50 protein-coding genes and 1 tRNA gene (1 of these 51 cut by a window edge) are annotated in these 57,671 nt (G+C 56.5%); 18 read left to right on the forward strand and 33 right to left on the reverse strand.

The genetic code is table 11. The annotated features are described in order from the left end of the window. Positions 1–462, reverse strand: the 5' portion of a protein-coding gene (gene rsmI / locus AC3DKS_RS10095; protein WP_474731687.1) for a 16S rRNA (cytidine(1402)-2'-O)-methyltransferase. 213 nt of this gene lie to the left of the window's left edge; only the first 462 of its 675 coding nucleotides appear in the window; the start codon lies at positions 460–462; the stop codon falls past the left edge of the window. 67 nt (positions 463–529) lie between these two features. Beyond that, positions 530–1,216: a hypothetical protein gene (locus AC3DKS_RS10100; RefSeq protein ID WP_474731686.1), complete on the reverse strand. Its 687-nt coding sequence runs from the start codon at positions 1,214–1,216 to the stop codon at positions 530–532. A 109-nt stretch (positions 1,217–1,325) separates the two neighbouring features. On the opposite strand from AC3DKS_RS10100, the gene AC3DKS_RS10105 reads away from it, so the two are divergent. From AC3DKS_RS10105 to AC3DKS_RS10130, 6 genes are all read left to right on the forward strand, one after another. Further along, on the forward strand, positions 1,326–1,979 hold the full coding sequence (locus AC3DKS_RS10105) for a thymidine kinase (protein ID WP_015753466.1): 654 nt from the start codon (positions 1,326–1,328) through the stop codon (positions 1,977–1,979). Then, positions 1,963–3,075, forward strand: a complete 1,113-nt coding sequence (gene alr / locus AC3DKS_RS10110; RefSeq protein ID WP_272606976.1) for an alanine racemase — start codon at positions 1,963–1,965, stop codon at positions 3,073–3,075. Before AC3DKS_RS10105 ends, alr begins: the two co-directional genes overlap by 17 nt. Positions 3,076–3,214: 139 nt before the next feature. Beyond that, a complete protein-coding gene (mscL, locus tag AC3DKS_RS10115; RefSeq protein WP_015753464.1) occupies positions 3,215–3,625 on the forward strand; it encodes a large-conductance mechanosensitive channel protein MscL in 411 nt (136 codons plus the stop codon). A 272-nt stretch (positions 3,626–3,897) separates the two neighbouring features. Next, on the forward strand, positions 3,898–4,887 hold the full coding sequence (locus tag AC3DKS_RS10120) for an aspartate-semialdehyde dehydrogenase (RefSeq protein ID WP_420592810.1): 990 nt from the start codon (positions 3,898–3,900) through the stop codon (positions 4,885–4,887). A gap of 187 nt (positions 4,888–5,074) precedes the next feature. Continuing rightward, positions 5,075–7,228, forward strand: a complete 2,154-nt coding sequence (locus AC3DKS_RS10125) for a prolyl oligopeptidase family serine peptidase (protein WP_474731685.1) — start codon at positions 5,075–5,077, stop codon at positions 7,226–7,228. Between the two features lie 54 nt (positions 7,229–7,282). Further along, on the forward strand, positions 7,283–8,260 hold the full coding sequence (locus AC3DKS_RS10130; protein ID WP_474731683.1) for an ABC transporter ATP-binding protein: 978 nt from the start codon (positions 7,283–7,285) through the stop codon (positions 8,258–8,260). A gap of 4 nt (positions 8,261–8,264) precedes the next feature. Here AC3DKS_RS10130 and AC3DKS_RS10135 read toward each other — a convergent pair whose 3' ends face one another. From AC3DKS_RS10135 to pdxA, 7 genes are all read right to left on the reverse strand, one after another. Further along, positions 8,265–9,383, reverse strand: coding sequence for an NAD(P)/FAD-dependent oxidoreductase (locus AC3DKS_RS10135; RefSeq protein ID WP_474731682.1), 1,119 nt, complete (start codon positions 9,381–9,383; stop codon positions 8,265–8,267). 41 nt (positions 9,384–9,424) lie between these two features. Then, on the reverse strand, positions 9,425–10,783 hold the full coding sequence (accC, locus tag AC3DKS_RS10140; RefSeq protein WP_015753459.1) for an acetyl-CoA carboxylase biotin carboxylase subunit: 1,359 nt from the start codon (positions 10,781–10,783) through the stop codon (positions 9,425–9,427). A gap of 39 nt (positions 10,784–10,822) precedes the next feature. Further along, the gene (gene accB / locus AC3DKS_RS10145) at positions 10,823–11,317 is read right to left on the reverse strand and encodes an acetyl-CoA carboxylase biotin carboxyl carrier protein (protein WP_015753458.1); all 495 of its coding nucleotides are present in this window, start codon (positions 11,315–11,317) and stop codon (positions 10,823–10,825) included. A gap of 28 nt (positions 11,318–11,345) precedes the next feature. Further along, a complete protein-coding gene (locus tag AC3DKS_RS10150; RefSeq protein WP_272606974.1) occupies positions 11,346–12,341 on the reverse strand; it encodes a beta-ketoacyl-ACP synthase III in 996 nt (331 codons plus the stop codon). Positions 12,342–12,505: 164 nt separating this feature from the next. Beyond that, positions 12,506–12,703: a 50S ribosomal protein L32 gene (rpmF, locus tag AC3DKS_RS10155; RefSeq protein WP_015753456.1), complete on the reverse strand. Its 198-nt coding sequence runs from the start codon at positions 12,701–12,703 to the stop codon at positions 12,506–12,508. A 4-nt stretch (positions 12,704–12,707) separates the two neighbouring features. After that, positions 12,708–13,241, reverse strand: a complete 534-nt coding sequence (locus AC3DKS_RS10160; protein ID WP_474731681.1) for a YceD family protein — start codon at positions 13,239–13,241, stop codon at positions 12,708–12,710. Between the two features lie 68 nt (positions 13,242–13,309). Further along, entirely contained in the window at positions 13,310–14,386 is a 1,077-nt protein-coding gene (gene pdxA, locus AC3DKS_RS10165; RefSeq protein WP_474731719.1) for a 4-hydroxythreonine-4-phosphate dehydrogenase PdxA, read from the reverse strand. A gap of 58 nt (positions 14,387–14,444) precedes the next feature. Here pdxA and AC3DKS_RS10170 point away from each other — a divergent pair, with 58 nt between their 5' ends. Continuing rightward, complete coding sequence (locus AC3DKS_RS10170; RefSeq protein ID WP_474731680.1) at positions 14,445–15,044, forward strand: riboflavin synthase; 600 nt, start codon at positions 14,445–14,447, stop codon at positions 15,042–15,044. A gap of 68 nt (positions 15,045–15,112) precedes the next feature. Here AC3DKS_RS10170 and AC3DKS_RS10175 read toward each other — a convergent pair whose 3' ends face one another. Together AC3DKS_RS10175 and AC3DKS_RS10180 are read right to left on the reverse strand one after the other, a co-directional pair. After that, positions 15,113–16,201 carry an acyltransferase family protein gene (locus AC3DKS_RS10175; RefSeq protein WP_474731678.1) on the reverse strand — a complete coding sequence of 363 codons (1,089 nt, stop codon included), beginning with the start codon at positions 16,199–16,201 and terminating at the stop codon, positions 15,113–15,115. Positions 16,202–16,288: 87 nt separating this feature from the next. Then, the gene (locus tag AC3DKS_RS10180) at positions 16,289–18,121 is read right to left on the reverse strand and encodes a sodium:solute symporter family protein (RefSeq protein ID WP_015753451.1); all 1,833 of its coding nucleotides are present in this window, start codon (positions 18,119–18,121) and stop codon (positions 16,289–16,291) included. A 67-nt stretch (positions 18,122–18,188) separates the two neighbouring features. On the opposite strand from AC3DKS_RS10180, the gene AC3DKS_RS10185 reads away from it, so the two are divergent. Then, a complete protein-coding gene (locus tag AC3DKS_RS10185) occupies positions 18,189–18,947 on the forward strand; it encodes a sulfite exporter TauE/SafE family protein (protein WP_015753450.1) in 759 nt (252 codons plus the stop codon). An 83-nt stretch (positions 18,948–19,030) separates the two neighbouring features. Here the strand turns inward: AC3DKS_RS10185 and AC3DKS_RS10190 are convergent, their stop codons facing one another. The 11 genes from AC3DKS_RS10190 to AC3DKS_RS10240 form a co-directional block, all read right to left on the reverse strand. Continuing rightward, entirely contained in the window at positions 19,031–19,891 is an 861-nt protein-coding gene (locus AC3DKS_RS10190) for an endonuclease/exonuclease/phosphatase family protein (protein ID WP_474731677.1), read from the reverse strand. After that, positions 19,888–20,670, reverse strand: coding sequence for a carboxylesterase family protein (locus tag AC3DKS_RS10195; RefSeq protein ID WP_474731675.1), 783 nt, complete (start codon positions 20,668–20,670; stop codon positions 19,888–19,890). Before AC3DKS_RS10195 ends, AC3DKS_RS10190 begins: the two co-directional genes overlap by 4 nt. Continuing rightward, entirely contained in the window at positions 20,660–22,042 is a 1,383-nt protein-coding gene (locus AC3DKS_RS10200) for a glucoamylase family protein (protein ID WP_474731673.1), read from the reverse strand. Before AC3DKS_RS10200 ends, AC3DKS_RS10195 begins: the two co-directional genes overlap by 11 nt. After that, positions 22,042–23,412 (reverse strand): glucoamylase family protein, encoded by a 1,371-nt coding sequence (locus AC3DKS_RS10205; protein WP_041326972.1) that lies wholly within the window; start codon positions 23,410–23,412, stop codon positions 22,042–22,044. The genes AC3DKS_RS10200 and AC3DKS_RS10205 overlap by 1 nt, the downstream gene beginning before the upstream one ends. Before the next feature lie 94 nt (positions 23,413–23,506). Continuing rightward, positions 23,507–25,894, reverse strand: a complete 2,388-nt coding sequence (locus AC3DKS_RS10210) for a LamG-like jellyroll fold domain-containing protein (protein WP_272606971.1) — start codon at positions 25,892–25,894, stop codon at positions 23,507–23,509. Between the two features lie 18 nt (positions 25,895–25,912). Next, positions 25,913–27,448 (reverse strand): RagB/SusD family nutrient uptake outer membrane protein, encoded by a 1,536-nt coding sequence (locus AC3DKS_RS10215; protein ID WP_041326971.1) that lies wholly within the window; start codon positions 27,446–27,448, stop codon positions 25,913–25,915. A gap of 11 nt (positions 27,449–27,459) precedes the next feature. Then, positions 27,460–30,474, reverse strand: coding sequence for a SusC/RagA family TonB-linked outer membrane protein (locus AC3DKS_RS10220; RefSeq protein WP_015753443.1), 3,015 nt, complete (start codon positions 30,472–30,474; stop codon positions 27,460–27,462). Between the two features lie 224 nt (positions 30,475–30,698). Next, the gene (locus tag AC3DKS_RS10225) at positions 30,699–33,425 is read right to left on the reverse strand and encodes a helix-turn-helix and ligand-binding sensor domain-containing protein (protein ID WP_238528101.1); all 2,727 of its coding nucleotides are present in this window, start codon (positions 33,423–33,425) and stop codon (positions 30,699–30,701) included. Between the two features lie 89 nt (positions 33,426–33,514). Then, positions 33,515–33,928 carry a YeeE/YedE family protein gene (locus AC3DKS_RS10230; protein WP_015753441.1) on the reverse strand — a complete coding sequence of 138 codons (414 nt, stop codon included), beginning with the start codon at positions 33,926–33,928 and terminating at the stop codon, positions 33,515–33,517. Between the two features lie 2 nt (positions 33,929–33,930). Next, positions 33,931–34,488, reverse strand: a complete 558-nt coding sequence (locus tag AC3DKS_RS10235; RefSeq protein ID WP_015753440.1) for a YeeE/YedE family protein — start codon at positions 34,486–34,488, stop codon at positions 33,931–33,933. A 79-nt stretch (positions 34,489–34,567) separates the two neighbouring features. Beyond that, positions 34,568–35,815 (reverse strand): NAD(P)/FAD-dependent oxidoreductase, encoded by a 1,248-nt coding sequence (locus tag AC3DKS_RS10240; RefSeq protein ID WP_015753439.1) that lies wholly within the window; start codon positions 35,813–35,815, stop codon positions 34,568–34,570. A gap of 251 nt (positions 35,816–36,066) precedes the next feature. Between AC3DKS_RS10240 and AC3DKS_RS10245 the strand changes: the two genes are divergently transcribed. Genes AC3DKS_RS10245 through AC3DKS_RS10255 form a run of 3 tightly spaced genes read left to right on the forward strand, consistent with a single transcriptional unit; the run spans position 36,067 to position 38,694 of the window. After that, on the forward strand, positions 36,067–37,287 hold the full coding sequence (locus AC3DKS_RS10245; protein WP_041326970.1) for a sulfite oxidase: 1,221 nt from the start codon (positions 36,067–36,069) through the stop codon (positions 37,285–37,287). Next, entirely contained in the window at positions 37,287–37,751 is a 465-nt protein-coding gene (locus AC3DKS_RS10250) for a hypothetical protein (protein ID WP_049764833.1), read from the forward strand. The genes AC3DKS_RS10245 and AC3DKS_RS10250 overlap by 1 nt, the downstream gene beginning before the upstream one ends. A gap of 7 nt (positions 37,752–37,758) precedes the next feature. Then, a complete protein-coding gene (locus AC3DKS_RS10255; protein WP_015753436.1) occupies positions 37,759–38,694 on the forward strand; it encodes a sterol desaturase family protein in 936 nt (311 codons plus the stop codon). 37 nt (positions 38,695–38,731) lie between these two features. Here AC3DKS_RS10255 and AC3DKS_RS10260 read toward each other — a convergent pair whose 3' ends face one another. From AC3DKS_RS10260 to AC3DKS_RS10280, 5 genes are all read right to left on the reverse strand, one after another. Then, on the reverse strand, positions 38,732–39,319 hold the full coding sequence (locus tag AC3DKS_RS10260) for a rhodanese-like domain-containing protein (protein ID WP_272606970.1): 588 nt from the start codon (positions 39,317–39,319) through the stop codon (positions 38,732–38,734). Between the two features lie 4 nt (positions 39,320–39,323). Beyond that, positions 39,324–40,742: an MBL fold metallo-hydrolase gene (locus AC3DKS_RS10265; protein ID WP_272606969.1), complete on the reverse strand. Its 1,419-nt coding sequence runs from the start codon at positions 40,740–40,742 to the stop codon at positions 39,324–39,326. A gap of 65 nt (positions 40,743–40,807) precedes the next feature. Next, positions 40,808–42,538, reverse strand: coding sequence for a SulP family inorganic anion transporter (locus AC3DKS_RS10270; RefSeq protein WP_272607134.1), 1,731 nt, complete (start codon positions 42,536–42,538; stop codon positions 40,808–40,810). Beyond that, positions 42,535–43,167 carry a Crp/Fnr family transcriptional regulator gene (locus AC3DKS_RS10275; RefSeq protein WP_272606968.1) on the reverse strand — a complete coding sequence of 211 codons (633 nt, stop codon included), beginning with the start codon at positions 43,165–43,167 and terminating at the stop codon, positions 42,535–42,537. Before AC3DKS_RS10275 ends, AC3DKS_RS10270 begins: the two co-directional genes overlap by 4 nt. A 5-nt stretch (positions 43,168–43,172) precedes the next feature. Then, positions 43,173–43,562 (reverse strand): DUF983 domain-containing protein, encoded by a 390-nt coding sequence (locus tag AC3DKS_RS10280; protein ID WP_272606967.1) that lies wholly within the window; start codon positions 43,560–43,562, stop codon positions 43,173–43,175. A gap of 145 nt (positions 43,563–43,707) precedes the next feature. Here AC3DKS_RS10280 and AC3DKS_RS10285 point away from each other — a divergent pair, with 145 nt between their 5' ends. The 3 genes from AC3DKS_RS10285 (at position 43,708) to AC3DKS_RS10295 (ending at position 47,175) form a co-directional block, all read left to right on the forward strand. Continuing rightward, entirely contained in the window at positions 43,708–45,351 is a 1,644-nt protein-coding gene (locus tag AC3DKS_RS10285) for a hypothetical protein (RefSeq protein WP_272606966.1), read from the forward strand. Between the two features lie 102 nt (positions 45,352–45,453). After that, entirely contained in the window at positions 45,454–45,630 is a 177-nt protein-coding gene (locus tag AC3DKS_RS10290; RefSeq protein ID WP_015753429.1) for a hypothetical protein, read from the forward strand. An 84-nt stretch (positions 45,631–45,714) separates the two neighbouring features. Next, entirely contained in the window at positions 45,715–47,175 is a 1,461-nt protein-coding gene (locus tag AC3DKS_RS10295) for an MltF family protein (RefSeq protein WP_272606965.1), read from the forward strand. Between the two features lie 89 nt (positions 47,176–47,264). On the opposite strand, the gene AC3DKS_RS10300 is transcribed toward AC3DKS_RS10295, so the two are convergent. Beyond that, positions 47,265–48,059 (reverse strand): zinc metalloprotease, encoded by a 795-nt coding sequence (locus AC3DKS_RS10300; protein WP_272606964.1) that lies wholly within the window; start codon positions 48,057–48,059, stop codon positions 47,265–47,267. A 159-nt stretch (positions 48,060–48,218) separates the two neighbouring features. Between AC3DKS_RS10300 and AC3DKS_RS10305 the strand changes: the two genes are divergently transcribed. The 4 genes from AC3DKS_RS10305 (at position 48,219) to AC3DKS_RS10320 (ending at position 53,194) form a co-directional block, all read left to right on the forward strand. Next, entirely contained in the window at positions 48,219–50,036 is a 1,818-nt protein-coding gene (locus AC3DKS_RS10305) for a PAS domain-containing protein (protein ID WP_272606963.1), read from the forward strand. Beyond that, positions 50,033–50,431 carry a response regulator gene (locus AC3DKS_RS10310; protein WP_015753425.1) on the forward strand — a complete coding sequence of 133 codons (399 nt, stop codon included), beginning with the start codon at positions 50,033–50,035 and terminating at the stop codon, positions 50,429–50,431. The genes AC3DKS_RS10305 and AC3DKS_RS10310 overlap by 4 nt, the downstream gene beginning before the upstream one ends. A gap of 27 nt (positions 50,432–50,458) precedes the next feature. Then, positions 50,459–50,875 carry a response regulator gene (locus tag AC3DKS_RS10315; RefSeq protein ID WP_272606962.1) on the forward strand — a complete coding sequence of 139 codons (417 nt, stop codon included), beginning with the start codon at positions 50,459–50,461 and terminating at the stop codon, positions 50,873–50,875. Positions 50,876–51,052: 177 nt separating this feature from the next. Continuing rightward, positions 51,053–53,194 (forward strand): S9 family peptidase, encoded by a 2,142-nt coding sequence (locus tag AC3DKS_RS10320; protein WP_015753423.1) that lies wholly within the window; start codon positions 51,053–51,055, stop codon positions 53,192–53,194. Between the two features lie 99 nt (positions 53,195–53,293). On the opposite strand, the gene AC3DKS_RS10325 is transcribed toward AC3DKS_RS10320, so the two are convergent. The 5 genes from AC3DKS_RS10325 to AC3DKS_RS10345 all read right to left on the reverse strand — a co-directional run bounded on the left by AC3DKS_RS10325 (position 53,294) and on the right by AC3DKS_RS10345 (position 57,623). Further along, positions 53,294–54,226: a nuclear transport factor 2 family protein gene (locus tag AC3DKS_RS10325; RefSeq protein WP_015753422.1), complete on the reverse strand. Its 933-nt coding sequence runs from the start codon at positions 54,224–54,226 to the stop codon at positions 53,294–53,296. Positions 54,227–54,461: 235 nt separating this feature from the next. Beyond that, a complete protein-coding gene (locus AC3DKS_RS10330; RefSeq protein ID WP_015753421.1) occupies positions 54,462–55,247 on the reverse strand; it encodes a DUF6090 family protein in 786 nt (261 codons plus the stop codon). Positions 55,248–55,347: 100 nt separating this feature from the next. Then, the gene (locus AC3DKS_RS10335; RefSeq protein WP_272606961.1) at positions 55,348–56,016 is read right to left on the reverse strand and encodes a hypothetical protein; all 669 of its coding nucleotides are present in this window, start codon (positions 56,014–56,016) and stop codon (positions 55,348–55,350) included. Between the two features lie 688 nt (positions 56,017–56,704). After that, positions 56,705–56,995: a DUF2188 domain-containing protein gene (locus AC3DKS_RS10340; protein ID WP_015753418.1), complete on the reverse strand. Its 291-nt coding sequence runs from the start codon at positions 56,993–56,995 to the stop codon at positions 56,705–56,707. 554 nt (positions 56,996–57,549) lie between these two features. Beyond that, positions 57,550–57,623: transfer RNA gene (locus tag AC3DKS_RS10345), tRNA-Ile, on the reverse strand. Positions 57,624–57,671 lie beyond the last annotated feature (48 nt).

Consider the following 57,671-nt stretch of genomic DNA (forward strand, 5'->3'; position numbering starts at 1 on the left):
GGCCTCGCCGGCCAGTTCGGCGAGCCGGGTCTGCCGGCCCTTCTTATGGGGGAGGAATCCTTCAAAAACAAACCGGTCCGTGGGGAAGCCGCTGCACACCAGGGCGGGGACAAAGGCGGTGGCTCCCGGCAGGCAATCCACGGCATGCCCCGCCTGGATACAGGCGCGGACCAACAGAAAGCCCGGGTCGGAAATGCCGGGTGTCCCTGCATCGGATATCAACGCCAGCGTCCTGCCCGCTGCTACCTCGGCGACCAATGCGTCCACTACCCGGTGTTCGTTGTGCATATGATACGAACGCTGGGGGGTCTCCACTTCATAATGTTTCAGGAGTTTTCCGCTGGTGCGGGTATCCTCGGACAGGATCAGGTCGGCCTCCCGGAGCACTTCCAGGGCCCTCAGGGTGATATCCCCGAGGTTGCCGATGGGAGTGGGTACGATGAACAGTTTGCCAGGCTGCATGGGCGGTATAAAAAGAGGCCGGGCGGCTGTAAGCACGTCCGGCCATTATCACTTGTTTTTCTGACTATTAGTTAAAGCGCCGTTCGATGAGTTCCATAAACCGGGCTTCGTATTCGTCCTTCCCTTCCCACTGGTTGAACCCGGGTTTTACTTCATCGCGGATATAGGCCACGGAATGCTCCACGGAATCCAGGTCGTTCAGTTTGGACAGGATGCGGTTGAAGGCGTCCATGTCGTCGTTGAACAGGTGCTTGACAAAAGCCAGTCGGTCGTTGAGCCCCACGGAGATCTTCCGCGCCGTCAGCGTGTCGTTCAGGGATTTGGAATGGCCAGGTTTCGGCGGTTTCGGCAGGTCGGGGGCCGTGTCCTGTTTGTCGTTTTTGACAAAGTCGTTCTTGGCGATGAGCCGCTCAAGGACCTCCTCGAGTTCCTCACCCCCGGGCATTTCCGATACCATGTGCTTAATTGTGTCGATTCCCGGGACGATGATATCCTCTTCGTGCGGGTTGGATTCCGGCACGGACTTATTCTCGTTGAGTACCGCCGAGGCGATCGATTCAAACTTGGAGGCGACTTCGCTCTTGCTGACGTCGATCTGCACGTCGTTGAGTTTTTCCTCGATAAATTTCAGTACCGCCAGTTTTTCGTAGAGATCCCTGGCCCTTTCATAAAGCTCCGGCAACTCCTTCAAACCGCGGCTCGTAATGATGTCCTTGGAGAGTTTCAGCAACTCCTCTTTCAGTTTTCGTTTCATAGCTAATTATACGGGGACCTTTCCGTGAAGGTGGTTCTTTTTTAATACTTTTATAGCGCCGCTACTACCTGTAACGGAAACAGCCGCTACTTTCGTCTAAAATTACAAAATGTTTCTCGAAAACACTGTTAACCCCAAAGAACAATTCGGATGGATTGAAGTCATCTGCGGTTCGATGTTTTCAGGCAAGACCGAGGAACTGATCCGACGCCTGCGTCGCGCCCAGTTTGCCCGTCAGAAGGTAGAGATCTTCAAACCGATCGTCGATACGCGGTACCACGAAGACTACGTGGTTTCCCACGACGAAAACGAGATTCGTTCCACCCCGGTGCCGGCTGCTGCAAATATCCGGTTGCTGGCCGACAATTGCGACGTGGTGGGCATTGACGAGGCCCAGTTTTTTGACGACGAAATCGTCACGGTCTGCAACGACCTGGCCAACAAGGGCGTCCGGGTGGTGGTTGCGGGCCTGGATATGGACTTCAAGGGCAACCCTTTCGGCCCCATGCCGGCCCTGATGGCCACGGCGGAATACGTAACCAAGGTTCACGCCATCTGTACGCGCACCGGCAACCTGGCCAACTACAGCTACCGCAAATCCCGAAACGACCGGCTCGTATTGCTGGGCGAAACCGAGGAGTACGAACCGCTGAGCCGGGGGGCATTCTACAAGGCGATGCTCACCGAAAAAATCAGTAAGCTCGAAGTGAACGAACCCGAGGTCCTCCCCTCGAAAAAATCAGAGAATGCCTCAAAGCCGTGACACGGTCCTGGAGATCGACCTGGGGGCCCTGGCCCACAACTACCGGTTTTTGCGGGACAGGCTGCGTCCCGAAACCCGGTTCCTGGGCGTGGTCAAGGCCTACGGCTACGGCAGTGATTCCCTGGCCATTGCGCTGAAACTCGAAGCCCTCGGGGCCGATTACCTGGCGGTGGCCTTCACGGACGAAGGCACCTTTTTGCGAGAGGGCGGCGTCCGGCTCCCCATCCTGGTGCTGCACCCCCAGCCTTCCGGCCTGGATGACCTGATTACCCATCGGCTGGAGCCGGCGCTCTACAGCCCGCGGATTCTGAAAATGTTCCTGGAAACTGCCCGGCGGCGGGAGGCGCGGGGGTTTCCGGTCCACCTGAAGTTCAATACGGGCCTCAACCGGCTGGGTTTCTGGGAAAACGACGTGGAATGGATTGCCGGGCAACTGGAAGGGGAGTCCAGCCTTGCCATCCGATCCGCCTTCTCCCACCTGGCGGCTTCGGACGACCCCGGCTCAAACACTTTTACCCAAAGGCAGATCAAATCGTTTGCCGCCATCGTGGCGGATATCCGCGAACAATTGCCCGGCACGCCTTTTTTCCACCTGCTGAACACCTCCGGCATCCTGAATTTCCCGGATGCCCAATGGGACATGGTCCGCAGCGGCATCGGGCTCTACGGGTACGGCAACGATCCCGAAGTAGACCCACTCCTCCGCCCGGTGGCCCGGCTGCGCACCCGCATTTCCCAGCTCCATAAAATCGAGCCCGGGGAATGGGTAGGCTACAACAAGGGGTACCGGGCTGCGGATTTCCGGACCACGGCTACGCTTCCCATCGGGCATGCAGACGGTATCGGACGGATTTACGGAAAGGAGCATGGAGCATTCCATGTCCGGGGTAAACGCGCTCCCATTATCGGGAATGTTTGCATGGACATGACGATGATCGACGTCACGGGAATCCCCTGCAAGGAGGGGGACGAGGTGGTGGTTTTCGGGAATGGGCATTCCGCCGAAGACCTGGCGCGCGGAGCCGGCACCATTTCCTATGAACTCCTAACGGGTATCTCCCGGCGGGTGGCGCGGGAAATCCTGGAAGAACATTGAGCTTTCCAATATTCGTCCGGTATTCGTCCGGGGCGACCGATGGGCCTTTAAATAGCCTAATCCGCTGAAAATGATATCTCTTGGGGGCTACTCTGCAAATTTTTAGTATTTTGAGCAGCATAACCAATCAAATAGAACCATGCTAAAAGAATTCAAGAAGTTTATTATGACCGGCAATGTCATCGACCTGGCCGTTGCAGTTTTGCTCGCCAGCGCCATCGGCCTGGTGGTCAGCGGGTTTGTCAATGACATTATGATGCCGATCGTGGGCTATTTCACCGGAGGAGTGGATTTCTCCGATATGAAAATCGTCCTGTCGGAAGCCGTGGTGGCCGCCGACGGTACGGTGGAAAAACCGGAAAGCGCCGTGCGATACGGGGCGTGGATCAACAGCATCATCAACCTGATCATCGTCGGGTTCGTGTTGTTTATGATCGTGAAGTCCTACAACAAGGTCCGCAAAAAAGAAGAGCCCAAACCGGAAGCCCCCAAAGGGCCCACCCAGGAAGACTTGCTGGCCGAAATCCGCGACCTGCTGAAAAAGAAATAAAGACGCGTCCCGACTTGTGGCGGGAACCGCTACACCACAAGCAAGTGCAACTTAAACCGCCCGGCGCGCCCGGGCGGTTTTTCTTTTGGGGTGGGCCCCTATCGTCTGGATGGGAACTAATCTGCCGGATGACGCGATTCCTTCGGGTCTGTGGAATAGACGCACTCAGGGGTTATATTTGCAACATTTTGTTTTATTTTTAAAAATCTTTCCGGACGGATTTGCCGGAGACCTATGTCCGGCGTACTTTTGGCCCACTAAATACGAATCTGATGAAAGTAGCAGTTGTAGGCGCCACCGGAATGGTGGGCGAAGTCATGCTCCGGGTACTGGCCGAGCGCAATTTCCCGGTTACCGAATTGCTGCCGGTGGCCTCCGAGCGCTCTGTGGGCAGGTTGCTCCCGTTCAGGGACCGGGAATACCCCGTAATCGGTCTGGCGGACGCCGTAGCAGCACGGCCGGATATCGCCATTTTCTCGGCCGGAGGGGATACTTCCCTGGAATGGGCCCCGCGGTTTGCGGATGCCGGCACCACGGTAATCGACAATTCCTCGGCCTGGCGGATGGACCCCGGGAAGAAACTGGTGGTTCCTGAAATCAACGCAGATACACTTGGGCCGGAAGACAAGATCATCGCGAACCCCAACTGTTCCACCATCCAGCTCGTGATGGTACTGGCGCCCCTGCATACAAGGTATACGATAAGGCGGGTGGTGGTCTCCACCTACCAATCCGTTTCCGGTACGGGGGTGAAGGCTGTCCGCCAGTTGGAAGATGAAATCGCCGGGGTGTCCGGTGAGAAGGCCTACCCGCACCCGATCAACCGGAATGCCCTGCCCCATTGCGACGTGTTCCAGGAGAACGGCTATACCAAGGAGGAGATGAAACTGGCCCGGGAACCGCAAAAAATCCTGGACGACCGCACGTTTTCCGTAACTGCCACCGCCGTTCGGATTCCCACGGCCGGCGGGCATTCAGAGGCGGTAAACATCGAATTCCGGGAAGACTTTGACCTGGACGAGGTACGGCAGATTCTTTCAGCCACCCCCGGCGTTGTGCTGCAGGACGACCCCGCCACAAACACCTACCCGATGCCGGTACTCGCCCATGGCAGAGACGAGGTTTTTGTGGGTCGGATCCGCCGGGATGAAAGCCAGGCCAAGACCCTGAATCTCTGGATCGTAGCCGACAACCTCCGCAAGGGCGCCGCCACAAACGCCGTCCAGATAGCGGAGCACCTGCTGGAGCGCGGCCTGGTCTGAAACCCGGGAGCCGGCCAGCATGCCCGGGCCATTGACGCCAAACCCTGACTTCGCGGTTGCGGCCGGTTTCCAGCACTTGGCAAACGGGAAATAGGTCTGCTCCATAAAATACTGTTAAACGGCCGACCCCTGGTTTGGGACGGCCGTTTTTTGTGGTATTTTAGTCCGATTTTCTGAACCACCCTCCATGAAACACACCACCGCAATCCTGTGCCTGGGCCTCCTGCTCACGGCCTGCCAAAATCAAACCGAAACGAATATGGCCATAAACTACCCGGAAACTGCGAAAGTCGACACTGTGGACACCTATTTCGGCACGGAAGTGGCCGATCCTTACCGCTGGCTCGAAGACGACCGGAGCCCGGAAACCGAAGACTGGGTCCGGCGGCAGAACGCAGTCACCTTCGGGTACCTGGACGGCATCCCCTACCGGGAGGCCCTGCGCCAGCGACTTGAAAAGCTCTGGAATTACGAAAAGCTGGGCACCCCGTTCAAAGAGGGCGGGAAGACTTACTTCTACAAAAACGACGGGCTGCAGGACCAGTATGTCCTCTACCGCCAGGGGGAAACGGGCGACCCCGAGGTTTTCCTGGACCCGAACACCTTTTCGGAGGACGGCACCACCTCCCTGGCCGGCCTGAGCTTTACAGAAGACGGCTCCCGGGTAGCCTACTCCATCTCCGAGGGGGGCAGCGACTGGCGCAAGGTGATCGTCATGGACGCCGCCAGCCGGGAAATCATCGAAGACACCCTGGTGGACATCAAGTTCAGCGGGGTTTCCTGGAGGGGCAACGAGGGCTTCTACTACTCGAGCTACGACAAGCCGGAAGGCAGCGAGCTTTCGGCCAGGACGGACCAGCACAAGGTCTATTTCCACCAACTCGGGCAGCCGCAGGCCGGGGACCAGTTGATCTTTGGGGGCACCCCAGACCAAAAGCACCGCTATATCAGGGCCTCGGTGACGGAAGACCAGCGCTACCTGATCCTTTCGGCGGCCAATACGACTTCCGGCAATAAATTGTTTATCCAGGACCTGCAGGACCCTGGTTCCGGGTTGAAAACCATTGTCGGGGACGAGGAATCCGATAGCTATGTGATCGAAAATTCCGGGTCGAAACTCTATATTGTCACGGACCGGGACGCGCCGAACAAACGCATCGTCACGGTGGATGCGTCCGATCCGGGGCCGGAGAACTGGGTGGACTTTATCCCGGAAACCGAAAATGTTCTGAGCCCGAATACCGGGGGCGGTTACTTCTTTGCCGAATACATGGTGGACGCGATTTCCAAGGTCCTGCAATACGACTACCAGGGCAACCTGGTGCGCGAAGTGCCCCTGCCGGGGGTGGGCAGTGCCAGCGGCTTTGGCGGCAAAAAAGAAGAAAAAGAGTTTTACTTCTACTTTACCAACTACAACACCCCGGGATCCTCCTATAAGTACCACGTGGAAACCGGGGAATACGAGCTTTACTGGAAGCCGGACATCGATTTTAACCCGGACGACTACGTCTCCAACCAGGAGTTCTACGAGTCGGCCGACGGCACGCGGATCCCGATGATCATCACCCACAAAAAAGGCCTGGAAAAAAACGGGGACAACCCCACCATCCTCTACGGGTATGGCGGGTTTAACGTCAGCCTTACCCCGGGCTTCAGCACCTCGAATGCAGTCTGGCTGGAACAGGGCGGCATCTATGCGGTCCCGAATATCCGGGGGGGAGGCGAATACGGGAAAAAATGGCACGACGCGGGGACCAAGACAAGCAAGCAAAACGTGTTTGACGATTTTATCGCTGCGGCCGAATACCTGATTGCGGAAGGGTACACCTCCGCAGGCAAACTGGCCATCCGGGGCGGCTCCAACGGGGGGCTGCTCGTGGGGGCGGTCATGACCCAGCGTCCGGACCTCATGCAGGTGGCCCTGCCGGCCGTCGGGGTTTTGGATATGCTGCGCTACCACACCTTTACCGCCGGGGCCGGATGGTCCTATGACTACGGGACCTCGGAGGAGAGCGAGGAGATGTTCGAGTACCTGAAGGGATACTCGCCCCTGCACAACATCCGGGAGGGGGTCGCTTACCCGGCTACCCTGGTGACCACCGCAGACCACGACGACCGGGTAGTGCCCGCCCACAGCTTCAAATTCGCCGCCACGCTCCAGGAGAAACACGCTGGTGAAAACCCGGTGCTGATCCGCATTGAGACGAATGCGGGCCACGGGGCCGGCACACCCATCAGCAAGACCATTGAACAGTACGCCGATATTTTCGGGTTTACCTTCTACAATATGGGGTACGAGGAGTTGCCCAACCAGGCAGCACTCAAAGATTTCAAGGAATAACGATCAATAAAATACCTGAAAATCCGTTTCTTAAGAAGCGGATTTTTTTTGTTTATGCTGACAGTTGAATCTCTAAGTTTTGCCTATGAGTCGGAAACCGTCCTGGAGGACATCGGGTTCCAACTGGGCCGGGGTGAACTCATGGCAGTCATGGGCGAGAGCGGTTGCGGGAAAAGCACCCTGCTAAAGCTCATTTACGGGGAACTCCCCTTTGAGCAGGGAAGCATCCGGTGGAAGGACCACGCCATCAAGGGTCCGGCCTACCAGCTGTTGCCGGGTGCGCCTTTTATGAAGTACCTGGCCCAGGACTTCGACCTGATGCCCTTTATCAGCGTGGAGGAAAACATCGCCAAATTCCTGTCGGTACACTACCCGGAGGAAACGGCCCGCCGGACGGAGGAACTCCTGGAAACCATGGAGCTCACTGCCTACCGCGGCAAACAGGTGCGATACCTCAGCGGGGGCCAGCAGCAACGCGTGGCCCTGGCCCGGGTATTGGCCCAAAAGCCGGAACTGTTATTGCTGGACGAGCCCTTTGGACACATCGATCATTTCCGGCGGAACAAACTCCGCCGCAACCTGTTTGAATACCTGAAGCGGGAGGAGATCAGCTGCCTGTGCGCCACCCACGACCACAACGACGTGTTGCCCTTTGCCGACCGGGTGATGGTGCTGCGGGACCGGGAGATCCTGGACCTGCGCCCCACCCGGGAAATCTTTGAACAACCCGCCCGCCTCTATACGGCCTATCTGCTGGGCGAAGCCAACCTGATCCCGATCAATATCCTGAAATCCTACGCTTCCACCACCCGGAACATCATCGTCTATGCCCACGAGCTGCGCGTATCGCAAAAGTCCGGCCTGGAGGTCTCTGTGGAACACTCCTACTACATGGGCGGCTACTACCGGGTATATGGACGAATGGAAGGCGAAAAAGGGGTGTATTTCAATTCGGAAAAAGCCCTGGAGGCAGGGGAGAACATTTTCCTGAATGTTTCCCTGGAGACCATCAACAAGCGGTTGCCGATCTGATTCGTCAGGTCGTGGCCAGGGCCGCCAGGTCGGCGCCTACCTGACTGCCGATGGCAACCCCCATACCCCCGAGGCGGACCCCGCAAAATACGTGGGGGGACAGTTTTTGGACGATGGGCTTCTTACGGGAGCCCACGCCCATGATCCCGCTCCACCGTTGTGCTATCCGGACGGCCTGCCCGGGAAGGATAACCCTGTGCAACAGGTCTTCCAGGGCTTGTTGTATGCCGGGGGTCTGACCGAGGTCCGTGGTGGTTTCCCCGGGTTTGTCCAAATGGCGGCCGCCTCCCAGGAGTACGCGGTCGCCGACGTTTCGGAAGTAGAAATAGCCCCGGTCCAGGTGGAAGCTCCCGCGGAGGGCCAGCCCGGGTACGGGTTCTGTGATAAGTACCTGGCCCCGTGCAGGCTGCAGGTCCAGTCCGGTTTGCAGCCCGGCAAACCCGTTAGTCGCCAGCAGCAGGTTCGCCGCCTCAAATTCGAATGCGGAAGTCCGGATGCCTACCTGGTCCCCCAGGTCTTCAAACCCGGTTACCTCCACCCCGTTGAGCAAGCAAATGTCCGCCTCCCGGGCTTTGCCCAGCAGGGCCTGCATCATCCGGCCCGTATGGAGTTGTCCTTCCAACGGGTTGCAGACGGCGTCGGGCTGGATGCCGGCCATCCCAAATTCCCCCGGCCGGATTTCAAAGGCCGGCCGGCCGAAAACCGGTTGCAGCATCCGGTTGATTCGATCCATGGCCTCCAGGGCGTGCTCCTGCACCTCTTTATCCGCTTCCCGGAAAACCTCGTAGCCTCCGTACTGCCGGAAATCTATGGCCTGGTCGCCCAGCCGTTGGCGCAGCATCCGGATGCCCGTGAACCGGTTGGAAACCAGAGAGACAATTTCATCTTCCGTATGGGACTGCAAATCGTCCAGGATCTCGGTTAGGCTGCCAAAACAGGCAAAACCCGCATTGCGGGTGCTGGCTCCGGCGGGCAGGATGCCCCGTTCCAGAATGAGGATTTTGGCCCCGGGATGGCTTTTTCGAAGTTCCAGGGCACAACTCAGGCCGGTTATGCCGCTGCCCACCACGCAAAAATCCACGTCGGTAAGCCAGGATTCAATTTCCCAGTAGCTCGGGCTCATAGCGCGGTTCTTGCCGGTTTACGGGGCCGTGGATGGCTCCGTCAGTCGTCCTCGGAGGGCTCGGGTTGCATCTCGAAGTCCTCCATGAATTTGGTGGTGTAGTTCCCGGCCAGGTAATCCGGATGGTCCATAAGCTGGCGGTGGAACGGGATGGTCGTCTTGATGCCTTCGATTACGAATTCATCCAGGGCGCGCTTCATCTTGTTGATGGCCTCTTCCCGCGTCTGGGCCGTGGTGATCAGCTTGGCGATCATCGAATCGTAGTTGGGCGGAATGGTGTACCCGCTGTACACGTGGGTGTCCAGCCGGACACCGTGCCCGCCGGGCGTATGCAGCGTCGTGATCTTGCCCGGAGATGGACGAAACCCGTTGTAGGGGTCCTCCGCATTGATCCGGCATTCGATGGAGTGCAAGTTCGGGGTGTAATTTTTACCGGATATCGGCACGCCCCCTGCCACGAGGATCTGTTCGCGAATCAGGTCGTAATCGATAACCTGCTCGGTGATCGGGTGTTCAACCTGGATCCGCGTATTCATCTCCATAAAATAGAAGTTGCGGTGTTTGTCTACCAGGAATTCCACGGTCCCCGCCCCTTCGTATTTGATAAACTCGGCTGCGCGGACGGCTGCCTTCCCCATGGCATCCCGGAGTTTATCCGTCATAAAGGGAGAAGGGGTCTCCTCGGTGAGCTTCTGGTGGCGTCGCTGGATGGAGCAGTCCCGCTCGGAGAGGTGGCAGGCCTTGCCATACTGGTCGCCAACTACCTGGATCTCAATATGCCGGGGCTCCTCAATGAGCTTTTCCATATACATCCCCCCGTTGCCGAAGGCCGCTTCCGCTTCCTTGACGGCGCTCTCAAATTGTTTTACGAGCTCCTCCTCTTTCCAGATGGCACGCATACCCTTTCCGCCGCCGCCGGCAGTAGCCTTGATCATAACCGGATATCCCATTTTCTTGGCCACCTTCAGCGCGTGGTTCGCATCCTTCAGGAGGCCGTCGGAGCCGGGGATGGTAGGCACCCCGGCCTCTTTCATCGTCTGCTTGGCAGATGCCTTGTCCCCCATACGGTCGATCTGGTCGCCCGTCGCACCGATGAATTTGATCTCGTGTTCGGCGCAAATCCTGGAAAACTTGGAGTTCTCGGACAAAAAGCCGTAGCCCGGATGGATTGCATCCGCGTTGGTGATTTCCGCAGCCGCAATGATGTTCGGGATTTTCAGGTAGGACTGGTTACTCGGGGCCGGACCGATACAAACGGCTTCATCTGCAAACCGGACATGGAGGCTTTCCTCGTCGGCCTTGGAGTACACCGCGACCGTCTTGATACCCATCTCCTTGCAGGTGCGGATGATGCGCAGGGCAATCTCTCCGCGGTTGGCGATCAGAATCTTTTTAAACATAGTGCGCTTGTTGTCTGTTAGTTAATGCGAAACCCCGGTCTAAGACGGGTCGATCAGGAACAAGGGCTGGTCGAATTCTACCGGGGAGGAGTCGTCTACCAGTACTTTGACGACCTTTCCGGATACTTCCGATTCAATATCGTTGAAGAGCTTCATGGCCTCGATCACGCAAAGTACGTCGCCCTTGGAAATGCTGTCCCCGACTTCCACAAACGGGGGTTTGTCCGGGGAAGGTTTCCGGTAAAATGTCCCGATAATCGGCGACTTGATGGTGATGTACTTGGAATCGTCCCCTTCTTTCTTGGCATCTGCCTCTCCGGACGCGGCCGCCGGGGCCGGGGCGGGTGCTGCAGGCGGAGCCTGTTGCGGCATGGCAGGAGCCGCCATGGGAATTTGTTGCACATAAGTGGGTTCCCCATCCTTGTCGGATCCGGTGCGGATCGTGATCTTGATCTCATCCGTTTCGAGCTTCACTTCGCTGGCTCCGGATTTGGCCACGAACTTGATCAGACTTTGAATTTCTTTGATATCCATGGATTTCGGTTTAGTATAGTGTTCGGTTTTATGAATCGTAAGCCCAGGTCAGGTAGATGGCTCCCCACGTAAACCCTCCCCCAAACGCTGCAAATATAAGACTGTCGCCCTTTTTGAGCTGCTTTTCGTAATCGCTGAGCAGCAGCGGCAGCGTGGCAGACGTGGTATTTCCGTAGCGTTCGATGTTCATCATCACCTTTTCGGCCTCCAGGCCCATCCGGTGCGCCGTGGCATCGATAATGCGCTTATTGGCCTGGTGCGGCACCAGCCAGTCCACGTCCTCATGGGTGAGGTCGTTGCGTTCCATTACGAGTGCCGATACCTCGGCCATGTTGGAGACGGCAAACTTAAAGACCGACTTCCCGTCCTGGCGGACAAAGTGCTTTTTTTCGCGAACCGTTTCCTCCGTGGGGGGCATCAAGGAACCGCCCGCCTCGATCTTGAGGAACTGCCGTCCCTTACCGTCACTGCGAAGGTATTCGTCCTGCAAACCGAGCCCGTCTGGATTCGGCTCAAACAACACGGCACCTGCGCCGTCCCCGAAGATAATACATGTTGTCCGGTCTTCGTAATCGATGATCGAAGACATCTTGTCAGCTCCGATGAGCAGCACTTTCTTATAGCGCCCTGATTCGATATAGCGGGCTGCCGTGGACATGCCGTACAAAAAATTCGAACAGGCCGCCTGCAGGTCGTATGCAAAGGCGTTGACAGCCCCGATCTCCGAGGCCACATACACGGCCGTAGAGGCCACCGGCATATCCGGGGTGGCCGTTCCCACAATGACCATGTCGATCTCAGCCGGGTCGAGCCCCCGTTTCTCAATCAGGTCCTGGGCAGCCTTGATGGCCAAAAAGGAAGTCCCTTTATCCGGATCTTTGAGAATCCGGCGTTCCTTGATACCCGTTCGGGTGGTGATCCATTCGTCATTCGTGTCCACCAGGGTCTCCAGGATGGCATTGGTCAATCGGTATTCGGGAACATAGGCCCCCACAGCGGTAATCGCTGCCGTAATACTGCTCATGTAGTGCTGTTTTATCGCAAGGAACCCAAAAACGGTTCAAAATCGTTGAAAATTAAGGATTATTTGGAACTTTCTTCCAATAATCCGCCTTTTTCGGGCTTCTGCCGGGCATAAAAAAACTCCCACCTGGAAAAGTGAGAGTGTCTGTGCGGTTTGCGCTTTGGTTATACGGCTCCTTCTTCGGTCTTGTCTACCAGGACCTGGCCGCGGTAATAAAGCTTGCCTTCGTGCCAGTGGGCCCGGTGGTACAGGTGAACCTCTCCGGTTGTCGGATCCTTGGCCAGCGTCGGGTTGGTGGCTTTGTAGTGCGTACGCCGCTTATCCCTTCTGGTCTTGGAGATCTTTCTCTTAGGATGTGCCATGCTGTTATTTTTTGTCCGTTAATAAATTTCGTAATGCATCCCACCTGGGATCCGTATCGTCCTTTTGTTCGTTGTTTTCTTTTGGCTGCAATTCCTCGAGCTTGCGCAGTACTTCCGAGTCCAGGGTGCCGTCTGCCACCCCGGGGTGAATCCGTTTGGACGGCACGGCGAGCGCCAGCATTTCAAAAACGTACTGGGCGATATTGAACTGGTGCTCCCCTTGGGGCAGTACCAGGATCTCATCGTCCTCGTCGTTGAAAGCCTCCCCGAATTTCACAACCAGTTTCAGGTTGCCCGCCACCGGCTGGTCGAACGGTTCATTGGTGATGTCGCAATTGACGTGCACCGAACCGGTTGCCTGCATGGTGAGCTCCATCATGGTGCTCATCTTTTCGAGGACAGCGACGACCGCTATATCCGAAGCGTTGAATTCGTCGTAGTCAAAAGAATCAAAGAACGTATTGTCAATTTGATACTCAAAATGATGCTTCCCCTGCTTCAGACCCGAAAAAGGAATGTCGAATTCCTTGTTCTTCATCGTTCTCTCCATTCAATTAGGGCGTGCAAAGATATCTTTTTTTTGCGAAAACCCAATTATTCGATAAACTATTTCTGGCCCTCACGGCCCTTGCCAGAGCGCTTTAGTTTCTGCTTCTGAAGCGGGTTGCTGGTAAGCCGGTCGTACTCCCTCCGGTTGCGGAAAATACGAATCCCGGTGAAAACGGCTTCCGCAAAAGACGACGGGTCGGCCTTGCCTTTGCCGGCAATGTCATAGGCGGTGCCGTGGTCCGGGGAGGTGCGCACCCGGGACAGGCCCGCGGTAAAGTTCACCCCTTTCCCGAAAGCGAGCGTTTTAAACGGGATGAGGCCCTGGTCGTGGTAACAGGCCAGGATACCGTCAAATTCCCGGTAATTGTCCGAGGCGAAAAACGTGTCGGCGGCATAGGGGCCGAAGACGAGGTGCTTCCCGTCGGTGAGTTTCCTCAGTGCGGGCTTGAGCACTTCTTCGTCCTCCCGGCCAATCACTCCCTCGTCCCCGCTGTGCGGGTTGATGCCCAGCACGGCGATCCGGGGCCTGCGAATCGCAAAATCCCGTTTCAGGGATTCCTCCATGGCCTGCACCTTGGAATAAATCAATTTCTGGGTGATCAGGGCGGGGGCGTCCTTCACGGGCACGTGGTCGGTGAGCAACCCCACCTTCAGCCCTTCGGTCACCATGAACATCAGGCTTTCCCCTCCCAGTTCCCGGGCCAGGTAATCCGTGTGTCCCGGAAACCTGAACTGGTCGCTCTGGACGGTTTTCTTATCGATGGGGGCGGTGACTAACAGGTCGATGGCGCCATTTTTCAGGGCGTCCACCGCCGCCTGCAGCGACTGGATGGCGTATTCGCCCCCTGTCTGGCTGGCCCGGCCGAAGGGTACTTCCGGATGTTCTTTCCAAACGTTGACCACGTTGACCTTCCCCGGGATGGCCCCGGAAGCGTCCCCAACTCCCTGAAAGCCGATGTCCAGGCCAAAATGCGCCTTCTGGTGGGAAATGGTCTTGCCGGAGGCGAAGAATACGGGCGTGCAGAAATCGAGCATCCGCGGGTCCGAAAACGTCTTGAGGGCCACTTCACATCCAATGCCTCCCAGATCCCCAACTGATATCCCCACCTTAATTTGCTGCCCGTCGTCCTCCATGAATAGTGTACCTTTGTGCTGTTTGAAGCTGCCCAAAATTACTCAATTTAGCTGTACCATGTTTACCGGAATCATCGAAACCCTCGCCACCGTTACCCGGATCCAAAAGGACCGGTCAAACCTCGACATCACCCTGGAGTCGTCCCTGACCCCGGAACTCAAAATCGACCAAAGCCTGGCCCACAACGGGGTCTGCCTGACGGTGGTGGCCATAGAAGGGACTACCTATACCGTCACCGCCGTGGCCGAAACGCTCAGCCGCAGCAACCTGGGGGACCTCCGGGAAGGCGACCGGGTGAACCTGGAACGGGCCATGGTGCTGGGCGCCCGCCTGGACGGGCATATTGTCCAGGGGCACGTGGACCAGGTGGGCCGGTGCACCGGGGTTAGCCAACAGGACGGGAGCTGGATTTTCCGGTTTGACTACGAGCCGGGGCCGGGCCGCGTCACCATTGAGAAAGGGTCCATAACCGTGGACGGGGTGAGCCTGACCGTAGTGGACTCCTCCCCCGGCAGCTTCAGTGTTGCGATCATCCCCTATACCTACGAGCACACAAGATTCTGCGAATACGCCCCGGGCACCCGGGTGAACCTGGAATTCGATATGATTGGGAAGTACGTGGCCCGGCTGATGGAGCCGCACAGGCCGCAGGCCTGATAATCAGCTGCTCCCTGCATCGTGCCCGGAACCGGAAAAGATGTCGTTGCAAACCGATACGGCCGCGGTCAGACCTTGATAAAAATCTTTCTCCTGTAAAGCCACCAGCCGAGCAACAGGTAAAAGCCCATCACCGTCAACCCGTATAGCAGGGAGGAAAGCGCCAAAGGCAGGAATTCGTGTACATAGATATTCCGGAAGAGCCAGCCGTGGACACTGAGCCCTTCGTCCACCTGTATCTGATAGAAAAGGCTTGTCACAAAACTCGACAGGAAATACACCGTGATGGCATTCGCCCCGGCGTAGCGGAAAATACTCCCAAACTGCATCTTCTTCACATCTGTGAGATAGTAGATCAGCGCCAGCAACAGGTTGGCCCAGCCGGCCGTAACCAGGACAAAACTGCTGGTCCATAAAGCCTTGTTGACAGGGAAAACCAGGCCCCAGATGGAGCCGGCCGCCAACAGGGCCGCCCCGGCCAGCAGCATCCACTGCGTCTTGTTCGCCCGGTCCGAGACGAGCACCCGCCCCGTAAAGATGCCCAGAAGGGCCGAGGTGATGGCCGGCAACGTGCTCAACAGGCCCTCCGGGTCGTAATCCGGCTTATAGGTGTGGCTCCCGAATACGTGGACATCGATATAGTTGGCCCAGTTGTTGGGCACCCGCTCCAGGGAAGGCGGCTCGCCCCCGAGGGGAATAAATGCCATCCAGACCCAGTATCCCAGCAGGATCACCACGGTTATGGCCAGGAGCGTCTTGTAATTCGTATGCAAAAACAAGAGGGCGGCGGCAAAGAATACCACCCCGATCCGCTGCAGCACCCCGGGGAAGCGGATCTCGCTGAAAGGTTCAAAAAACGGCGGCTCCACGGTAAAGGCCCCCAGGAAGATGCCGAGTAAAATCAGTTTGAGGGTCCGGACGACGATCTTGCGGTGCGTAGCCGCATCGGGTTGCTTGTTGCGGTAGGCGAAGACAATAGACGTCCCGACGATAAACAGGAAAAACGGGAAGACCAGGTCCGTGGGCGTATATCCGTGCCAATCCGCATGGCGAAAAGGGGCGTAGACGGCCTCCCAGGTCCCCGGGGTGTTTACCAGGATCATTAGGGCAATGGTGAGCCCCCGGAATATGTCGACCGAGACAATGCGTTCTTTCATGGCTTTGGTTTGTTTTTCTGGGTTGGTTCTCTCTCTTTAATCGTTGTTCCGGACCGTCACAAATTGGCGGGAAAACTGGCTGAATGATTATAAAATATCCCCCTTAAGCGACTTCCAGACCCGGGCCAGTAATAATGCTGCCACCACTACCGCTGCCGTCAGCCCGGAGGCCAGACCGTAATTTCCGTAGATCCAGTTCCCCGTGGCGAACATACAGCCATAGACCAATACGCAGCCCAGCAGCATGGCGAGGATGCCGGAGGGCACCGTCCATTTTTTGCCCCCGTCCACAATGGCCGTATCCTCTGCCCGCGCCTGGTTGACGATTTTCCGCCAGCCGGGGCCCCCGGGTTGCGTTTTTTTATAAAAGCTGTAAAGGACTTCCTTTTTTTCCGGCGGGGTCAGCAGGGTGGCTACCAACCAGACCGCGGTGACCACCAGGACAATCACGATGAATCGCGACCAGCCAGGCAACGCCCCGGGTACAAAAACCCCGGCAGCATCCGTATAGCCGAACAGCGTCTCGGAGGCATCCGAAAACGTCAGGAACAGGCTCACAAAAGCCGCCGCAAACATCACGGATATTTCGCTCCAGGCATTGATCCGCCACCAGAACCACCGGAGGATATAAACCAGTCCGGTCCCTGCCCCGAACATGAGCAGGATCTCGAATAGCTGGATGGCGTTGTTCAGCAGCAGCGCCAAAATGGCACTGGCCACCATCAGCACGACGGTGGACAACCGGCCGATGTTCACGAGCTCCTTCTCGGAGGCGTCCTTTCGCACGGTTTGCTTATAGAAGTCGTTGACCAGGTAGGACGACCCCCAGTTGAGCTGGGTGGAAATCGTACTCATATACGCTGCGCCCAGCGAGGCCAGGACGAGGCCCAGCAGCCCGCTGGGCAACTTGGTGAGCATGGCGGAGTACGCCAGGTCGTGGCCCAGTTTGCTCTCCTCGATATGGGGGAAGGCCTCGTGGATGGAGGCGATGTCCGGATAGACCACCAGGGAGGCCAGGGCCACCAAAATCCAGGGCCAGGGCCGGAGCGCATAGTGCATGATATTGAAAAAGAAGGTAGAGGCCACGGCGTGGTTCTCGTTCTTGGCGGCAAGCATCCGCTGGGCGATGTACCCCCCGCCCCCGGGTTCGGCCCCGGGGTACCAGGAACTCCACCACTGTACCGCCAGGGGAATGATCAATATGGCGATCAGGGCTTCGGTGTCCGAGAAATCCGGGAGGATGGAAAGTTTGCCGGCCACGTTCTCGTGGTTGATCAGCTGGGTAATCCCGCCCACCTCGGGCAGGTTCACCAGGTAATACGAAGCCCAGATGGCGCCGATCATCGCGGCGAAAAACAACACGAAATCCGTGTAGACGACTCCGCGAAAGCCCCCGATGGCACTGAAAGTCACCGTAATGACCCCGCCGATGAGCAGGGTCTGCACGGAAGACAACCCGAGCATGATCCCGCCGATTTTGATAGCCGCCAGGTGGACGGCCGCCAGGGTGATGATGTTGAAAAACAGCCCGAGGTAGATAGACCGGAAACCCCGCAGGAACTTGGCCGGTTTTCCCCCGTAGCGGAGTTCGTAAAACTCCATGTCTGTGAGCACTTCGGATTTCCGCCAGAGCTTGGCATAGACGAAAACAGTGAGGAGGCCGGTGAGGAGGAAGGCCCACCAGACCCAGTTGCCGGAAACCCCGTTGTTCCGGACGATGTCCGTTACCAGATTCGGGGTATCCGTGGAAAAGGTGGTGGCCACCATCGAAAATCCCAGGAGCCACCAGGGCATACTGCGGCCGGAAAGGAAATACTCTGCGGTGTTTTTGCCGGACCGTTTGGAAACGACGATCCCGATGGTCAGTACGATTGCGAAGAACCCGATGATCAGGGCGTAATCCAGGGAGCTGAGCTGCATAGTTTGGTTATGGTTAGGGCTAAATATATTATTTTTTGGGATACCTTTGAGGTACTTGCACCAACCAATGCCCCAGGACCTCCTCTTTTCCGATCTGACCCTCACCGCCTGGTTGCTCGCCCTGCTGGCGATTTTTATCCAGGGGCTTTCCAAAGCGGGCATCAAAGGCACCGCCGTCCTGTCGGTTACCGTCCTGGCCCTGGCCCTGGGAGCGCGCCAATCCACCGGCCTGCTGGTCCCTATTTTGGTGGTTGGAGACATCTTTGCCGTCATCTACTACCACCGCCATACCCGTTGGTCCTATATCATCAAATTCCTCCCCTGGATGATCGGGGGGATCCTTATCGGCGTCTGGGTGGGGAAGGACCTGCCAGAAACCCTGTTTAAATGGGCCATGGCCGCCATCATCATCGGGAGTGTGGGGGTCATGGCCTGGTGGGACCTCAGGAAGTCCCAGCGCGTCCCCACCCATTGGGCCTTTGGGGGCTTCGTGGGGATTCTCGCAGGGTTTACCACCATGATCGGCAACCTGGCAGGTGCGTTCTCCAATATCTACTTCCTGGCCATGCGCCTCCCGAAAAACGAATTTATCGGCACCGCCGCCTGGCTCTTCCTGATCATCAATGTCTTTAAACTCCCCTTCCACATCTTCGTCTGGAAAACGATCGATGCGGAGGCCCTGAAAATCAGCCTGGGGCTCCTGCCCGGACTGGCGCTGGGCCTGCTCGCCGGCATCTGGCTGGTCCGACGAATCCGGGAAGGCTTTTTCCGCCGGCTGATCCTGATCCTTACCGCCGCGGGCGCCGTACTCATCCTCTTGCGATAAAAGCTGGTTTTATTACTGCAATTCTATTTTTCAAACGGGGTTTAGTCCTCTGCAGGGGAGGGTCACTCCTTTGCCGGCGGGGATTACTCCGAAAATTCCAGGCGTGCCAGGACGGGGAAGTGGTCCGACGGGAACCCGAGGCCGGTAAACTCCGAGAGGATGGCATGGCTGCGGACCGTGAAATCCCCGGGGCCGGTAAAGATATAATCGATACGGCGGGTAACCGGCTGGGTGCAATCGAACCCGTTGAAGGTGCCAGGCGGGCCATAGGCGGCCTGCCCGGCTTGGTCAAAGGCATCGTCCATGGAATCGGCGAGCTGGCGGATGGGGGCCGAATCCGGTTCCAGGTTCAGGTCGCCCATCAGCACCACCGGGAGCCCCGCGGCGTTTACCCGGGCTATCTGCCGGAGGATCAAACTGACGCTTTCCCTGCGGGCTGCCTTCCCCACGTGGTCGAAATGCGTATTGAACAGGTAAAATTCCCTACCGCTGGGCCGGTGCCGGAAACGGCCGTAGGTGCAAACGCGGTTCAGGGCAGCATCCCAGCCCTTGGAGGGTACCTCCGGGGTTTCGGAGAGCCAGAACGTTTCCTCCTCCAGCAGCTCCAATTGCCCGGTGTTGTAGAACACTGCCGTGTGTTCCCCCTGCTCGTCCCCCTGGTCGCGGCCTTTGCCAAAAAAGGCATATCCCTCCAGCGCTACTTCCATATCCCGCAACTGGTGGAGGAGTCCTTCCTGGGTACCCACCACGTCCGGGGCGTGGTATGCGATTTGGGCAATGAGAAATTCCTTCCGCTGATCCCAGCTGTCGCGGCCGTCCGCAGGGTTGTCGTAGCGGATGTTGTAGGACATGGCGGTTAGCTCCTGAGCGTTAGCCGTTGGACTACTTAACAGAAAAGCCATGGAGAGCAGCAGTACGGATGGGAGGCGAAGTGATCTCTTCATTTTTTATGCGAAAAAAGCCAGGGCAGCAATTCCGGTTCGGCAAAGGCGTAATCCCAACTATTGTGGTTCACCCGATCGTAAAGCGTGAACCCCGGCCGGGCTCCCGCATCGAATAGCTTATTGACCATGTGCAGGGAGTGATCCGGGGCCACCACCTGGTCGACGGCCCCGTGAAAAATCCAGAGGGGTACCTTATCCGCATAACCCGCCACGGTTTCCGGGTCGCCGGCCCCGCAAATGGGTACGGCCGCCGCAAAGACATCCGGGAGGCGGTGCAGCAATTCAAAGGTCCCCATTCCCCCCATGGAGAGGCCCATGATGTAGATTCTCGTGTTGTCCACATACGGCAATCTGCGGTATGAATCCAGCAGTTCCATCACCAGGCCCAGGGACCGGGTAGGCCCCTTTTCGTATTGGAAGTCGAGTCCGATGGGATAGGATGACCGATCCACTTCCACCTGTGCCCAATAATCGCCGGATGCGCACTGTGGCGCCAGGACGATGGCAGGAAAGGCCGACCGGTTGATCGGGCTTGTAAACAAGCTGCTGCCGTGGGTGAGCTGTTTCTCGTTGTCCGATCCGCGTTCCCCCGCCCCGTGAAGGAAGAGTACTACCGGGTATTCTTCCGTCGGGTCGAAGTGCTCCGGCATCAACAGGCGGTAATTCAGGGTGTCCGCGCCCTGAATAAATCTTTTCTTTTCATATGGGGATTCCATTTGTGCCCCGGCTGTAAACCCGGCTAGCAGGAGTAAGCCCGCAATCCATTTGTTAATTTCCATAGTTGAAACCCAATTTATCGAGTCCGTTGCGCACGTCCTGGTTCCGCATGAACAAATCCCACAACAGCCCGGTGCGATAGTTTTCTATCATAACAATAATCGGCCCCTGGTCGATAGCCAGGTAGGCATCTGCAACCCAGAATCCGTAGTGGGGGCTGAAAGCGTCATAAAACCCTGCGGGGCCCAGTAGCCGGTCCTTATGACTGTAAAAGTAATGCAAGGCCCGTAACGATTCCTCCGGCGTATACGGGATGGAGGAAATAGCGGCCGTTGGGGAAATGACCCCCGTGTCGTTAGACGGGCTGTGGGCACTGTATCCGATCCCTCCGTCTTCATTCCGGGTATAACTGGCCGTCAGGCCCCAGCAATCCGGACCATAATCTACGAAGTTTTTCGGATTTTCCAGACAGTACTGGTAATTTACCCGGACATGGTTTTCCGCGGCCGTGCCGTAATCCCCATAGGCGTCTCGCAGTCCCCTGGGGTCGAGGCCCAGGTAGGAATAATGCGCCCAGAAAAGCGGTCCGCCCCGGGACGGGTTGCCGCTATGCCGGAATACGAGGGGGTAGTTGTAGGCCGTCGGACCCGGGGCAATGGCGCCGTCTCGGGCCCAGCCCTGTGAATATACCTCCCGGTCAATAGAAAAATCCGGGGAGGCTGCGGCGAGCACATACGCGATAAGGGTTTCGTTATAACCGGTAAGGGGCAGATTAATGGCAAAATCGTACTGCGGGCTCCAATGCCAGTAGAGTACCTGTTCCCCATTTGTAAACCAGTTCCATTCCACGCTTTTCCAGAGGGCATCTGCCTGGGCTGCGAGGGCTTTTTCCCGATCGCTGCCGCTTTTAAAATATTCCGAGACACATATCAGCCCCTGGGCCAAAAAGGCCGTCTCCACCAGGTCCGCCCCATTATCCATGGTGCTGAATGGCCGGACCGTTCCGTCCATGCCGTCAAGCCAATGGGGCCACGCCCCGTGAAACCGATCCGCCGATTCAAAAAAATCGAGAATTTGCTCCAACCGGCCAACCGCGGCTTCCCGACTAACAAAACCGCGTTCAATCCCCACCAGGATTGCCATCAGCCCAAATCCCGAACCGCCGGTGGTGACAGTATTCGGGTCATTGGATAGGTCTTCCGGGTGATAGCGCTCCCTTGCAGCACCCGAGTTGGCTTCTGCATAGTCCCAGAAATAGGCAAAGGTGGTCTCCTGGGTCAGGGTCAGCAATTCCTCGTCCGATATAGCCGGAACTTCCGACCCCGGTTCCTCAGGTTCGGGGGGTAGTTGCGACTCCCCTGTAGGCCCTCCTGAGGTATCTTTACTACAGGCCGCAAGCAGGAGTGCGAACCAGATCGTGAGCAGCCACCGCATTATTCCGACTGGATTTTCGGAGAGGAGAATCCCAGATTCAACAGGCCCTTGCGCACCTCGGCATGCTCCATAAACAAATTCCACAGCAAACCGCTCCGATAGTTCTCAATCATGACCGGGATAGGTCCCTGGTCGATGGCCAGATATCGTGGAACGTACCAGTTTTCGGCTTCACTGAAGGCGTCGTAGGGGCCAAACCGGCCAATCAGGCTGTCGTGGTCTTTGTACAGGTGCCGGAGAAACGCCATGCTTTCATCCGGGGTGTAGGGCATGGAGGATAAAGCGGCCGTGGGCGATATGACCCCCGGATCCATCCCGGGTCGGTGCCCGGCGTACCCTTTCATCGAATAGCTCGAGGTCAGGCCCCAGCAATCCGTACCATACCCCTGGTGGCCTTCCGGATTGTCTACACAATACAGGTAGTGGATGCGGGCGTGGTTGCTGGTCAGGTCCCAATACGAACCAAAGCCGTCCTCCAGGCCGCGGGGATCCAACCCGAGGTAGGAATAATGGGCCCAAAATAGCGGGCCCACTGGGGCATCGCTGTGCTCGTAGTGGTCCTGGACGGTTGGCAGGCCGTAATAGACGGTATCGTTAGCGATAGCCCCTCCCCGGGCCCATCCGTTTGTATACACTTCTTTTCCTACGGGGTGGGTGGGCGACGCCGCAGCCAGTACGTACATGATCAGCGCTTCGTTATATCCGCCCACGGGGAAGTTCATTTCCCATTCGTATTCCGGCGACCAATGCCAGTAGAGGACGGATTCGCCTTTCGTATACCAATCCCATTCAACGCCCTCCCACAGGGCCTGGATCCGTTCCACCAGCTGGCGCTCACGCTCTGTACCCCCGCGAAAATACTCCTGGACGGTAAGCAGGCCCTGTACGAGGAATGCTGTTTCCACCAGGTCGCCCCCGTTGTCTTTTTGGCTGAAGGGGGCCACAGACCCATCGGGATTGAGCCAGTGGGGCCACGCCCCGTGGAATCTGTCGGCCATTTCGAGGAAACCAATTGCCTGTTCAAAGCGCTCCAGGGCTTGATCGCGGGTAATGAAGCCGCGTTCAACCCCCACCAGGATGGCCATCAGACCAAAACCGGATCCGCCGATGGTTATAATATCTTTATGGTGTGTAGGATAAATGCTATCCATGTGGATGCGCTCCCGGGCAAGGCCGGAAATCGGTTCGGCGCCCTCCCAGAAATAATTGAAAGTCTGCCGTTGGACCGAATCGAGCAACTTGCTGTCGGCCGTTGTAATTCCGGTTTTATTATCCGGCTGCGTCTGCAGCGAATTGTCGGCCTTGGGGCCGTTGCATCCCGTTACTAAAAACACAACAGCCCCGAAAACCAACTCTCTAACTAACTTCATAAACTAACTAAATCAAACTATTCCGCAAACGTTTGCCCTCCGGTCCGGAAGCCCTATCCGGGCCCTGCGGAAGGCAGGGATGCGTTCCAAAAGATTACATATTCATATTGGCCTGCACTTCCTCCTGGGTGAGCGCCTTGTTGTAAAAGCGCAGCTCATCCAGGTAGCTCAGATCGGCCAGATGGCCCCATTCATTGAATCGCGGGTCGCCGGATCCAATACTGAAGAAGTCGCACCCGCTCCAGTCAATCCCAGAAATGCCGTTGCTGGCAGCCACTTCCCCGTTGATATAGACCACCGCCTCGGACTCTGAAATTGTGAAGGCAAAATGTACCCACTGCGTGTCCGTGGCGGGATCAAGGGCAGCATTGTCTCCACCGTCTACCCAAACCTCACCGTCCCCGGTGCCTACATTGAGTTTGAATACCTGGCGGGTGGCATCCCCTTCGCGGAAGAACCGGAACCCATTGGTCCGAAGGTTTTGGGTGTCCGGATACCCGGCGTTTTCTGTGTCTTCCGGGCTGATGACCAGAATCCCTGCCCGGGTGGGATCGGCATTCATTTTATACCAGAAGGTAGCACTGAAGGTGGACGCGGTCAATCCGGATGCAGGGACGGTCAGGTAAGAGTCTGCAGCTCCTGCGTAGGCATCCGTGCCGCCGGCTGCTTCCCCTGCGAATCCGGGCATGCCTTCAACCGTTGGGGAGACGCCTCCGACCAGGTCGTTATACGACCCATTGAACGGGAGATAGAAAACTTCCCCTTCTGCCGGTGCGTACCCACCACCGTAAACCTCCATCACCTCTTCCGGCGTGAGTTCCTTGCTGTAAAAGCGGAGTTCATCCATACTACTGGCGTCGGACAAGTGATTCCAATAGCTGAAGGTGGGCCCGCCGGCCCCGATCACAAAGTCGCCCACCCCGGTCCAGTCTATGGGGGCAGACAGGGCCGCCGAATTGACAGGCTGGCCGTTGAAGTAAATGACGCTTTCATCCGGCCCGATGGTAAAGGCGACATGCACCCATTCCCCGGCCGTGACGTCGATCACATCCCCGTCGTTCCAGCTTTCGCCCCCGCCGGTACCTACGTTTAGCTTGATGCGCTGCTCCGTGGCGGAACCCTCGCGGAACAGGCGGAAGCCCTGGTTGCGGTCTGTTTCGTCATCCCCGATTACCAGGATCCCTGCGCGGTCCGGGTCGGCGTTGACCTTATACCAAAAAGATGCGCTGAAAGAACTGCTGGTAAGCCCGTCCGACGGATAGGTCAGGTAGGAATCCGCCGCTCCGGAAAACGCCTGGCTGCCTTCCTGACTGTCGTCCGTAAACCCGGGCGACCCGGTCTGGGAAGCGGCCTGGCTGCCAACCAGGTCAATGTAATCCCCGTCAAAGGGCATATAAAGGGATTCCCCCGGGAACGTCGGGATATAGGGATTGATCGCATTGATCATGATCTGGATATCCGTTGCCGTCAGGGCCTTGTCGAATATCCGCAATTCATCGATGGCCGAGTAGTCCGATTTATGGTCCCAGTAATCAAAGGTGGGCCCGCCAGCCCCGATGTAGAGGGTTTCCGCACCTGCCCAGTCGATAGGCGCGGACAGGGTGGCCGAAAGCATTTCCACCCCGTTGAAATAGATGGTGGTTTCGGTAGCCGAGATGGAGAAGGCGACATGCACCCATTGACCGGCAGTCACGTCGATCACGCCTCCGTCATTCCAGCTTTCACCTGTTCCCGTCCCCACGTTGAGTTTGATGCGCTGCTCATCCGCAGATCCCTCCCGGAACAGGCGGAAGCCCTGATTCCGGTCCGTATCGTCGCTGACGATGAGGATGCCGGCCCGGTCCGGGCTGCTGTCTACCTTGTACCAGAATGCGGCGCTGAACTCCTGGTTTTTGAGGCCGTCCATCGGGAAGGTTAGGTAGGAATCCTCAGCCCCTGAGTAGGCGGACGGCCCTACATAGGCCTCCTCGGAAAATCCGGGGTCCCCCACCACTTCGGCCTCCTGAAAGCTAATCAGGTCCATATAGTTGCCGTCGAAGGGCATGTAAAATCTTTCATTGGCAAACTGGGCCTGGTAGGGAGGAGATTTGCTGAAGTTTATTTCCTCGGTTGATGTCTTTCCGTCGATGTCGGTAGCTACCACCCGGAGCGTGTGGTCCCCATCTTCCAGTTGGTCGTATGTAAATTCCTCAAGGAAGATCCGGTAGTCCTTAAACGAGTTGAAAAAGGCGATCTGCTCCCCGTCGAGGAAGACGCGCACCTCAGCGATTTCGATGTCGTCGGTGACCTCCAGGTCGATGGTGAGCGAGGTAACCTCCTCGAAAACCTGGATCTCCACGCCTTCCGCCGGAGCGTGAATTGTAATTTGCGGCGCAGAGGCATCCGCTCCGGGATCCACTCTGGTAATCGGGTCGATCCCTTCCTCGCAGGACACCGCGAAAAGGCCGGTCAGTAGGGCTATAAAATAAAATGCGTTTTTCATCTTGAGTCGTTTAGTTAGTTATTCTCCGCCCAACGGGAGGGCATCCACCTGCGCCTGCGGATAGGGGAGCAATTCGTCCTCAGGCGAAAAGGTGCGGCCGTCGTAGCTGAGCTCCGCGTAATTGTCCAGACGGATCATATCGTAGTAGCGAATCCCCCATTCCATGCCGAGCTCAGCGAGTTTCTCCTCCATTACCTGATCGGCCGTCACCCCCGTAAGAGGGGGCATTTCCGCCCGGGCGCGCACCAGGTTCACCGCCTCATCCGCGGATAAGCCGGAGGGGTTCGCCCCCCGCGTTACAGCTTCGGCATACATTAAAAGTATCTCGGCGTACCGGATACAGATGAGGTTTTTGCCCCCGCCGTAATCGTTACGGCCCGGGGTGAGCTGCACGGACGGGAGGTAGTGTTTCCCGCTGGCAAACAATGCCCTGGGATAGTCCTCAATTACATCTCCGTCCCGGGTGGTATTCGAGACAAACGCAGGCAGGGTGGCGTAATCCGGGTCGGCCTGGATTTCGGCGATGCCCCGGTCGGTAAAGAGTACGCTGGTTTCCAGCCGGACGGTTTCGCCCCGGTCCAGCATCAGCTTGATAAACTTCATGCTGGGTTCGTAAAAGCCCCAGCCCCCGGATGCGTTCTCCCGGGCAGGCGTCCAGTTCTGCGGGCCAAAAGGTGCATACAGGTGGTAAAAGGTATCCCCGGTTTCCTGGCCAAAATCGGAGAATTGCATTTCCAGGATATTTTCGGAACTGAGTTCCCCGGGTTTTTTAAACAACTGGTAGTAGTCCGGGTAAAGTTCAAAGGTGCCCGAATTAATAATTGCGGCCGATGCGTCGGCAACGGCCTGGTAGTTGCCGAGCTCCAGGTTGGCCATCGCCTTGAGGGCGTAAGCCGTATACCGGGTAACCCCCCCGGGAATATCCGGCCGATCTGCCGGATGGACGGCAGGCAGGTCCGGGATGGCTTCATCCATCAGGTCTGAAATATACTGCATCACTTCATCCTTGGAAGCGACGCCCTTCTCAATCTCCTTTGTGGGCTGGGCGGTTTCAATGATGAATACGTCCCCCCAAACCCGGGCCAGGTTAAAGTGGAGCCAGCCGCGCAACACCTTGGTTTCGGCTACGTACTGGTCCGCCAGGTCGTAGTCGGACGGGTCCGCGAATTCGCGGTACTGGAGGATCTGATCCATGGCATTGTTCATGTTGACGATATCCCGGTAATGGATTTGCCACAGGGAATTGTACATCCAATAATCCTTGTTGTAATTGTACAGGTCGGTTTCCGCGAAGTCCTGCTGGTCGCCAAGGCCGCCCGCGTTCACATCGTCCCCGCGCACGCTCAGCAATAGGGGTTCCTCCCAGCCCCGGGTGGCAAATTCGTAGTACGCCCCCACCAGCGGGTCGATCATATTTTCAGTGGCCGTGTAATCCACATCGGCCGTGTTGAGCTGGCCTTCCTGTTCGTACAGGCGGTCCGTACAGGAGTACGCCGCCAGGAGCACTACCAGCGCCGGCGCACAAATTCTAAATAGTTTCTCTCTGGTATTCATCTTGCAATTTTTTAAAATTTAACGTTCACTCCCAGGGTGTAGACGGCTGGCACCGGATACGTCTGCCGGTCCACGCCATCGGGCACTTCGGGGTTAAACCCATTATAGTCGAAGAAGGTAAATGGCCGTTCGGCCGTCAGGGTGAGCTTGGTGTCCGGCATATTCCCGCCCAGTTTATCACCCAGGATGGTGTACGATAATTGGATGTTCTGGATTCGGAAAAAATCCCCGTCTTCCACCCAGAAGTTGCTGAGCCGTTGGTTCCAGCCTTTACGCAGGCCGGCGGACGAGGGATAGGTGTTGCTGGTGCCTTCTCCGTGCCAGCGGTTGATGGCCAGGTCGGCATCCATATTCGTGTCGTTGGTAAAAATGACCTCCCCCCTTTTCCGGTTGAGGATCTGGTTACCAATCTGTCCGTAGAAGTTCATCGAAAACCCCCAGTTGCGATAATCCACCCCCACATTGCCGCCAAAGGTAAAATCCGGAAGGATGGAGCCGATGATCACGCGGTCGTCATCATCGATGATATTGTCCCCGTTCTGGTCCTTGTAGATCAGGTCCCCGGGGACGACATCCGCCGATGTTACTGCCGGGTCGGCTTCAATTTGCGCCTGGTTCTGGTAAACCCCGGTGGTCTCATACCCGTAGAAGGCGAAGAGCGGACCACCCAGCTGCGTGCGCTGGCGGAATTCCGCCGTCCCTCCGTCGATATACCCCGGGTCGGGCAACTGGGTGGCCTTGTTTTTTAAGGTAGTGAAATTGGCGCCAATCGTATAATTAAAATCATCACTTACCTGTTTCGTCCAGTTGAGGTTGAGTTCCAGCCCCTGGTTTCGGATTACCCCTGCATTTGTGTCGACAAATAGGTTGACGATCGGAACAAAGACGGGCAGGATGGCATTCTCCGTATCCCGAATGTAGTAATCCGCATCCAGCGACAACTGGTTGTCGAAGAATACCGCATTCAGCCCAAAATTCATCTCTTCGATAACCTCCCAGGTATTGTTGGAAAATACGTTTGTGGATACCACCCCTTCTGCAGGCTGGTCGTCCAGGGCAGCCTGGATAACCTGGATGGTATTGGAGCCGGCACTGGCGCTGACATTGTCATTACCGAGCTTCCCCCAGCTGGCGCGCAATTTCAGGAAATCGAAAACGCTATTGTTCTCCATAAAGGGTTCCTGCGAAATAACCCATCCGGCCCCCACCGAAGGGAAATACCCCCAGGGATCCAGGGTAAACTTGGAAGAACCGTCGGCCCGCATGGTTGCGTACAGGAGGTACCGGTCCTTAAAGTCGTAGGAAACCCGACCGAAAAAGGAGAGCCCGTAGAACCGGTTTCCGCTTTCGCCTACATTGTTGATAAAGGATTCCCCGTTGGCAAAATCCAGGAACCATGAAGTTTCCAGGTCAATCCCCGTGATGTCCTGCCCCGTGGCCCGGAAGGTATTGCGCGATTCATCCCGGTAGGACGACCCGAGCAGAACCGTGAGGTCGTGGTCCCCGTAGGAATCCGTATAGGTGATCGTATTGTCCCAGATTTGATTGGAGAAGTTGTTCTGCACCCGGGTAATCTGGGAGATGCGTTCCACATTGTTGCCCAACAGGTAAGGCAGGTTGACATACCGCTCCTCCAGGGAGGAAAAATCGTGGTTGTATGTGGACTTGTAATTGACTTTGCCGTCAAAGAAGAACATCTGCAGGTAAACGCTCGTAAGGATCTTCCGGATCTTCAACCGGTTGTTGTTGAATTCCATATCCGGGAACGGGTTTTGCGTGCCCCGGTATCCCAGGAGCTGGGCATTGGAGTATGGCGTTGGGTCGGCTGCAGTATTCAACGGGTCGATAACCGGTATGATCGGCACTGCAAAATACGCCTTGAACCAGGCAGAATTCTCCGGGCGGTATTGGGTGGCATTACTGAAAATATTATTTACCCCTACCTTAATATTGTCGCTCAAATTGGCATCTACCTTGGCGCGGATATTGAAACGCTCGTATTCATTCTTCATATCCAGCAGGCCCTCCTGGGAAAAGTAGTTGGTCCCCAGGGAATAGGAGACGTTCTCCCCGCCTCCCGTCGCACTCAGGCTGTGGTTCTGAATAATCCCCTGGCGCATGATCTCGTCGTACCAGTCTGTATTGACATCCGGGATGTTCGGGTTCACCCGGCTCCTGCCGTACCGCTGCATGGCGTTGAGTACAAACTGGACATCGGCGGCCGATCCCGATTCGTTGGCCATGGTCACAAACTGTTCGGCATTGGCCATTTTTACCACATTCTGTGCTACCTGCACCCCGGTATACCCGTCGTATTCAATTACCGGTTTCTGATTCAGGGCGCCGTCTTTGGTCTCGATGATTATGACCCCGTTAGCCGCACGCACGCCATAGATTGCGGAGGAAGATGCATCCTTCAGCACGTTTACCGTTTTAATATCCTTGGGGTTGAGGAAGTCGATGTTGCTGTAGAACATCCCGTCCACCACATAGAGTACATTCGTGGCATCCCCGTAGGTGCCCACACCCCGGATGCGGACCGTGGGGGAATCACCCGGGGACCCGGCACTGACTATTTGAACCCCGGAAACCTTGCCCTGCAAGGATTGCATGACGTTAGCCGCCGGCGTTTTCTCAATTTCTTCCGCTTTAACGGTTGCAATTGACCCGGTAAGATCGGATTTCTTCTGCGTGCCGTATCCGATGACTACCACCTCGTCCAGGGCCTGGGTATCTTCCTGAAGCGTTAACGAAATGTCCGTCCGGCCGTCTACCGAAATTTCCTGGGTGGAAAACCCGATATAGCTGAAAATCAGAATAGCATCCGGTTGAACTCCGCTCAATTCGTAGTTTCCGTCAAAATCCGTCTGGGTTCCCTTGGTAGTCCCTTTGACTACCACACTTGCCCCTGGCAGGGGTCCCATGGCGTCGGAGACGGTTCCCGTTACATTTATCCCCTGTTGCGCACGGGCCCCGAAGAACGTCAGCAAAAGACAAATCAGCAATAATTGCTTGCCTATTTTCATAATTATTCAATAATTGAGTTAGATTTCTACTAAATTATCAAATTTGATTCCGGGACAGGTAAGAAATAAACTCTTCATGAATACAACAGGATTTCAACTGGCGATAATGCCCGCTATGCGGCGTCTCCCGGAGTCACCTCAACAGAAAAAGAAAGCATATTTTAACAGTATGATGTAGTAATGATGAGTTTCAAATGCTTCTTTATCAAGAAGAAACAAATTCATCATTTGAATTTGATGAGGTAATTGGACATGTTTTGAGAGCTGTCCAAACGAAGCTTTTTACGTAGTCTGTACCGGTGAATCTCCACCCCCCGCACGGAAATCCCCATCAGCGGCGCTATTTCCTTTGACGCCAGATTCATCTTAAGATAGGCACACAGGCGCAAGTCTTTTGGCGTCAGATCCGGAAACTGCTCCAGAAGGTTTTCGAAAAAATCCTCGTGTAATTCCTTGAAACTTACCTCAAAGCGCTTCCAATCCTCCTTGTTGTTAATTGAATTATTCAGCTTCTTGATAACCTTCCGGTACCCGGGGCGATTGCCAAAGGACTCCTTATTGGCCATAAGCATATTCTTGAGCTCGAGGATCATTTCATTATTCCGGGCCAGGTCCATGGTGCTTCTGGCCAGTTCTTTTTGCTTCAGCTTGATCTCCCGGGACATTTTCTCCTTTTCCAACCGCGCGAGATGGACCGCCTGTTCCCGTTGCAGCTCCTGTTCGAGTTTTCTTCGCTTCCGATTGTACTTTCTCTGGTTATAGACCCGTACGGCAAAAATAAGTCCGACCCCCATCATTGCGTATAGTATCAGACTCCAGGTGGATAAATACCAGGGAGGTTCCACATAAAATTCCAGGATTGCCGCTTCGGACCGCTGATTCCCGATCCGAATGGTGCGAACCCCCAGTTCATAGCGTCCATATGGGAGGTTCTGAAACACGAGGGTTCCATTATCGGTAATACCACTTTGGCGAACAGGCCCCTTGAGTTCGTACTGATATCGCGCCTGGGGCATGGAGGGCGCAGCTACCGCTACTTCGATTTCCCGGCCCATCCGATTGGTAAAAGTGAGGTTCGAATCGAGCGGATGCAGGGCCTGTGCATCCGCAATGCGATAAAAATCGGGAACCGGCAGGTCCATGTCTCTCGATTTCCCGACAAAGGCATTGAAGTTCAGCCGGGCAAAACCATCCCTCAGGGTAATGTAGTAAAGACTATCATTTCTTTTAATAATGCGGTCGGATTCTGCGGTCAGCCGCCGTCGAAGTTCCTGGTCGTCGAGGATAACCTGAAATTCCTTGAGGTCGGTAATGGTGATTACACGCGAACCGGTATTTCCCACAAACCAGTATCGCTCATCATCAAAGTAGAGCAATTCCGAGTTGCTGAAAGCCTCGAAATCCTCAAAATTCGTTAGCCGGTCCAGGATGGGGTCATAGCGAAACCAATTGCCGTTACTCTGCAGGATGATCTGGTTCTTGATACGGTACAACCGCACGTTGTAAATGTTTGGCAATTCCTCCCCGGTAAATCTGCGGACGGTCTGCAGGCTGTCGCGGTTTTCGTTTAATACAATCCGATACACCCCTCTATAGGAATGCGCCGCCCACAGGGTGTGCTCATCTTCAAAAGCCAGATATTTAATCGGCTCCTGCAGCCCCTCCAGGTAGTCTACCTTCCAGGCGGCGTCCGGACCCTGCCGGAATTTAGCCAGGCCTACGTATGTGCCCTGCATATATTCGTCTTCCGATTCGGGAATCCGCGCCATAACATATCCTCCGGCATAATCCGACACGGGCTGGAAGGAGTTCTTGCCAACGAGAAAAGTCCCCGTATTATGCCCGCATAGTAAGACATCTCCAACATCCTGAAGGTCCCAGACGTGCCCCTGGGAGCCCGGCACAAAGCTGAGGGCGGAGCCTTCAAAATAATAGACCCCCGTGTTGGTTCCCAGATACAGCGTGCTGTCGCGAAATGCCATATCGTATGACGTTCCGGCTACCCCTGAATAATCCGTATAGAATGTGAGATAATTATTCAGGTGAAACCGGTCTATCCCATTATCGAGGCCCACCCACAACTGGTCGGCGAATTGTGCAAAAGCGTGTACCGTGTTGTTCTGCATGCCCTCCTGCCGGCTGAACACTTCAAGTTGATCCGACTTCCTGTCGTACAGATACACCCCGTTCTTGATGGTCCCAAAGGCAATCTTCCCGTCGGACAACGGGTAGATCTGATTTAACTGGAATTCCCTGAGCGGGCCGTTGATCGTCTCGGGCAAGGGGGTCAACCGGGTCCCGTCAAACCGATAGCATCCGTGCAACTTGGTACCTATAAGCATACTCTCCCCAAAGGGGGCGAGGTCTGCGATCACCCGGTCTTGCAGGGCGGGGTCATCCAGGACCAGTTCCCAGGTATTCTCATGTATCTGGTAGATCGCCCGATGGCCCCCGGCCATCCATAAGTCTCCGTTCCAATGGGTAAGGGCCGTCACCACAAAAGGTGGGTTCAGCACCTGGATCGCACGGCCATCATATCGGTAAATCGATGAAAAAGAACGGAACCACACATCCCCATCTACGGGCAGGATCTGCCAGAATTCCTCGCTGGTAAAGGTGTGGTCCCGGATCAGATTGGTTAGGGAGGTATATTCCAGAATTCCCATCCGATTCTTCTCCCAATAGCCAAATTCCTCGTACGACCCGGTATAGACCCTGTTTCCAACACAGGCCACTGACCGGATGACTGTATTGTTCGGGAGGCGATACAGCTCCCAATGCTCCCCGTTGAAATGGAGCAGCCCCTTGTTGTTGGCCGCATAGAGTTCGCCATTACTATCCGTGTCCAGCCCCCAGTTCTTGCTTGCGGTCTGGTAGTCATTCACCCCGTAGTTCCGGATGGAAGGACGCAATTGCTGACCCCTGGCCATACAACCCAAAAGTATCAGCATGCTCAAAAGTTGCAATCCCCTTCTCATCCGCTACACTGTTTTGTCCGGACTAAATTAAGAAAAGCACTTCAGTGGCGGGCCCTTTACATTCAGTGGGGCAATTTATCCCGGAGCAGGCCGTAAAACCAGGTGCCTAGCATGGCCCCGAGGAATACCACCAGGATGGGCAGGAATCCGGCCCCGGCAAGGGTAAAAATCGGGCCCGGGCAGGCCCCGGCCAGCGCCCAGCCCAAGCCGAAAATAAGGCCGCCGATCGCGTAGCGTGCAAAGCTTTTGTCCTTGGGAGGGAAAACGATGGCTTCCCCGTAAAACGAGCGGATATCAAACCGCTTAATAGCCCAGACAATCAGGACCCCGAGGCCGACAGCCGTGCCGATAATGCCGTACATGTGGAAGGCGTCGAACCGGAACATCTCGTAAATCCGGAACCAGGAAGCCGCTTCGGATTTAAACATCGTAATGCCAAAGAAAATACCGATCAAAATATAGAGGATACTGCGCATGGTTAAAAAATTAAGGGGAACAGGAAATAAATCATGATCATCCCGCCGGCAAAAAACCCGACGACCGCCAACAGGGAAGGCCATTGCAGGTTGCTCAGGCCGGAAATGGCGTGCCCGGAAGTACACCCCCCGGCATACCGGGCACCAAACCCGACCAGTAGCCCGCCCAGGGCAAGCAACAACATGGATTTCGGGTTGGTGAATTGTTCCATGGAGAAGAGTTCGTCGGGGAGGTACGCCGCCCCGGCACTGTCAAACCCGAGCGTCTGCAGCCGGGCTACCGTATCCGGGTTAATTTGAACCGCATCATCCGGGGTCATAAAATTGGCGGCGATAAAACCGCCGATTACGGCGCCGATCACCACCAGCAGGTTCCACTTCTGGGTGGCCCAGTCAAAGCGAAAAAACTCCGTACTCCTGTCTGCGCCGCACATCGTACAGAGGGTGCGCAGGTTCGAGGACATTCCGAAATTCTTGCCGGTAAGGAGCAATAGCAGCATAACCAGTGCGATGGCCGCCCCGGAGACGTACCAGGGCCAGGGTTCATATATCCAGTCCATTCAATTTGAATTTGGTTTAGGGCAAATCTACGAAGTCCGGGGCAGACCCCGGGTAACCCAGGTTACATCCGGAAGGCAATCAGACCGCTTTCCCCTTCAGCATCTTGTTCCAGTACAGGTAGGGCAACCCGTATTTCTTGAGTATCCACAATCGCCAGGACTCTTTGGAGGAGTCCGAAATCAGCAACTGCCTGAGTTTCGGGTCCGGGGTAAACTTGTTATCGTAGTCAAATTCGGCCAGGACCATCTTGCCGTAGTCGGTAACCAGCGGGCAGGAGGAATAGCCATTATAGGTAGGGGATCCCAGTATGTTCGCCTCCCGCAGCCGCATGATGTTTTCCGTGACTACAGGTACCTGTTTGCGGATGGCTGCACCGGTTTTGGCGGTCGGAAGCCCGGCTACGTCTCCCAGGCTGAAAATGTTCGGGAACCGGTTGTGCCGGAGCGTATGCGGGTCCACATCCACCCATCCCGATTCATTGGCAATCTCCGAATCCCGGACACATGCCGGGGGAGCCGACGGGGGTGCCGTGTGCAGCATATCGAAATGGATGCCCGTAAGTTCCCCGTCCTGTTCTGTTTTGATATCCTTGTGGTTGTATTCCTTCTCGTGGTCGGCGAATTCGTACCAGGCAATTTGGTTCGGGCCGTCTACCCGTACCAGCTTATAGCCAAAACGCAAGTTGATGTCCTTCCTGTCCACCACGTCCATCAGCGTTTTCTTTATTTCCGGGATACCGAAAATAACCGTCCCCGGGGTGGCAAAAACCACCTCTGTACGATCCCGGACCCCGGACTTGCGGAAATAACTGTCTGCCAGGTACATGATCTTCTGGGGCGCGCCGCCACATTTAATGGGGGTGGTGGGCTGGGTGAACAGGGCGGTGCCCCCCTTAAATTCCCGGAGCACCTTCCAGGTGTGCTCCGGGTCCGTATAATTGCTGCAGACAACCCCTTTGTCGAGCGCTTCGGCCAGGCCGGGGACCTGTTCCAGGTCGTAGACCAGGCCGGGGGCAACCACCAGGTAGTCGTAGCTGTATGAATGTCCCGCATCCGTGGTAACGGCGTGCTTTCCAGGCTCGAAACCAGCGGCAGCCTCCCGCAGCCAGGTGGCGCCTTTCGGGATAACCGAAGCCATGGGCCGGGCGGTTTTCTCATAGGAATAGGTGCCGGCGCCCACCAGTGTCCAGGCCGGCTGGTAATAATGGGTTTCGGCGGGTTCCAGGATGCCGATCTTCAGCTTGTTGTCCTCTTTGAGGAGCGAAGCAGCCATCATGATGCCGGCGGTTCCCCCCCCGACAATCAGTATTTCAAAATGCGTGTCCATAGCTGGTGGTTTATTGTGTACAAGTTAGTGGAAACCCCCGTGTAGTTTGGTAACACGGGTTACACAAGCGGAGTTTTTATTCGCGGTATCCATGCCGTTCATGGGCCGGGGGTTCCCAAGGTCCGGGTACCGGGTCGGAATGTGGTCATTCCGCATTGGAACACCCGGGGTATCGCGTTACTTTTGTAACTTGAGTTGCGGTCACGGATGTTCAAAATACGTACGTTCGGGGCCTGATCAAATCCGCGCATATGGACAGACGAAAATTCGTGGGCCGATCGGCCCTCGCTTCCATGGGTGCCCTGCTGGGCGCCGATATCGTTTACGGCGACCGCCTTCCGGAAGGACTCGAGCTGCTGGGCCTGCAGGACCCGGACCCTTTTTCCCTCTTCGACAAGGACCCGGAGATGGTGGTGCGCAACAGCCGGCCCTGGAACCTGGAAGCCCGGGCCCACCTGCTGGACGATGCGGTAACCCCGAACAAGTACATGTTCATCCGCAACAACGGCCTGATCCCCGAAAGGCCCGATCCGGCAGCCTGGACGCTGACCCTTGACGGGGAAGCGGTACGCGGGAAGAAGTCCTATACGCTGGCCGACCTCAAAAACAACTTCCGCAAATACACCTACCGGCTCACCCTGGAATGCGGCGGGAACGGCCGGAGCGAATTCAACCCGCCGGCCTCTGGGAACCAGTGGGAGGTAGGGGCTGTTTCCTGTGCGGAGTGGGGCGGGGTACGCCTCCGGGATGTCCTGGAGGATGCCGGGTATACGGACCGTGCCGTCTATGTGGGGTACCATGCCGCGGATACCCACCTGAGCGGCGACCCGGGTAAGGAGCCCATTTCCCGTGGGGTACCCATGGAAAAGGCCCTGCAGGACGAAACCCTCCTCGCCTACGAAATGAACGGCGGGGATATCCCGCTGGCACACGGGTATCCGCTCCGCCTGGTGGCCGGCGGCTGGCCTGCCTCGGCTTCCGGGAAGTGGATTGAGCGGCTGAGCGTCCGCGACCGGGTCCACGACGGGGCCAAGATGACCGGAGACTCCTACCGGGTCCCCTGCCGACCCGTGGCGCCGGGGACCCCGGTTCCCGATTCGGACATGTGCATCATCGAATCCATGCCCGTGAAATCCCTGATCACCTACCCGAAAACCGGGGCGACACTGGCGCGTGGCCGCTCCCTTCCCTTCCGGGGGCACGCCTGGGCCGGGGAGCTGGAAGTTGCCCGGGTGCGCTACTCCATTGATTTTGGCAGTACCTGGCAGGACTGCCGGCTGGAGGCACCCGCCAACCGACTGGCCTGGCAGCGATTCTCCGGGGAGGCAGAATTCCCCCGGGAAGGCTATTACGAACTTTGGGCGCAGGCCGAGGACAGCCAGGGCCGGGCCCAGCCCATGGTACTCCCCGGGTGGAACCCGAAAGGGTACCTCAACAATGCATGCCACCGGATTGCCGTAAAAATTACATGATGGAAACATCGCGTGGAAACCGAAAACGCGGGCACCTGCCCGGTATCTTGCTGGGCGGCGCAATCCTGCTGGCCCTGGGGGCCGCCCTCTGGTTCCGAGATACGGCAGGTGCCGGAAGCCCTGCCGAAACCGGCCCGGAAACGGCAGACACCGCCGGGATTGCCGCAGGGGGCGTCAGGGACGGCATCCACCTGGCCACCGGCTTCCGGGAAGGGGACGGATTGCCCCTGGTTATTACCCACTGTACCCCGTGCCATTCCGCCGAACTGGTAACCCAGAACCGGATGACGCGGGAAGGGTGGGAAAGCACCATCCGCTGGATGCAGGAAACGCAAAACCTCTGGGACCTGGGTGAAAACGAGGCGGCCATCCTGGATTACCTCGCCACCTACTACGCCCCGGAAGAGCAGGGGCGGCGTCCGAACCTGGAGGACATTGAATGGTACGAACTGGAATCCGATTAGAAAGAATATGGAACCCTATTTGGAAGCCTTTTGGAATGCCCTGGCCGGGACGGTGAACTGGACCTGGAAATCCATCCTTTTCCAGGTACCCTGGTACATGAATTATTTCTGGGGGCTCGTCCTGATTTCCCTGGTGGTCTGGCTCCTGGAAATCCGCTTTCCCTGGCGCCGGGACCAGGCAATTTTCCGGAAAGACTTCTGGATGGATGCCGGGTATATGTTCTTTAATTTCTTCCTCTTTGCCATCGCCATATCCGGGTTCTACCGCATCCTGCAGCTGGCCTTCGGCGAAATCGGGATCCGGGCAGACAGCCTGGCCCTGGTGGACATGAGTGCCTGGCCCTCCTGGTTGCAACTCCTGATATTCTTCGTGGTGCTCGATTTTGTGCAGTGGTTTACCCATATCCTTTTGCACAAATACCCGGTATTCTGGCAATACCACAAGGTACACCACAGCGTCAAGGAAATGGGGTTCGCCGCACACCTGCGGTACCACTGGATGGAGAACATCCTCTACAAGCCGCTGAAAACCTTCGGGGTGATGGTCCTCGGCGGATTTGAGCCGGAACAGGCCTATGTGGTCCACTTTGCCGCCATTGCCATCGGCCACCTGAACCACGCGAATATCAAACTCACCTGGGGGCCGCTCAAGTACGTCCTCAACAACCCGGTCATGCACCTCTACCACCACGCGTATCACCTGCCCCAGGGTAAGTTCGGGGTCAATTTCGGCATCAGCCTGAGTTTGTGGGACTACCTGTTCGGCACCAAATACATCCCGGATGACAGCGGGACCATCCCGCTGGGGTTCCCGGGGGATGAATCCTTCCCGCGGGATTTTATCGGGCAAAACCTCTACGGTTTCCGCCGCTCCCGAAAAAGCAGGAGGAATCGGGGTAAGGGAAAGGAAGGCAAAGACAGGCAGGAACCGGCTGGCCAATAGGGAAGCGTCTGAATGTTAATTTACGCAGTGCTGCCGGCTAATACACCTTATGCCCCCGGCGCAGCCATCGGCCCCAGGCCCGGTTGTAGGCGTGGATTTTTTCCGTCGGGCCCGAGCGGTCCTCCACAGGTTGCCCCTGGTTGACCCATTCGAAGATCCCCCCGTACAGGTTGGACACATCCTCGAAACCCGCGGCCCTGAGTTCTTCCGTTATTTTCTCGCTCCGGTATCCCACGGAACAATACACCACTACGGCCTGGTCTCGGGGAACCGCGCTAACCCGGTCCAGGCTGAAATCGTCGAAGCCCACCCAATAGGCTCCCGGGATACGGCTAACAACGAACTCCTCCAGGCTTCTGGCATCCAGGAAAACCAACGAATCCCGGCCGGCCGCATCGCTCACTGCAATCTCCGGAACCGAATGGGAAAGCAGGCTTTCCAGGCGTTCGGCATACTCCGGGTCGGCCACCGGTTGCTGCGCCCGGCCTTCAATGGCCGTGAGCGACCCCAGCACCGGCAGGATTGCCAGCCAGAACGCAAAAAGGAACCGGCCCGGCCGATTCCCTTTCACTCCTTTTCCATATCGTTTCTTACGCAAGCCCCATTCGCTGTCTATATGCGCCATACACTTATAATAAAGTCGTCGGGCAAATATACTCAGACTTTGGCAGGTGGCTTTTCTTCAGGGCGTCGAACCCCCCGACAATATCGGCAAAATCATCCCATCCGCGCTGTTTCAGGATCGAGGAGGCAATCATGCTCCGGTATCCCCCTGCGCAGTGCAGCACAAATTTCTTGTCTTTCGGGAATTCCGCCAGGTGTTCGTTGATCTCTTTTAGCGGGATATTAATCGCGTCCAGCAGGTGCTCCGAGTCGTATTCGCTCCTTTTCCGCACGTCGATAATGACGGGCGCCTCCCCTTTTGAGGCAAGGGCTTCGAGTTCCGCAACCGTCATCCTGCCGGTGGTTTCCACCTCGCGGCCGGTCTGCTTCCAGGCGTCAAAACCCCCTTCCAGGTACCCGAGGGTTTGGTCATACCCCACGCGGGAAAGACGGGTTACGGCCTCTTCTTCCCTGCCGGGCTCGGTTACGAGCAGGATGGGGTGCTGGACATCCGGGATGAGTTCCCCGACCCAGGGGGCAAAATCCCCTCCCAGGCCAATGTTCACGCTGTTGGGGACGAAACCTTTAGCGAAGGTTTCGGCATCCCGGGTGTCGAGCACCAGGGCTCCGGTTTCGTTGGCGGCCGCTTCAAAGGCAGCGGGGCTCAGCGGCTGGTTGCCGCGCTTCATTACGGTATCCAGGGATTCGTAGCCCTTGATGTTCATCAGCACGTTCTGCGGGAAGTAACCGGGGGGCGCTGTGAGCCCCGTCAGGAGTTCCCCGATAAATTCCTCCCGGGTCATATCCGCCCGGAGGGCGTAATTCACCTCTTTCTGGTGGCCCAGGGTATCCGTGGTTTCCTCACTCATCTTCTTGCCGCATGCAGACCCCGCGCCGTGGTTCGGATACACGATCAGGTGGTCCGGCAGGGGCATGATCTTGTTTCTCAGCGAGTCAAAGAGATGGGAGGCCAGTTTTTCCTCCGTCAGTTCGGATACTACGTGCTGCGCCAGGTCCGGCCGGCCGACGTCACCTATAAACAGGGTATCCCCGGTGATAATACCGTGCTGCCTGCCAGCTTCGTCAATGAGCAGGTAGGTGGTGCTTTCCATGGTGTGTCCCGGGGTGTGGATGACCTTCACCTGGTAGTCGCCCACCTCAAAAACCTGTCCGTCCCCGGCGATCAACGCCTCATAGCCCGGTTTTGCATTGGGGCCGAAAACGATCTGCGCCCCGGTTTTTTTCTGCAGGTCCAGGTGCCCGCTGACAAAGTCGGCGTGGAAATGGGTTTCGAAGACGTATTTGATTTGCGCCCCGTCCTTGTTGGCCCGGTCGATATAGGGTTGCACCTCGCGTAAGGGGTCAAAGACGGCCGCCTCGCCATTGCTTTCGATGTAGTAGGCTGCGTGTGCCAGGCAGCCGGTGTAAATTTGCTCAACTTTCATGGGTGTTTGCATTTGCGTTTTGCAGTAAAACTACAAGGCAAACGCCCATTACACAGTGACTTGGGTTACACAGGCGGGCGGGCGGACTGGGTGGAGACTTTCCGTTCCATCTCGGTCTTACCGGTAGCCGTCCGACAATGCTCAAAGGCCTCGAACGTGCGGACAAACTGGTTCTCCCTCCCGATTTCTTCTGCCAGGCCGCTGCTGAAGAGGATGTCGCGGGTGGGGCCGATAGCTCCCGCCAGGAGCAACCGGATCCCGTCGCGCCGTAGGTCCCGGATCAGGGCGCGGAGCATATAGACAGCCGAACTGTCGATATAGCTGATCGCCTCTGCATTCAGGATGACAAACTTCAGGTCCGGCCCCTTTTGCCGGGTGTGCTTTACCAGTTCCTTGCGGAAATAATCCTTGTTCCCGAAAAAGAGCTGGCCGTCGAAGCGCAGAATCAGGAATTCGGGGAATTCCTCGATATCCTCTGAAAACCGGTTGATATTCTTGAAGTAATCCGTGCCGCGAATCCGGCCGAGGATAGCGATATGGGGCTTGGAAATGCGATACACCAACAAGAGCAGGGAAAAGAGGACGCCAAGCAGGATCCCCTCCACAATGCCGAGACCGAGGGTCAGGGCGAATGTCGCCAGCAGCAGGATGAATTCGTCCTTCCTGTTTTTCCAGAGTTCCCGGGGGTATTTCAGGTCGATCAGGCCAAAAACGGCCACCATGATGACCGCGGCCAGGATGGCGTTGGGCAGGTAGTGGAACAAGGGAGTCAGAAACAACAGTGTAGCCCCCACCACCAGGGCGCTGAAGACCGAAGCCAGGGGTGTCTGGGCCCCGTTCTGGTCGTTGACCGCCGTCCGGGAGAATCCCCCGGTTGTCGGGTAGGACTGGAAAAACGACCCCAGGATATTGGACAGGCCCAGGGCCCGGAGTTCCTGGTTGGCGTCAATCCGGTTCTTACCGTGCTTTTCCTCCACCGCCTTCCCCACTGATATCGCTTCCATATAGGCGATAAGCGCCAGGGTCAGGGCAATCGGGAAAAGTTGGGATACCCGTTCCATATCGAGTTCCGGGAGGCCGAATTCCGGGAGGCCCGCCGGGACCGCGCCGACGATCTTCACCCCGGCCTGGTCCCAACCCAGCAGGAACACGGCCAGGGTGCCGGCCACGACTCCCGCCAGCGACCCGGGCATGCGGGGCACCCATTTCTTCATCCCGACAATCAGGGCGATACCCGTCAGCCCAAGCCCGAGTGTGGGCAGGTGGGTGTCCGGCAATGCCGCCGCGGCATGGGACACCAGCTGCTGGATGCGGTTGCTGCCCGGTATTTCCACGCCCAGCAGGTGTTTTAACTGGCTCAACCCGATGATGATGGCGGCCGCAGAAGTAAAACCGCTGATGACTGGCCGCGATAAAAAATTGACCAGGAACCCCATCCGCAACAAGCCGAAAGCCAGTTGGAGCACCCCCATGAAAAGCGCCAGGAAAACCGCCATGGCGATGTACTCCTCGATGCCCGTGAGCGCCAGGGCCCCGAGTCCACTGGCCACCAGGAGGGAATCCATGGCAACCGGCCCCACGGCGAGTTGTCGGGATGTCCCGGTCAGCGCATAGACCAGCTGGGGCACCAGGGCCGCATACAACCCAAACACGGGCGGGAGGCCGGCGATCATCGCATAGGCCATTCCCTGGGGAATCAGCAATATCCCCACGGTGAGTCCGGCCGCGAGGTCTCCGGGCAACCAGGCCTTCTTATAGCCGGGCAACCAATCCAGTATGGGAAGGAATCTTTTCAGAGATCCAGGATTTTTATATGGTTCCGGTGCAATTCTATTTTCCCCATCCGTTCGAGCTTCTTCAACAGGCGCGAGATCACCACGCGGGAGCTGTGCAGGTCATAGGCAATTTCCTGGTGGGTATTTCGGATGATCGGTTCGTTTGTAATCCGCATTTTCTCCCGGAGGTACCCAACCAGTCGCTCGTCCATGTTTTTGAAGGCAATGCTGTCAATGGCCTGGAAAAGTTCGTTCATTCGCTGGTTGTAGCTCGAAAAGACAAAGGTGCGCCACGACAGGTACCTGGCAGTCCACTCCTCCATCTTCCGAACAGGCACCATGATAAGCCGGGCATCGGTTTCGGCAACGGCGCGGATTTCGCTCCGGGTCTGCCCCATACAGCAGCTCATGGTCATCGAGCACGTATCGCCCTGCTCCAGGTAATAAAGCAGGAGCTCGTCCCCGTCCCCGTCTTCCCGGAGAATTTTGATCACCCCGGAGAGGAGCAGCGGCATGCCCTTGATATACTCCCCGATCTCCAGCAGTTTGTCCCCGGCGGCTACCTGGCGCAGGACGCCCACCTCGGCAATCTCCTCGAGGAGGGGTTCCTCAAACTGGTTTCCGTATCGCTCCCTGAGTTCCCGGATCATGGCGGTTATTTATTGTTTCTCGCAACCTCCGGGTCGAACTTGAAAAAGAAATTGGCCCAAATGGATTTGGAGACGGCCCCGATCCAGGGCATCAGCAGCACGAGCGCAGCGACGATCACGCCGAAGATACCCCCTGCGCCGAGCTGGACGCCGGACAGGAGTATCAGCACGTAAACCGCAATGGCCACTGCCACGCCCACGGCATAGGACACATACATGGAACCGTAGTAGAAACTCGGTTCAATCCGGTACTTCAGCTGGCAATTCGGGCAGGTTTCCCGAACGCGGTTCATATTGCTAAGGTCGTAAGGGTGGCTGCGGAGAAAAGCCCCCTGGTGGCAGCGGGGGCACCGGAGCAACAATATGCTGTAGAGTTTGCTTCCTTTTCCAAACATCTCGAGAAATTTAATGCAAAGATACATATAACCGGCATGGCGTCATGTTACCGCGGTTACACTGGAAAAAAGCCCGATTGCACAGCCCGGCAAAGGATCACGCCGATCTTTAGTATCTTCAGGCCATCCCCCTTGGCCCGATCCCATGCAAATCAAAATCCGGAAACGATATCCCCTCCTTGTACTGATTCTACTCGCGGCCTCGGCAGCCTTTTGGCTCAACCCCATCCTGGAAAAGGTCCTGGAGGGGTATATCCGGCGGGAAATCGTCCTGCACAGTGCGGAAGCCGGTTTTTCCCTGGATTACGAAGCCCTGGAGCTCGACATCTTTTCGGAAAAGCTTAACCTGCGGCAGGTTCGGGCACGGGCGGCGGACGACAGCCTGCACCCCGGGGGCGAAGGCCTGGGCACCCTCCGAATCGGGCGCATCACCCTGGAGGGGATTAACCTGACGAATTTCCTGTGGAACGAAACCCTATCCATCCGGTCCATTTCACTGGATACGCTCCAACTGAATTTGCGCAGGGCGCTTGCGGATTCCGCATTGGGGGGCGAAGATTCGAAGCTATCCGGGACGCGCATCGACTCCATCCGGTTGCCGGGCATTGACCACGTCCGCCTCAGCCGGTTTGAACTGGACCATTTCCGCCTGAACCTCTCCGGGCCCGATCAAAAGGACACGGTAGCCTCCTTTTTTGGCGACCGGTTGCTGGTGGAAGGGGTTGGCCTCTCGGCGGACGCCAGGGGAACGGGCGCCTACCTGGTCCCGGAGCTCGCGGGCCTGGAATTGGAACTCAGCCGGCAGCGCTATACGCTTACCGGGGCCTCCTACGAATTGTACTTTGATCGCTTCCGGTACCGCCATTCGGACAAAAGCGTACGGGTAGACAGCCTTGCCTTCCGCCCCTTAATGGATACCGGGTCGTTCGCCGAGGCTCACGCCCACAGCTTTGAAACCTACACCGCCCGGTTCTCCCGATTGGATATTGCGGGGTTTGACCTGGACCGCCTGCTGGCCCAGGGCGATTTGCGGATGCGATCCGTAGCGGTGGACCGCCTGCAAGGGAGCATCTTCCGCGACAAGACCAAGCCCTATGAAACCGAGCGCCGGGTACCCCTGCCCGACGATGCGCTGATGGAATTGGAGTGGCCGCTGCGGATCGATACCGTCTCGCTGCGCCATGCGAGCCTCGAGTACCGGGAGAAGGTACAGGAATCGGGGCCCGAAGTCCTGGTGGGTTTCCCGGAACTACGCGGCCGCATCGTCCATATAGTATCGGGGGCTGCTGCCCGGGACACCGGCGACACCCTCAAGATTGACCTGCAGGGTACTTTGCTGGGGACGCTCCCTGTGGAAGTTTCCCTGCAATTGCCTTATGCCACGGACCACTTCCACATGAAAGGGCTCACCCGGGGCAGTTCCCGACTCCACAAACTGAACCCGACCATCTACCCGGCCATGGAAATGCGCTTTACAGGAGGCAGACTAAACGGCATGTATTTCCACGCCGACGGTACGTCGCGGCGGATGACCGGGGAGTTGACCATGTTGTACGATGACCTGGAAGTGGCCTTCATCAAGGATGACGGCAACCGGAAAACCACGCTCTCCTGGCTGGCCAATACCCTGGTGCGCAATTCCAACCCGAACCGGCGGGGCAAAACCATCGTCGGCGCCATCGAATTTACCCGCGTCCCGTACAAGGGCGTCTGGAACTACGTCTGGAAAGGCGTGCAGTCCGGGGTGGAGAACTCGCTGAACCCCCTGGGCGACCGGAGGACGGAATAAGGCCCGCCAACGGGCCCAATCCCGGAGAACAAACGTTCTTAAAAATTTGTTAATTTTAATTGGTCTCCTTATATTTCAACTTATAATCCAACCAATTACGTCATGTCCCATTCGGAAAAATTATACTTCGCCCGCATTGGCACGGCATTGCTTTTTATCTTCGTTGCCACCCTGACCCTGATGTATTTTGAACAGGTCAGCGACTGGATCCTACGGGAATGCACCGAACGCCTGAGCGCTTCCCTGAACAGCGCGGGTGGTTCCCTGGCAAACCGCTAGGCCTGGCAGGCCGGTGGCCCGAATTGGGAGTTGCGTACTCATTTCCAGGGGTTTTGTATCTTCTCCGGGTATTAACGAACTGAAATGCACCTGCGTTCCCTCCCGTATATTGCCCTGTTGTTGTTGCTCTGCAACTGCTCCTCCCGACCCGGCGAGCCCGGTAGCCGGGCAGGGGACCCCCCCAAACCCGCCCGGACCGTGGATGCCATACGCGAAAGCGGGAAATTGCGGGCCCTGATCGCCTATAGCGCCACGAGTTATTTCCTGTACCGCGGGCAGCCCATGGGGTATGAATACGAATTGACCCGACGGCTTGCAGCAGACCTGGGGGTAGAATTGGACCTCCGGATTGCCCGCAACCTGGACGAAATGCTGGAAATCCTCCAGCGGGGGGAAGTGGACCTGGTGGCCCACGGACTGGCCATCACCCGGGAACGGAAAAAAAAGGTCGCTTTTGCCGATTACCTCTACCTGACCCGGCAGGTCCTGGTACAGCGAAAACCCGCCGGGTGGCGGCGGCTCACCCGCGACCAGATCCGGGACCGCCTCGTCCTGGACCCGGTGGAACTCATCGGGGATACGGTTAGCCTCCGCAAGAATTCCTCCTACCTGGAACGCGTCAACAACCTCTCCCAGGAGATCGGGGGCATTATCCATGTAGACACCCTGGACGGCAACCTGGCCACGGACGAAATTATCCAGATGGTGGTGGATAAAAAGATCAAATACACCTTTGCCGACCAGAACCTGGCCCGGATCAACGCCTCCCACCACCCCATCCTGGACGTGAGCGTCCCGGTGAGCTTCTCCCAGCGAATTGCCTGGGCGGTTTCCAGGGATTCCCCCGGGCTGCTCAAAGCCATCAACCAATGGCTTGAACGGGAGAAAAAAGAGACCGATTACTATGTCATTTTTAATAAATACTTCAAGAACCGGCGCAATTTCAGCCGGCGCGTAAACAGTCCCTTCTACAGCCTGAATGAGGGGAAGATCAGCCCGTACGACACGCTGATCAAACGGGAAGCGCGGGAAATGGGCTGGGACTGGCGCCTGCTGGCCTCCGTGGTCTACCAGGAGTCCCGTTTCAATGCCACGGCCCAATCCTGGACCGGGGCCTCGGGCCTGATGCAACTGATGCCCGCCACGGCCGAGGAACTCGGGGTGGCCGACCGGACCAATCCCCGGGAGAATCTGGAAGCCGGGGCCCGGTACCTGGAAGCACTGTACCAGCGCTTCCCCACGGTCACGGATTCCCTGCAGCGCATCAAGTTCACGCTGGCCTCATACAATTGCGGCTACCAACACGTAGAAGATGCGCGCAAACTGGCAGACGTCAGGGGGTATGACAAGGATTGCTGGGACGAAAACGTAGACCGGATGTTACTTGCCCTGAGTACGCCTGACAATTACCTGAATGAGGTGGTGGACTACGGCTATGTGCGGGGGGAAGAACCTTACCGGTACGTCAAACAGGTTTTTGAGCGGTTTGAGCACTATCGCTCTGTATTACAGGACATAGGGCCCGACATGGCATCGGTTCCCTGAGATACAATGATTCCATCCCGGCAGTACCCCCGCGGCAGATTCGCAAATTGAGGTTCCGGAAGCCCTGACAACGAATGGCCGTTGCCGCCTTAACGCCCGCCGTTGGCCTGCAAGTCCTGCAGGCAGGCTGCATCCAGGCTGGGAACGTTCCCCCCGGAAATCATATTGACCAAGCCCTCGCCGGTTTCCGCAGTCCAGTACATCAGGCAATCCTCGGCCGTGCAATGGCGACCGTGTTCGGTATCCTGGTGCTGGGTTTGCAGTGGGGTCCCCGCGTTCACCAGGCCCAGCAGATGGCCGAACTCATGGTTGACCACGGTAGTTTCCAGGACGGTCGTGGATGGTGCCAGGGGCTGTCCGCTGAATTCCCGGATGGTCTCCCCAAAAACGACAAAGGAGGTATTCCGGTAGGCAATCCCCAGGACAGACCCGGATTCCGTGTTTCCTTCAAAGGAACCGTCCAGAAAAATACCGCATACCGCCAGGTTGTCTGTGGTTGAGAACAGCGTGCGCACCTCGTCTTCCAGTTCCCGGATGTCCTGGGTGGAATAGACGTCCTGGCCGGGCGATGCGATTTCCCGCAGGGTGAGCGATATGCCGTCCGGTTTATTCAGGCGCTCCCGGAGGAAGTCCTGGAAATTATCGACGGTAGCCTGGGTGGGCCGCATGCCTTCCACATAGAGCAATTGCAATGAAAGCCCGCCGAAGGTTTCGCCGGACAAGAGGTCGGCTGCGGATTCACCGACAGCGCCGCGGTACCCCGGGCCCCCGTCCGGGGAGCCATTTCCGGCAGGGTCGCCGGCCGGGTTGTCATCCATTGCATCGGTAGAACAGGCGGTTGCCAACAATAATAAGAACAAGCAGAGGTATTGGAACTTGCGCATAGAGGGAATTTTCGGGTTCACTTTGCCACTGTAACGAAAAGCCCTGCAATAATCGTATGTTTTCATCAATTGACGGCAATAATTGCCATAAATTCGAGTTGTAACAATATTCATGATGTTTCGTAAGAATTTTCTACTTTCGTACAAGCTGACCAAATAATGATACTCAACGACTTGCTGCTACTCCAGGCGCCGATCCCCATCGCCGCCCTGGACCAGGACCTGAAATTCCAGGGTTTCTCCGAGGCCTGGCACAACCAGTTCCGGACGGACCGGAGCTCCAAAGGGTCCCGGATTGCAGAAGTCTTCCCCGATATGCCGGAGGAGCTCTTCCTGGATCTCTCCTATTGCCGGGAGGGACTCGAGCGATCCAACGACAGGATATTCTACCAACACGCCGACGGTAAAATTGCCTGGTATTCCTGGAAAATGTCCCCCCTGGCCGCCGATGGCCCAATGCCCGGAGGCATCCTCCTGGTCCTTGAGGATATTACCGATCAGATGCGGGACCGCGACCTTTTTGAAAAAATGGAGCGGGTAGCCAGGATCGGGACCTGGGAGGTAGACATGGTGAAGAATCAGATTTTCTGGTCGCCGAACTTGCGGGCGCTGCACGAGGTACCCCCGGATTATGAACCGGTTATGGAGGAGGTAATCAAGTTTTACAAAGAAGGGGCCAGTAAGGACCTGGTGCTCAAGGTGCTGGACGAGAATGTCCGTACCGGGGAGCCCTGGGATATTGAAGTGCAGCTCATCACCGCCAAAGGACGGGAAATTTGGGTCCGGGGGATTGGCGAGGTAGACATACATAACGGCAAGTGTATCCGGATTCGCGGAACCATGCAGGATATCGACAAACGAAAAAAAGCCCGGCTTGAATTCAAAAAAGTGAGCGAGCGCCTGAATATAGCCAAAGAGGGTGCTGAAATCGGTATTTGGGATTTTGACGTCGTTGGGCAGGAGGTTGCCTGGGACGAGCGTATGCACGACATATTCGGCATTGAAGCGAAAAAGTTTGAAAGCATTTTTGCCGCCTGGCAGGCAGCCTTGCACCCGGATGACCGGGAGTGGGTCAGGGAAAGAATGGGCCGCGACCTGCAATCTGCCGGGAAGTTCCAGATGGACTACCGCATTGTACGGCCGGATGGGGAAACCCGGTGGATCCACGATGAGGGAAACATAGTCAGGGACCCCGATGGGAAGCCCCTGCAGGTAATCGGCGCCGCCTGGGATGTCACCCGGCAAAAAATGGCCGAGGAGGAGATGAAAAAACTCCTGAATACCACCGTCAGCCAGAATGAGAGCCTGTTGAATTTTGCGCATATCGTATCGCACAACCTGCGGTCTCACGCTACCAACCTGTCGATGATCACCCAATTCCTCCTGGAGGACAGGATCGCCGAATCCGAACGTAAGAACGCTTTGCAAATGCTCGCCGGGGCTGCAAACGGGTTGAACGATTCAATTACCCACCTGAACGAGGTGGTACAAGTGCAGACGGGCAATCAGGAAGCACATCGGCCCGTAAACTTGTTTGCCGCTGCCCACAAAGCGGAAACCGAACTAGCCGCTTTGTTGCAGGCCGAAGGAGTCCGGCTGGACGTCGATATAGATATGGGGCTGGAAGTTATGGGCATCCCGGCTTACCTGGACAGCCTGTTTCTGAATATGATCACCAACGGGATGAAATACCGCGACCCGGAGAAAGAGAGCTTTATCCGGATCGGGGCCACCGTCGAAAACGGACGGTGCCGCATGGATTTCACCGACAATGGCCTGGGTATTGACCTGCAGCGTCACGGGGCCAAGCTCTTTGGCATGTACAAGACTTTCCACAAACACAAGGACAGCCGGGGAATCGGGCTGTTTATCACCAAAAACCAGGTAGAGGCCATGGGCGGGAAAATTACCGTGTCCAGCCAGCCGGGCGCAGGCACCACGTTCAGCGTCATACTCAATACAACCGACAATACATGAAAACACTGGAAAAAACCTGTATCGTAGACGACGACCCGATCCTGGTCTATGGGATGAAACTCATGATGAAGCAGGTAGAGTTTTGCGAGGAAATCCTGGTATTTAACAACGGGCAGGAAGCCATAGACGGGCTGCTGGATATGCTCAACCGGGGAGAGGCCTTGCCTTCGGTCATCTTCCTGGACCTGAATATGCCGGTGATGGACGGTTGGGATTTCCTCGAGTCTTTTGTCAAGATCCCCAACAACAATACGGAACGGGTTACCATATACGTGGTCAGCTCCTCGATCAACCCCGCCGACGAACAGCGGGCGCGGGAATACGAGGTAGTGGGCAACTATTTCGTAAAGCCCATAACCGAATTAGACCTGACCGGCATCCTCCAATCCGCATAAACAAACCCGCACACCCCCCCTGATAGTGTGATCTCACCTGCCAAACCAACCCAGGATAACACCCCGTCTCCGCCCCGGTCCATCCTCCTGGTGGACGACGACGAGATGAGCCTGTTTGTAAACCGGGTGGTGGTGCGTCGCACGTTCCCGGACGCCACCGTCAGCCAATTGCTCTCGGCCGGGGATGCCCTGGAGCAACTCCTCGATCCTGGGAAGACTTTGCCGGACCTGCTGATCATGGATGTCAACATGCCCGTGATGGATGCCTGGGATTTTATGGAAGCCCTTTCCGGGGCGGAGCGGGACCTCAGCGGGATGAAACTCTATTTCCTGACCGCAGAAGTGCAGCCATCCGACCAGGCCCGTATTGAAAAATACGACCTGCAGGATGCTATGCGGGTGAAGCCGTTAAGCGAAGCAATGCTCGCTGAGATGGTGCATTAGGCCGGCGTTCTTACTGCTGTCAATCTTTCGTTTGCAATCTGTAAATTCCGGACCGCCTTCATCCGATTGTCGTACAATCCTCCGCTTTGTAAAATTCCGTAACTTCTCCCCGCCAGCTGTGAGTCGGCCTTTTTGGCCCGCAGGTGCAAGTACCAATCAGCTAAAAAACAACGATTAATGAAATACTACCTGTTTCCCGTATTGCTGCTGTTTCTGGCAGCCTGCAAAACCGAACCGGCACCCCCCCAGCCCCCGATAGCCGAAAAATCCCCGGAACAACTAGAAATACACGGCGACACGCGCACGGACGACTACTTCTGGATGCGCCTGAGCGATGCCCAGAAAAACGCGGAGGATCCGGACGAGCAAACCGCCAGGGTCCTGGACTACCTCCGGGCGGAAAACAACTATCTGGAGGCTGTAATGCAGCCGACAGAGGCCTTGCAGGACAGCCTGTACGAGGAAATCGTGGGGCGGATGGCCCCGGACGACGCCTCGGTACCGGTAACCCTCAATGGGTATAGCTATTACATCCGGTATGAAGAAGGCAACCAGTATCCGCTCTACTGCCGGAAATCCCTGGAGGAAGGGGCCGAGGAGGAAATCCTGCTGAATGGTCCGGAAATGGCCGAAGGCAAGGCGTACTTCAGCATCGGGGAACGGGAAGTCAGCGAAAACAACCAGTGGCTGGCATTTTCGGTGGACACCGTCTCGCGCAGGCAGTACACCGTTTATTTCAAGAACCTGCAAACCGGGGAGGTCCGGGACGAGCGAATCGAAAATGCCCAGGGCATCACCTGGGCCAATGACAACAAGACCGTATTCTACGGCAAGAAGGATCCGGAAACGCTGCGGATTTTCCAGGTTTACAAACACGTCCTGGGCACGGACCCCGCCACGGACGAATTGGTTTATGAAGAAACCGACCCCACCTTCCAGAGCTTTGTTTACAAGAGCCGGTCGCGCGACTACCTGTTGCTGATCTCGTCCCACTCGGAGTGGACCGAATACCGCTACCTGGATGCGAATACCCCGGACGGGGACTGGCAATTGTTCCAGCCGCGGGAAAAGGGGTTGATCCATTACGTGGACCATATCGGCGACCGTTTTGTGATCCGCACGAACCTGGAGGCCCCGAATTACCGCCTGATGTACTGTGGGGAAGACGCTACCGGAAAATCGGCCTGGGAGGACTTTATCCCGTACAACCCGGAGGTCCTCTTCCAGGGCATGGACCATTTTGAGAACTTCTCGGTCCTCGGGGAGCGGAAAGACGGGCTTGTGCAATTGCACGTGATCGACCGGCGGGACATGTCCGAGTACTACATCGATTTTGAGGATGCGGCGTACCGGGTATACACTACCGGCAACCCAGAATACAACACGGACGTACTGCGGTTTGAATATTCGAGTTTTTCAACCCCGACCGTCGTCTACGATTACGACATGGCCACCCGGGAGCGGACCGTCATGAAACAGGACGAGGTGCTGGGCGGCAGCTTCGACCCCGCCAATTACCAGACGGAGCGCATTATGGCAGAGGCCCGGGACGGGGCGCAGATCCCGGTATCCATCGTCTACCGCAAGGGTACGCCCAAGAGTGCGGAGACCCCGTTACTGCTCTACGGCTATGGATCGTACGGTTCCAACCAGGACGCCTCCTTCAGCTATCCGCTGATCAGCCTGCTGGACCGCGGCTTTACTTTTGCAATCGCACATATCCGGGGCAGCCAGACCCTGGGGCGGCAATGGTACGAGGATGGAAAACTCCTGAACAAAAAGAACACTTTCTACGACTTTATCGACAGCGGGAAGTACCTGGTGGAACTGGGGTATACGTCCCCGGACCACCTGTACGCCCAAGGGGGCAGCGCTGGCGGCCTGTTGATGGGCGCCGTGGTGAATATGGCCCCGGAACTGTGGAACGGGGTGATTGCCGCCGTTCCGTTTGTGGATGTGATCTCCACGATGCTGGACGAATCCATCCCGCTCACCACTTTTGAGTTTGACGAGTGGGGCAACCCGAAAGACCCGGAGTACTACGAATACATCAAATCTTATTCCCCTTACGACAATGTGGAGCGGAAGGAGTACCCGCATATGCTGGTTACCACAGGCTACTGGGATAGCCAGGTACAGTACTGGGAACCCGCCAAATGGGTGGCCAAGCTGCGGGACTATAAAACGGACGACAACGTGCTGCTGCTGGACACAAACATGGACGTGGGGCACGGCGGGGCATCCGGACGTTTTGAACGCTACCGGCGCACGGCCCTGATGTACGCCTTCCTGCTGCAGCTGGAGCGGGGCGGGTTCTAGGCGGGTCCTCGTACCCCGTGATTCCCTTGCGTTATACAAAAAAACAAAGCCCGCGACCCAATTGGGTCGCGGGCTTTCCTGCCATCAGGTGATTCTGGTTTATTCAGCCGGGGCATCCAGCCATTTCGTGCTCAGGTAGGCACTGGAACGGGTAATTTTCCCCTCGTCATTGAAATCGTGGATATACAGGGCGGGCATCACGATTTTGTGGCCGTCGGCTTTTCGCGTCATCCGGATATTCCACCAGCTCTGTACCACCTTACCGTCGCGCAGGTCGTACTCCAGGTAATCGGGGTATCCCACCACGTCGATACTCGTAATGTCAAAGGTTTCCCAGATTTCCTCATTCCGTGCCTTGGCTTCTTCCAGGGACATCGATTCCCCCCGCTCCATTTCCAGGCTGCTAAACCGGGCCTTCTCGTCAAAGAAACTATAAGCCGTCTCAAAATCGTCGTGCTCAAAAGCGTGCATCATCCGGCGGACACTGTTGATATTGTCGTGGTGGTTGTAGATAGTCCCGTTTTCGCGGTCCTGGAAACTCTCGCCAATTTCCCGGTATATTCGCTCGTTGTGGTAACTGATCTCCAGGTCCACCTTCCCGTCCTTCAGCCGGTACATCCGGTGGATGGGCACGTCGATCTTGACCCCGGAGCCGTTATGGACCCCTTTTAGCTGGCTCCAGTTCTGTACCCAGAGGGCTCCGTCCTTGTATTCCAGGGCATCCGGGTAGGACCCCTGCAACGGTTCGATGCTGAGGTAAGAGATGTTGTTTTTCCAGAAGTTGACGCGTCCCAGGTATTGTTCTTTGGTTGCGCCTTTGGCGTCTTTGTTCGGCGTAGAACCGTTAAAGGCCCGGAAATCTTCGTGGAGGAATCCCGCCACGGCCGCGCTGTCTCCCGCTACAAAGGCGTCGACCAGGGCGTTGACGGTTTCAATGGCCGGGTGTTCGATATAAATCGTCCCGTTTTTTTTGGATTGTCCATAGGCCATGGTCAGGCCCAGCAGGACAACGATAAGCAGTGCTTTTTTCATTTTAATAGGTTTTGGTTGATTATTTGAATATAGGCAGTCTCAGAAGGTACGAAATAAAAGCAGCCAACCTACCGGAGGATGAAAATAAATTACTGATTTTCAATTATTTATGTGTGGGAAAACTCCTCTGTGCCGATTGAAGTCTTGCGTAGGGGGCCAAGGAGATAAAGACGTCATTCAGAAAAGGGATAAAGGCAGAAGCCCTGAAGTGGGCCTGGGGAGGATCCGCAGCGCGTCAGTCTATCTCCCCCTCCATCAATTCGAGCATTTCCAGAATGCGGTCGCGAAGCGTCCCGGATTGGATGTTGGTTACCTGGTGGTAGGTGATGGCCTGGGCAATCATGCCCTCGAGTTCGACGTCTTTGAGCACCTCCCGGAGGTCCATGGGCCTGGGTGATTGGTCGATGGTCAGCTTGACGGAATTTTTTTTGTCGAGGGCTTCCGGGGGGGAATAACCATCCTTCCACACGGCGTCGTTGACATTCCTGGAGACCCCCAGCCGGTTGTAGGCGGGCGCCAGGATTTCCGAGCGGAATTTCTGGTACTGCAGTTCCAGTTCCTGTACCTGGTAGACCTCCGAAGACCAGTTCGACAACAGCCGCACCAGGGAATCGTTCCGGATCAGGCGGAGGTTGCTGCTTCCCACGATATCGTTCACAATCGGGTCGAAGGTAGGGTCCCTGACGAGCTTCCAGAAGGCATCGTATATCGCATTTTCTTCGATGTTTGCAGGGTGGTCGATCTGTTCCAGCAGGAAGTAGCTCGCTTCCAGCGCCTCGTTGCGCATAAAAATCTTCTCATCCAGCTGCGCCAGGTTGCTTTGGTATTCGCTGTGCAACTGTTTTAGTATGGACTGTTCCGTTGCCCGTTCCTTCAGGCCCTCGTTCCAGTTGTTAATCTGCAGGGCAATCAAAATCCCGATGACGACCAGGAAGATCTCGCCAACGGCATAAAGCAAATACCTGCTGAATTTGTTCTCGGCCAGGAGCCTTTGGCGGATTTTTCGGAAGAATTTGATCATGGTCCGGCGGTTGGCTTAAATGTAGAAAATTTTGCCAATCCCTGATGTTCTGCCCAAAATTCCCCGTTCGCCCGATGCCCTGCCCGATTAAATTTCGATTTTATCCGCTACAGCCCAGGGCCTCCATTTCCCGGGCAATTTTCAGGCTTTGGGGGATGATGTACCGCGGCCGGAAAAATTCCATTAGGTAAACCAGGTAGTTGTGATTCATCGTTTCGGCGCTGGCGGGGGTATTCGGGAAATTTGACTGCACTAAATCGAAATAATAACTATATACGTAATGATTTATCAGCTCTTGGAACCCGGTAAGCTTATGAATATAATCCATCATCAAATCGGTTTTCTCCTCTTCATTCAATTCAGGGGCTTCCATCCCTTCCGCACAGTACATAAATGTGGTGGAACTGGCCATCGCCAGGGTCTGCATTCCATAGGCGTCGCATGCAGACAGGGTCATATCGCCCAATTTATGCTCCCGCACCAGTTTTAAATACATATAGACGTACGATTCCATCATGGCCACACACTTCAGATATTTGGTGTCCAACGAAGCGAAAAACTCCGGGGTACTTTCCCTCATTCGCTCCAATTCCGCCTCCCAGGTTTCCGCGGCTTCCGAATTCGTTCCCTCGTTGGGCTGGCCCTCTTCTTGCGCATTGGCCTCGTTTTCCATTTGCGCGGTTTGCATCATGGATTCCATAAAATCCTGGCTCCAGGCCGCCGATGGGGTCAGGAGCAGGAGCATCCATAAACAGATCAGGTGTTTCATCTTATTTGTTTTTCAGTTTATCATAAAGTCTGGTAGCCAGGCGGTGTTCGTTATCCCGCACATGTCAGTATCCGAGCAAACAACCAGGTCCCTGGAAACATCGGGCTGGATCCGATAGAATATACCTATTGCCTGCGTGATCCGATAGCACAGATGTAACAAGCTATACCACATCGGTAACACGGGGTGCCCGGAGGCGGAGAATAGGAGTTATTTGCAGGGGAGTTCCAGTAATTGCTTGAAAGGTCGGGTTGAAATACCTCTGCCGAAGTTTTTCCAAACGACTTTGTAAAACCATGGAAAAGACAGGAATGGGTAGTGAGGGTTACAAAATAAGCCCCTGCGGATTGAACAAGACTACCGGTGCAGCCGGCTCACGGGAAAGTTAGCACATCCGCCCATCTCAAGAGGTACATGGCCAGAAAGGTAATTCCCGTACTGATCGCTATAATGCTCTCCCAATAAAACGTCCGTTGGCCCCATACATTTCTCCTCTTTTTACCAAATTCCGCTTTAAACCGGCCTACCGAAAGTTTCCAGACCAAAAAAGTGGTTATTACAAAAATAGCGATAGCCGTTATTGCCGCTGCGGTTGCTTCCATGGGTCTGGGGAGTATATTGATTCGTCAGGAAATTAGTTGCGGTTGGGGCTCCGCTTTCCCGTTTTCATCTCCCCGGTTTGTTCGTTTTAATCATAGCTGATCCGATCGCGTATACTGCCATCCGACCGGTGGATGATCACATCCGCCTTGTACTTCCTGGCCAGTCGCCTGGCCTTGCGAATAGCGGTGTCCTGACGCAGGTGTTTGGAGGTGATGCGTTTGTTGCCCTCCCGCCTGACGGCCCACCTGTCTTTATAGGGCACCACATGCTGGTGCCAGGTCCTCCCCCGTTTGTTCTGGCGGGCGCTTTTAAAAAAGACCTCTGCGAGTTCGATTAATATGTCGATCCAGGAGCGGGACGTAGTGCCTTTGGGCATTGGGTTGGTTTTAACACTCCCCAAGATACTGTTTTCGGGGGATTTACCCCGGGGCCCTGGGTTGGCGGCTGGCGCCGCCGACCAGAGAATGACGGCTCCTGCTTGGAAGTACTTCACAGAATTGATTCCCTGGGTTGCTTTCTCCTTCGTCGAAAGCGACCGGGCCGAGCGGCCGCGTGAGGTCCGGTGGACCTCTCGCAGCGAGGAGCCAGCCGGTGCGTTGGCCAAGCGGCGACGGAGCATTCATGCGGCCCTGGGTTGCTTTCTCCTGCGTCGAAAGCGACCGGGCCAAGCGACCGCGTGAGGTCCGGTGGACCTCTCGCAGCGAGGAGCCAGCCGGTGCGCTGGCCAAATGACGACCGAGCATTCATGTAGCCCTGGGTTGGCGGCTGGCGCCGCCTACCAGAGAATCACCACTCCTGCAAATAGCAAACCTCCGCTTTGCTAGCGCAAATCGGCGCCTTTTCGTTCCCTTCAGAAAGTCGAAGCAAGCTTCACTTTCTTTCGGAAACAAAAAACCCCGCACGAAATCGTGCGGGGTTTGCTGCTTGATGTGGTCCCACCTGGGCTCGAACCAGGGACCCCTTGATTATGAGTCAAGTGCTCTAACCAGCTGAGCTATAGGACCCGTTTTGGAGCATGCAATATTACCACTTATTTCGGGAGGCTGCAAGCC

This window comes from Robiginitalea sp. (genome assembly GCF_982776155.1).

What these genes read in the sequence shown, in the direction of transcription:
- AC3DKS_RS10100 (WP_474731686.1), bottom strand. Translation starts at nt 1,216, where the DNA reads ATGAAACGAAAACTGAAAGAGGAGTTGCTGAAACTCTCCAAGGACATC.
- AC3DKS_RS10105 (WP_015753466.1), top strand. Translation starts at nt 1,326, where the DNA reads ATGTTTCTCGAAAACACTGTTAACCCCAAAGAACAATTCGGATGGATT.
- alr (WP_272606976.1), top strand. Translation starts at nt 1,963, where the DNA reads ATGCCTCAAAGCCGTGACACGGTCCTGGAGATCGACCTGGGGGCCCTG.
- mscL (WP_015753464.1), top strand. Translation starts at nt 3,215, where the DNA reads ATGCTAAAAGAATTCAAGAAGTTTATTATGACCGGCAATGTCATCGAC.
- AC3DKS_RS10120 (WP_420592810.1), top strand. Translation starts at nt 3,898, where the DNA reads ATGAAAGTAGCAGTTGTAGGCGCCACCGGAATGGTGGGCGAAGTCATG.
- AC3DKS_RS10125 (WP_474731685.1), top strand. Translation starts at nt 5,075, where the DNA reads ATGAAACACACCACCGCAATCCTGTGCCTGGGCCTCCTGCTCACGGCC.
- AC3DKS_RS10130 (WP_474731683.1), top strand. Translation starts at nt 7,283, where the DNA reads ATGCTGACAGTTGAATCTCTAAGTTTTGCCTATGAGTCGGAAACCGTC.
- AC3DKS_RS10135 (WP_474731682.1), bottom strand. Translation starts at nt 9,383, where the DNA reads ATGAGCCCGAGCTACTGGGAAATTGAATCCTGGCTTACCGACGTGGAT.
- accC (WP_015753459.1), bottom strand. Translation starts at nt 10,783, where the DNA reads ATGTTTAAAAAGATTCTGATCGCCAACCGCGGAGAGATTGCCCTGCGC.
- accB (WP_015753458.1), bottom strand. Translation starts at nt 11,317, where the DNA reads ATGGATATCAAAGAAATTCAAAGTCTGATCAAGTTCGTGGCCAAATCC.
- AC3DKS_RS10150 (WP_272606974.1), bottom strand. Translation starts at nt 12,341, where the DNA reads ATGAGCAGTATTACGGCAGCGATTACCGCTGTGGGGGCCTATGTTCCC.
- rpmF (WP_015753456.1), bottom strand. Translation starts at nt 12,703, where the DNA reads ATGGCACATCCTAAGAGAAAGATCTCCAAGACCAGAAGGGATAAGCGG.
- AC3DKS_RS10160 (WP_474731681.1), bottom strand. Translation starts at nt 13,241, where the DNA reads ATGAAGAACAAGGAATTCGACATTCCTTTTTCGGGTCTGAAGCAGGGG.
- pdxA (WP_474731719.1), bottom strand. Translation starts at nt 14,386, where the DNA reads ATGGAGGACGACGGGCAGCAAATTAAGGTGGGGATATCAGTTGGGGAT.
- AC3DKS_RS10170 (WP_474731680.1), top strand. Translation starts at nt 14,445, where the DNA reads ATGTTTACCGGAATCATCGAAACCCTCGCCACCGTTACCCGGATCCAA.
- AC3DKS_RS10175 (WP_474731678.1), bottom strand. Translation starts at nt 16,201, where the DNA reads ATGAAAGAACGCATTGTCTCGGTCGACATATTCCGGGGGCTCACCATT.
- AC3DKS_RS10180 (WP_015753451.1), bottom strand. Translation starts at nt 18,121, where the DNA reads ATGCAGCTCAGCTCCCTGGATTACGCCCTGATCATCGGGTTCTTCGCA.
- AC3DKS_RS10185 (WP_015753450.1), top strand. Translation starts at nt 18,189, where the DNA reads ATGCCCCAGGACCTCCTCTTTTCCGATCTGACCCTCACCGCCTGGTTG.
- AC3DKS_RS10190 (WP_474731677.1), bottom strand. Translation starts at nt 19,891, where the DNA reads ATGAAGAGATCACTTCGCCTCCCATCCGTACTGCTGCTCTCCATGGCT.
- AC3DKS_RS10195 (WP_474731675.1), bottom strand. Translation starts at nt 20,670, where the DNA reads ATGGAAATTAACAAATGGATTGCGGGCTTACTCCTGCTAGCCGGGTTT.
- AC3DKS_RS10200 (WP_474731673.1), bottom strand. Translation starts at nt 22,042, where the DNA reads ATGCGGTGGCTGCTCACGATCTGGTTCGCACTCCTGCTTGCGGCCTGT.
- AC3DKS_RS10205 (WP_041326972.1), bottom strand. Translation starts at nt 23,412, where the DNA reads ATGAAGTTAGTTAGAGAGTTGGTTTTCGGGGCTGTTGTGTTTTTAGTA.
- AC3DKS_RS10210 (WP_272606971.1), bottom strand. Translation starts at nt 25,894, where the DNA reads ATGAAAAACGCATTTTATTTTATAGCCCTACTGACCGGCCTTTTCGCG.
- AC3DKS_RS10215 (WP_041326971.1), bottom strand. Translation starts at nt 27,448, where the DNA reads ATGAATACCAGAGAGAAACTATTTAGAATTTGTGCGCCGGCGCTGGTA.
- AC3DKS_RS10220 (WP_015753443.1), bottom strand. Translation starts at nt 30,474, where the DNA reads ATGAAAATAGGCAAGCAATTATTGCTGATTTGTCTTTTGCTGACGTTC.
- AC3DKS_RS10225 (WP_238528101.1), bottom strand. Translation starts at nt 33,425, where the DNA reads ATGCTGATACTTTTGGGTTGTATGGCCAGGGGTCAGCAATTGCGTCCT.
- AC3DKS_RS10230 (WP_015753441.1), bottom strand. Translation starts at nt 33,928, where the DNA reads ATGCGCAGTATCCTCTATATTTTGATCGGTATTTTCTTTGGCATTACG.
- AC3DKS_RS10235 (WP_015753440.1), bottom strand. Translation starts at nt 34,488, where the DNA reads ATGGACTGGATATATGAACCCTGGCCCTGGTACGTCTCCGGGGCGGCC.
- AC3DKS_RS10240 (WP_015753439.1), bottom strand. Translation starts at nt 35,815, where the DNA reads ATGGACACGCATTTTGAAATACTGATTGTCGGGGGGGGAACCGCCGGC.
- AC3DKS_RS10245 (WP_041326970.1), top strand. Translation starts at nt 36,067, where the DNA reads ATGGACAGACGAAAATTCGTGGGCCGATCGGCCCTCGCTTCCATGGGT.
- AC3DKS_RS10250 (WP_049764833.1), top strand. Translation starts at nt 37,287, where the DNA reads ATGGAAACATCGCGTGGAAACCGAAAACGCGGGCACCTGCCCGGTATC.
- AC3DKS_RS10255 (WP_015753436.1), top strand. Translation starts at nt 37,759, where the DNA reads ATGGAACCCTATTTGGAAGCCTTTTGGAATGCCCTGGCCGGGACGGTG.
- AC3DKS_RS10260 (WP_272606970.1), bottom strand. Translation starts at nt 39,319, where the DNA reads ATGGCGCATATAGACAGCGAATGGGGCTTGCGTAAGAAACGATATGGA.
- AC3DKS_RS10265 (WP_272606969.1), bottom strand. Translation starts at nt 40,742, where the DNA reads ATGAAAGTTGAGCAAATTTACACCGGCTGCCTGGCACACGCAGCCTAC.
- AC3DKS_RS10275 (WP_272606968.1), bottom strand. Translation starts at nt 43,167, where the DNA reads ATGATCCGGGAACTCAGGGAGCGATACGGAAACCAGTTTGAGGAACCC.
- AC3DKS_RS10280 (WP_272606967.1), bottom strand. Translation starts at nt 43,562, where the DNA reads ATGTTTGGAAAAGGAAGCAAACTCTACAGCATATTGTTGCTCCGGTGC.
- AC3DKS_RS10285 (WP_272606966.1), top strand. Translation starts at nt 43,708, where the DNA reads ATGCAAATCAAAATCCGGAAACGATATCCCCTCCTTGTACTGATTCTA.
- AC3DKS_RS10290 (WP_015753429.1), top strand. Translation starts at nt 45,454, where the DNA reads ATGTCCCATTCGGAAAAATTATACTTCGCCCGCATTGGCACGGCATTG.
- AC3DKS_RS10295 (WP_272606965.1), top strand. Translation starts at nt 45,715, where the DNA reads ATGCACCTGCGTTCCCTCCCGTATATTGCCCTGTTGTTGTTGCTCTGC.
- AC3DKS_RS10300 (WP_272606964.1), bottom strand. Translation starts at nt 48,059, where the DNA reads ATGCGCAAGTTCCAATACCTCTGCTTGTTCTTATTATTGTTGGCAACC.
- AC3DKS_RS10305 (WP_272606963.1), top strand. Translation starts at nt 48,219, where the DNA reads ATGATACTCAACGACTTGCTGCTACTCCAGGCGCCGATCCCCATCGCC.
- AC3DKS_RS10310 (WP_015753425.1), top strand. Translation starts at nt 50,033, where the DNA reads ATGAAAACACTGGAAAAAACCTGTATCGTAGACGACGACCCGATCCTG.
- AC3DKS_RS10320 (WP_015753423.1), top strand. Translation starts at nt 51,053, where the DNA reads ATGAAATACTACCTGTTTCCCGTATTGCTGCTGTTTCTGGCAGCCTGC.
- AC3DKS_RS10325 (WP_015753422.1), bottom strand. Translation starts at nt 54,226, where the DNA reads ATGAAAAAAGCACTGCTTATCGTTGTCCTGCTGGGCCTGACCATGGCC.
- AC3DKS_RS10330 (WP_015753421.1), bottom strand. Translation starts at nt 55,247, where the DNA reads ATGATCAAATTCTTCCGAAAAATCCGCCAAAGGCTCCTGGCCGAGAAC.
- AC3DKS_RS10335 (WP_272606961.1), bottom strand. Translation starts at nt 56,016, where the DNA reads ATGAAACACCTGATCTGTTTATGGATGCTCCTGCTCCTGACCCCATCG.
- AC3DKS_RS10340 (WP_015753418.1), bottom strand. Translation starts at nt 56,995, where the DNA reads ATGCCCAAAGGCACTACGTCCCGCTCCTGGATCGACATATTAATCGAA.